Raw genomic sequence first — 57,167 nt, 5'->3', positions numbered from 1 at the left:
TGAAGGCCGGCGCCCCCGCGGTGCCCGGCCTGAACGACATCGGTGACAAGAAGGGCCTGAAGATCACCGAGGCCAAGGCCGAGACGCTGGCGCCGACGCTGCCCGACTACGACGCCGCAGTGATCAACGGCAACTACGCCATCGCCGGCAAGCTGAGCCCGAAGAAAGACTCCCTTGCGCTGGAGTCGGCCAAGAACAGCCCCTACGCCAACTTCCTCGCCGTCGACAAGAGCAAGAAGAACGACGAGCGCGTGCAGAAGCTCGCGAAGCTGCTCAACTCCGACCAGGTCAAGAAGTTCATCGAGACGCACTACAAGGACGGCTCCGTGCTGCCCTCCTTCGGCAGGACGAGCTGACCCCGCCACGGCTCACGACGGCCCGTACCTGCCTTATCAGCGCAGATACGGGCCGTCATACTTGGCACATTCGCAGGCAGATGCTGCATGCTTGTGCACTCAAAGACGGGCAGGACAGCCCGAACGTATTCACGGAGCTGCACGAAGCCGTACGGCGCTTCGCGGAGCTCTACGTCCACGGCGTGGGAGCAGGCTGCATGACATCCACCTTTCCGGACATCTCCATCAGCACGGAGCGTCTGGTGCTGCGGCCCTTCGAGGACACGGACGTCCCCGCCCTCGGCGACATGATGAACGACGAAGCCGTCGTCGCCTGGACCGCGCAGCCCTTCCCGTACACCACGGCACACGCCGAGGAGTGGGTGACCGAAGGCGCCCCCGCCGTCCGCACCTCCGGCCGCGGCCTCGTCCTCGCCGTCACCGAATTCCTCACCCAGCGCCTGGTCGGCACCGTCCGGATCGACCGCCCCGACTGGCGGATACGCGGCGCCGAACTCTCCTACATCACCGCGCCCTGGGCCCGCGGCGAGGGTTACGCCTGCGAATCCGCGCTGGCCGTCGCCCAGTGGCTCTTCCGCGACCAGAAGTTCGAGCGGCTGGAGCTCCGCACCGCCGCCGGCAACACCGCGGCCCAACAGGTCGCCCAGAAGCTCGGCTGCATCAGCGAAGGCGTCCTCCGCAACGCCTGGATAGCCCGCTCCCGCACCGAGGACGGCGGCTGGACCGACATCCGCACCGACCTCATCGTCTGGAGCCTGCTGCCCGAGGACTTCGACGGTCTCCCCGAGCAGACCGCCGACGCCGGCGGCTTCGCCTACCCGGAGTGGAACTGAGGAACCGGCCACCGAGCCGGGCCCGCGCCCCCGGCGCCCACGCCCGGCGGCACCGCCCGACGCTCGGGGTACGCTCACCTGATCCACCCCCGCACCGCCGGGCCGACCGCACGGACGGCTGCACGATCAGCCGTACGGACAACCGCACGACGAGACCAGGGAGACAGCTGCAGATGGCCGACCGCGTCACCGTGATCGGGTGGGACGGCTCGCCTCTGACCGCCGCCGCACGCTCCGCACTGAGCGCGGCGACCCTGGTGGCCGGCGCCGCCCACCACCTGGCGCTCAAAGAAGTGCCGCCCGCCGCCGAACGCATCAGACTCGGCAGTGTCGAACTGGCGGCCCGCCGGATCGCCCAGCACCGCGGCACCGCCGTCGTCCTCGCCGACGGCGACCCCGGCTTCTTCGGCGTCGTCCGCACCCTGCGCGCCCCCGAACACGGCCTCGAAGTCGAGGTCGTCCCGGCCGTCTCCTCCGTCGCCGCCGCCTTCGCCCGCGCCGGCATGCCCTGGGACGACGCCCAGATCGTCGTCGCCCACAGCCGCGACCTGCGGCGCGCCGTCAACGTCTGCCGCGCCCACACCAAGGTCGCCGTCCTCACCTCGCCCGGCGCGGGCCCCGCCGAACTGGCCCTCCTGCTGCGCGACGTGCACCGCACCTTCGTCATCTGCGAGGCACTGGGCACCACCCAGGAGCAGGTGACCGTCCTCACGTCCGACAAGGCCGCCGACCACGTATGGCGCGACCCCAACGTCGTCATCGTGGTGGGCGGGCCGGCCGGCAGCGCCGCCACCCAGGGCACGGGCTGGCTCGCCGGCCACGAGGTCGGCTACCCCACCGGCCCCCGCGGCTGGGGCCTCTCCGACAGCGCGTACGGTGGCGGCCTCTCCGAAGGCGAGTCCGGCCAGCTACGCACCGCCCAGCTCGCCCGCCTCGGACCCGCCGTCGGCGACCTGGTCTGGGACATCGGCTCCGGTTCCGGCGCCGCCGCCGTGGAGGCCGCCCGCTTCGGCGCGGCCGTCATCGCCGTCGACGCCGACGAGGACGCCTGCGCCCGTACGACGGCCGTGGCCCGCAGGTACGGCGTACAGCTCCAGGTCGTGCACGGCCGGGCGCCCCAGGTGCTCGAAGACCTGCCCGAGCCGGACGTCGTCCGCATCGGAGGCGGCGGCACGGCCGTCGTCACCGCCTGCGCGGCGCGCCGCCCCGAACGCATCGTCACCCACGCCGCCACCCGCGACGAGGCCGAGGCGCTCGGCCGCGCACTGGCCGACGGGGGCTACGAAGTGGAGTGCGCGCTGCTGCAGTCCGTCGAGCTGGACACCTCCGTATGGGTGGAGCGGGAGCGGGCCGTCGTCTTCCTCGTGTGCGGTTACCGCGTGCATCACCCCTGACCCGAACGGTCACCCGTGGGAGGTAGGCTGGCGGATCGTTGCGCCGCCGTTCCGCGATCGGAGCCCTAGGTCAAAAACCGGAAAAATCCGAGGTTTTGGCCGCACAAGATGCTCTTGAGGGCGGACGTGCCGCGAGGCGCGCTCGCTCGTTCTAGCTATGGGGGCGGTCGGCGCGTGCCGCGGTCGAGCGCGTCGGACGAGCGGTTGGAAGGAGCACTACCGATGGGCGAGGGGTACGCATGACCGACACCGGCCAGGTCCCGGGCGAGGGACTGCCGGAGAACGCAGGCGGACATCCCGGAGGGCCGTTGCCTGCGGCCGCTCCCGCCCCTGCCGACGCCGGCCAGCAGCCGCACGACGCGTACGCCTACCTCGACACCGCCGAGCAGGCCGAGGACGACGACCTGCTGATGCCGGGCGCCCAGGGCGCCTGGGGCAGCGAGCAGCAGGCGCACGCCGAGCAGCAGACCCCGTACGTCGACTACACCCCCGGGCGCGGCGCGGTGTACGACCCGGTGGCGGCGTACGACCCGACCCCGTACGAGCCGATGGCGTACGCCGAGGAACAGCCGGCGGCCCGGCCCTCGGCTCCTGACCCCGGCGCCGATGTGCCATCGGCCGAGGTCCACCCGCCCGCCGGTGCGCACGAGCACGGCGGCCGGGACACCGGCTCCGTCGACGTCAGCGGCGTACGGGAGCCCGAGGCCGCGCAGCCGCAGCCGGACGCGCCCCACGCGGGCGCCCCGCAGCCGGGCGCCATGCCGGGCCAGGCCGCGCTGCCGAAGCAGAGCACGCCGGCCCGCCGGCCGCTGCACATGGGCCCGCCCGTCCCCGAGGCGCACACCGGCGGCGTGGTGCGTTCGCTCGCCGACCGCGGCCCCGCCGGCACCCCGCAGCCGCCTCAGCGGCACGCGGGCCCGCCGACCGTCGGCCCCGAGTACCTCGACATCCCGCGCGACGAGCCGGGCCCGCTGCCGGCGGCGACCCCCGGGCCGCTGCCGGAGCCGACCCCGGGCGCGCTGCCGGCGGAGGACGCCCAGCAGGGCACCGACCAGCAGGCGGCGGGCTCGCAGGCGGCTCCGGCCGCTCCGCAGCCGATGCCGGAGGCCGAGTCGGTCACGCCGGCCGAACAGGGCGAGCAGACCGTCCAGCCGGCGGCGGCCGAGCAGCCCGCGCCGATCGAGCAGCCGGCGCCGGTCGAGCAGCCCGGACAGGCTGCCGCACCCGGTGGCGTGACCATTCCGGCGCAGCTGCCGGCGTGGGGCGCGGAGCCGGTCGGGGCGGAGCCGGCGGGCGCGGGAAGCGACCCGGCGGCGGGCACCGTCGCGGAGACGGCTGCCGAGACTGCTGAGGTGGCTGCCGAGGCGGCCGAGACTGCTGAGGCGACTGAGGTGGCTGCCGAGGTGGCTGAGGTCGCCGACGAGCAGTCGCAGCAGGCCGCGGTCGCCGCGGCGGCCGCGGTGGACGCTCCGGACGCGGGCCAGGAGGGCCCGGGGGAGACCCAGGACATTTCGGGGGCGCCCCAGGGCGTTTCGGAGACACGCCAGGACGCCGCAGTCGGTCCTGTCGCGGCCGGGGCGCCCGCGGAGACCCAGGCCCAGGACCAGGCTCAGACCCCGGTCGAGCAGCCCCAGGCGGACGTGCAGCACGCGGTCGCGGCGCCGCTCCCCGAGGCCGAGGCGGCCGAGCACGCCGCCTCCGACCGGCCCGAGGCCGAGACGGCCGCGCCGCAGAACGACACCGAGGGCGAGCAGGGCCCCGCGGACGGTACGGCCGAAGCCGCACCGGCAGCCGCGGAGCAGCCCGACGCCGAGCCCGCAGCAGAGGAACACGTGCACGACGAAGAACAGGCCGTGGCCGAGCCGGCCCCGGTCACCGCGCCCGCCGAGGCGCAGCCCGCAGCGGACGCCCAGGCCGCCGAGCCCGCCCCGCAGGACGCCGCCGAGCTGGTCCAGCTCGGCGAGGACGGCGCGGAGGACACGGCCGGCGCGAAGGTGCCCCGGGCCCGTTCGGCACGCTCGGCCAAGGCGAAGGCCACCCAGGCAGCGATCGACGCCGCCTTCGCGGCGGATCCGGTGGAGCCGGTGGTACCGGTCGACGCCGCTGCCCCGGCTGAGCCCGCCGCGCCTGCTGAGCCCGCCGCGCCGGTCGAGGCCGCCGCACCGACCGAGACCGTTGCTGAGGAGGGCGTGGCCGAGGCGGCTCCGGTCGCCGAGCCTGAGGCCGAGGCCGGGCCCGAGGTCGCCCCGGTCGCCGAGTCCGATGCCGTTCCGGAGGTCGCTCCTGAGGCGGACCCGGCGGCAGCGGTGGAGACGCCTGCGGTGGCTGAGGCTCCCGAGGTCACCGAGACTGCTGATTCTCCTGAGACCGCCGAGACTCCTGAGGCTGCTGAGTCTTCTGAGGCGGCGCAGGCCGAGACAGTTGCGCAGCCCGAGGCGCCGGCCTCGCCGGATGCGGCAGCAGCCGCGAACGAGGCCGTCGAGGAGCCGGCAGCCGGGGAGCAGGCAGCCGAGGAGACGCCCGCTGCGGACACGACGACTGCGGATGCGGAGCCTGCGGACACGACCTCTGTGGACGCCGAGCCTGCGCAGGCCGAGGCCGCCGAGGCCACCGAACCCGCCGGGCCTGTCGAGACCGCCGCGGCCACGGATGCGGCCGACGGCACCGCCGAGGCGGAGCCGTCCACGGCACCGGGACCGGCACCTGAGACTGGTTCCGACGACGCTCCCGAGGCCGAGGCCGAGGCCGAAGCCGCACCGGCGGCCGACGCGGAGGCTCCGGAAGGCGAGCCCGAGCTCGCCCCGGCTGCGGCGCCCGACGCGGAAACCGCCACCGAGGCCGGTGTCGAGGAGCCCACGGCCGAGGCCGAAGCACCCGACGCAGTCGCAGCCGCAGCCGCAGCCGCAGCCGCAGCCGCAGCCGCAGCCGAAGGCGCGGAGGCGCCCCGGCCCGTCGACCCCGCCGCCGGTTACGGCGACGAGGAGCGTGCGGCCGTACACCGCGTCATGCGGGAGCGCCGGGACATCCGCAACGGCTTCCGCAGCGACCCGATCCCCAACGACGTACTGCTGCGCGTCCTGGAGGCGGCGCACACCGCACCCAGCGTCGGCCACTCCCAGCCCTGGGACTTCGTCGTCATCCGGTCCGCCGAGACGCGCGAGCGGATGCACGAGCTGGCGATGCAGCAGCGCGAGGCGTACGCCAAGTCGCTGCCCAAGGCGCGCGCGAAGCAGTTCCGCGAGCTGAAGATCGAGGCGATCCTCGACACCCCGATCAACATCGTCGTCACCGCCGACCCCACCCGCGGCGGCCGCCACACGCTCGGCCGGTACACCCAGCCGCAGATGGCCCCGTACAGCTCCGCGCTCGCCGTGGAGAACCTCTGGCTCGCGGCGCGCGCCGAGGGCCTCGGCGTCGGCTGGGTCAGCTTCTTCGACGAGCGCGAGATGGTCCGCGAGCTGGGCCTGCCCGACCACCTGGAGATCGTCGCGTACCTGTGCGTCGGGTACGTCGACGAGTTCCCGGAGGAGCCCGAGCTGATGCAGGCCGGGTGGTCCAAGCGCCGCCCGCTGTCCTGGGTCGTGCACGAGGAGACGTACGGGCGCCGTGCGCTGCCCGGGGCCGAGCCGCACGACCTGCTCCAGGAGACCCTGCAGGGCATCCGCCCGCTGGACGCCAAGGCGCTCGGCGAGGCCTGGGAGCGGCAGAAGCGGATGACCAAGCCGGCCGGCGCGCTCGGCATGCTGGAGATCATCTCGGCGCAGCTGTGCGGCCTGTCGCGAAAGTGCCCGCCGCCCATCCCGGAGCCCGCCGCCGTGGCGATCTTCGCGGGTGACCACGGCGTGCACGCCCAGGGCGTCACCCCGTGGCCCCAGGAGGTCACCGGCCAGATGGTCGCCAACTTCCTCGGCGGCGGCGCGGTCTGCAACGCCTTCGCCAACCAGGTCGGCGCCGAGGTCTGCGTCGTGGACGTCGGCGTGAAGTCGGAGCTGCCGGCCACCCCCGGCCTGCTGCCCCGCAACGTACGCCCCGGTACGGACGACATGACCGCCGGGCCGGCCATGTCCCGCGAGGACGTGCTCAAGGCCATCGAGGTGGGCATCGAGACCGCCCGCGACCTGGTCTCGGCCGGGAACAAGGCGCTGCTCACGGGCGAGATGGGGATCGCGAACACCACCGCGTCCGCGGCGCTGATCTCCGTCTACACCGGCACCGACCCCGCCGAGGTCACCGGGCGTGGCACGGGCATCAACGACGAGACGCACGCCCGCAAGGTCGACGTCGTCCGCCGCGCGCTCGAACTGCATCAGCCGGACCCGGGCGACCCGATCGGCGTCCTCGCGGCCATCGGCGGCCTGGAGCACGCCGCGCTGGTCGGCCTGATCCTCGGCGGCGCGTCGCTGCGTACGCCGGTGATCCTGGACGGCGTGAGCGCCGGCGCGGCTGCGCTGGTGGCGCGGGCCGTGGCCCCCGAGGCGCTGGCCGCCTGCATCGCGGGCCACCGCAGCGCCGAGCCCGGCCATGTCGCGGCCCTGACCAAGCTGGGCCTGCGCCCGCTGGTCGACCTCGACCTGCGCCTCGGCGAGGGCACCGGCGCGCTGCTCGCCCTGCCGATCGTGCAGAGCGCGGCGCGTGCGATGCACGAGGTCGCCACGTTCGACTCCGCCGGAGTCACCGAAAAGGGCTGAGCGGGGCTGAGCCGGTGGGGGAGCGGCCGCCCGGAGGTGGCCGCTCCCCCACGCACGCGGACCGCATCGCTCCGGCGTACGTGAGCCCGCCCTGCGTACGCGGGTACGTGAGCCCGCCCTGCGTACGCGGGTACGCGGGTCCGTCCTGCGTACGCGGGCCGTGCCCCCACGCACATGGGCCGGGTCTCGCGCACGCGGGCCGTCCCGACGCACGCGGATCGCGTGGAGCGGGAGGCGCCGCGTCGGCCGTTGCGGCCGTGCCCTGGTCCGGCCGGCCCGAACCCCGTCGTCCCATGCCCGCGCATGACCACCGGCCCGCGGCCAAATAGGCTGTGGGCCGGAACGCGTGGCCGCCCGTACCGGCCGCACCACCACCCTCACGCCGCTCCAGCGCCGAAGCGGCCCCGCATCACCCGCACAAGGAGCCGTACCGCCATGGCCGTTCCCTCCGAGCACGCCGCCTATCCCGTCGGCCTGCGCCTGACCGGCCGCCGGGTCGTGGTGCTGGGCGGCGGGCAGGTCGCCCAGCGCCGGCTGCCCGCGCTGATCGCCGCCGGCGCCGACATCCTGCTGATCTCGCCGTCCGCCACGCCCTCCGTCGAGGCCATGGCCGACGCCGGCGAGCTGGCCTGGGAGCGGCGTACGTACCAGCCGGGCGACCTCGCGGACGCCTGGTACGCGCTGATCTCCACCGACGACGACGCGGCCAACGCCGCCGCCTCCCAGGAGGCCGAGGAGCACCGCGTCTGGGCCGTACGCTCCGACGATGCCGAGGCGGCCACCGCCTGGACGCCGGCCACCGGCCGCAGCGAAGGCGTCACCGTCGCCGTCCTCAACACCGCCTCCGCCGGTCGCGACCCGCGCCGCGCCGCCGCCGTGCGGGACGCCATCGTCGAGGGCCTGCGGGACGGCACGATCGCCGCGCCGCACCACCGGCGGCGTACCGCGGGCGTCGCCCTGGTCGGCGGCGGCCCCGGCGACCCCGACCTGATCACCGTGCGCGGCCGCCGGCTGCTCGCCGAGGCGGACGTGGTGATCGCCGACCGGCTCGGCCCCCGCGACCTGCTGGACGAGCTGCCGCCGCACGTCGAGGTGATCGACGCGGCGAAGATCCCGTACGGCCGGTTCATGGCGCAGGAGGCCATCAACAACGCGCTCATCGAGCACGCCAAGGCCGGCAAGGCCGTGGTGCGCCTCAAGGGCGGCGACCCGTTCGTCTTCGGACGGGGGATGGAGGAGGCCGAGGCGCTGGCCGCCGAGGGCATCACCTGCACGGTCGTGCCGGGCATCTCCAGCTCCATCAGCGTGCCGGGCGCGGTCGGCGTGCCCGTCACGCACCGCGGCGTGGCCCACGAGTTCACGGTCGTGTCCGGCCATGTCGCGCCCGACGACCCGCGCTCGCTGGTCGACTGGTCGTCGCTGGCCAAGCTGCGCGGCACGCTCGTGATCCTCATGGGCGTGGACAAGATCGGCGCCATCGCCGCGGCGCTGGTGCGGCACGGGCGGGGCGCCGACACTCCGGTCGCCGTGGTCCAGGAGGGCACGATGGCGACCCAGCGCCGCGTCGACGCCACGCTGGAGACGGTCGGGGCGCGGGTCAAGGAAGAGGACGTCCGCCCGCCCGCCGTCATCGTCATCGGCGACGTGGTGAACGCGGCGCAGACCTTCAGGCCGTGAGCGTCGCGGCGTGAAGTGACGCTTCGCCACCTGGTCCCCCTTTGCTGGGGTTATACAGGGGGTACGCGCGCGAGCCGCAGTTGTCCACAGGGCGCAGCCGGCCGTAACCGTAGGTAACAAATCCGGCTCCCGGCATGGGAACCACAACGACGACAAGGCACCATCGACCCGTGGCAGACATCATCACCGTCGACGACCCCGACGACCCCCGGCTGCGCGACTACATCGGCCTCACCGACGTGGAGCTGCGCCGCAGGCGCGAACCGGCCGAGGGGCTGTTCATCGCCGAGGGCGAGAAGGTGATCCGGCGCGCCAAGCAGGCCGGATACGAGATGCGGTCCATGCTGCTCTCCGCCAAATGGGTCGATGTCATGCGCGACGTCATCGACGAGGTGCCGGCCCCGGTGTACGCCGTCGATCCCGAGCTCGCCGAGCAGGTGACGGGCTACCACGTGCACCGTGGCGCGCTCGCCTCCATGCAGCGCAAGCCGCTCCCGGAGGCGAGCGAGCTGCTCGCCTCCGCGCGCCGTGTCGTCGTCATGGAAGCGGTCAACGACCACACCAACATCGGCGCGATCTTCCGCAGCGCCGCGGCGCTCGGCATGGACGCCGTACTGCTCTCGCCGGACTGCGCCGATCCGCTCTACCGGCGGTCGGTGAAGGTGTCGATGGGCGCGGTGTTCTCCGTGCCGTACGCGCGGCTGGAGCAGTGGCCGCGGAGCCTGGAGACCGTACGGGAAGCGGGCTTCAAGCTACTCGCGCTCACGCCCGACGAGAAGGCCACCGCCATCGACGAGGCGGCCCCGCACCGTCTGGAGCGGGCCGCGCTCATGCTCGGGGCCGAGGGCGACGGGCTGTCCCGCCAGGCCCTGGTCGCGGCCGACGAATGGGTCCGCATCCCGATGGCCCACGGTGTCGACTCGCTGAACGTCGGCGCGGCCGCGGCGGTCGCCTTCTACGCGGTGGCCACGGGACGCCCGGACACGGCCTGAAAGCACGGCGTGGGCCCGACCCACGGGAGCGTGCGGTTCACGGGAGCGTGCGTTCCACGGGCCCGCCGCCCGCCGCACGAGGAGGGCTGAGGGTGCCCGCACCATGAGCGCTTAGGGTGCCCGCACGTGGAGCGTTGAGGGGCCCATACGAGGAGCGCTGAGGGTGTGCCCGTACGAGGAGCGTTGAGCGGCGTCGTACGAGGAGCGTTTCAGCGTGTTTCAGCGTTCCGAAGCGTTCCTCCACGGACGGCCCCCTCAGCCCCTCAGCCCCCGCTGACGCCCGATGTTCCCGGCGTCCCCGCCGCGTCGTCCGCGCCCGTTCCCCGCGCCTGAGGCGCATGCGTCGCCGGGGTATCCGCCACCCGCGCACCCACCGAGTGCGTCCCGTGCGTCCCCCGGTCGTGGGCCGAGCCGAGTACGCCCAGGCCGCGGGTGGGGCCCTGGCAGCCTTGGGCAGCTGCGATGCCGAGGGCCACGAGCAGGGTCACCGTCACGAACACGATGAGCCGCTGGCGGAGCAGCCGGCGGTCCGGGCCCGCCGGACGGCGGCCGCCCGACGTGGAGCGCGCGGCCGGGCGTGAACCGTTTCGCCCCGTCGAACGCGCGCCCGGCACCCGTCCCGCAGCGCGGCCGCCCGAGCGCCCTTCGGAGTGCGGCGCCGCGGACCTGCCGTTGGAGCCGGGGCCGGAGCGGCCGGGGGCGTTGGAGGCCGACCGGCCGTTCGAGTTCGCCGCTGCGGAGCGGCCGTTCGAGCCGGTGGCCGAGCGGCCGTTGCTGCTCGCAGGCGCCGACCTGCCGTTCGACCCGGCGGGCGCCGAACCGGAGGAACGCCCGTTGGAGGAGGGGGCGGGAGACGGGGAAGCGGGACGCGCACCGCTGCTCCCCGTCGCGGGCCGGCCGCCGCTCTGGCCCGGGGCCGGCGGCCAGCTGCCGTTCGTGCCTGCCGAGCGGGAACCGGACGGGCGGGACACGGAAGGCCGCGAGGAGGACTGCGGACGCGGCGTACTGGGCCCCTGCCCCGGCACACCCCGCTCGTCCCCGCGCTGGCGTACGAACTCCTCCGCCCGGCGCCCCGAGGCACGGTCCGGCGCGGCCCGGTCCGTCCGTACCAGCGCCTCGCCGGGCAGCCCGTCCACCGGCCCGTCGGACAGCCCGTGCGCCTCGCGCGCGGCGATCTCCTTCAGCCGCAGCGACAGCGACAGGGTGCTGGGGCGCTCGGCGGGGTCCTTGGCCAGACAGGACTCGATCAGCGGCACCAGCGCGTCGGGCACCCCGGCCAGCTGCGCCTCCTCGTGCACCACCCGGTAGAGCATGACCTCGGAACTGCCATGGCCGAAAGGAGAGTCCGCGGTACAGGCGTACGCCAGCGTCGCCCCGAGCGCGAAGATGTCCGTGGCGGGCGTGACGGCCGCGCCGCGCACCTGCTCGGGCGCCAGGAAGCCGGGCGAACCGACGGCCGTGCCGACGTGCGTCAGCGTGCTCGCGCCGGTCGCCCAGGCGATGCCGAAGTCGATGATCCGCGGGCCCTTCGGGGACAGCAGGATGTTCGACGGCTTCAGGTCACGGTGGACCACGCCCGCGTCGTGGACGGCGAGCAGCCCCTCGGAGAGCGCCGCACCGATCGTCGCGACCTGCGTCGGCGGCAGCGGACCCTCGTCGTTGACCTTGTCGTGGAGGGAGGGCCCGGGAACGTACTGCGTGGCGAACCACGGCCGGTCCGCGTCCAGGTCGGCCGCCACCAGCCGCGCCGTGCAGCCGCCCCGGATCCGCCGCGCGGCCTGCACCTCGCGCGCGAAGCGGGAGCGGAATTCGTGGTCCTCGGCCAGGTCGGGGCGGATCACCTTCAGGGCCACCCGCTGGCCGCGCTTGTCGGACCCGAGGTAGACCACGCCCATGCCGCCGGCGCCCAGCCGCCGGTGCAGCCGGAACGAGCCGACGACCCGCGGATCCTCGCGCCGGAGCCGCATCATCGCCATGTCCGTCCCCTACCTGCGGTGGGGAGGCCCCACTCCGCTGCATCCGTCTGACGTGCCACAGCTTACGGATTGACGGCGCGCTGCGCTGTCAGGCCGCGCATGCGTCGGCCATGGATTGTCGGCGGCGCGCGTACGGTGAGCGCCGCGCAGCCGGAATGTGCCTGTGTGCGTGCGGAGTTCCGCGGCACGGGCCCAAGGGTCGGCCCCGGCACGGGGATTGGCGGCCCGGCGGGGGCGGCGCCCGAACGGTGGACGTCGCAGCGGAACCGGGACGGGGCGCGACGGGGTCCCGGGGCGGCCCACCGGCCGGCCCCGGGAGGCGGCGGGCGGGGGAGTGGCGGAAGTGACCGAAGTCACGCGAAGCGGCGGACCTGGGACACACCCGGGCATCGGGGCGGGCATCCGGGCATCTCGGCGGCCGGGCATCGGACGGGCCTACCGGCACCCGACGGGGACCCGGCCGACCGCCCCGTCCGGGATCTCCCTGAATGCCGAGGCCGGGTCTCCACCCAGGGGAGTAGATGCCGGCGGCTGCCGTCATCCTCCTGGAGGCCTGTGGATCGGTACGTCGGACTGACGCGGCACAGCCGCGCGCTGCCTAGTGTGGAGGTCAAGCGGTGGGCGCGGTACTCGTCCCCCGAGGTCGGACGCCCGCCGCTGTGAACGAGGGGAGCGGGGCGATGGCGGACACGGCGGGACGGACGGACCTCCGTGAGCAGGGGCGCAGGGTGGCCGCCGTGCTCGGCGTGCACGAGCCCTCGGGCACCCGCCACCCGCTGGTGGCGGTGGCCATGGCGCTCCCCCTGGCGGTGCTGCTGGCCGTCGTTTTCGGCGGCTGGGACGCCGTCATGACACAGGCGTCGTCCGTGGCCGGAATGCTGGGGCGCTGAGGGCTCCGGTCCCGGAAGAGCGGTCCGGGAGCGGAGCGCGTACAGCGCCCCGGGGACAAGCCTCCGGCCGATTGACCCCGTGGGGACGGGGGTGCGGCGGACGGCACGAACGGCCGGGCATCTGGGGAGATGCCCGGCCTTCGCGCGTCCGGGGCGGCTCGGGCCGCCCCACCGGCGGTGCGTACGATCCGAGCGGCGGAGCCGGCCGGTGCGCTCTGCGCGAGCCGGGTCCGTACGAACCGAGGGGGAATGATGTCCCGCGCCCTGATACGCCGCCTGACGGCACTCTCCGAGGCCCACGAGGCAGCCGCGCCGCCGGGCGTCCCCGGCCCGCGCGAGCCCTCGTCCCTCGTGGTCGAGGGCTCGCTCCCCGCCCCCGTGGTCCTCGCCGACCGTCCCGACGGGACCGTGGTCCGCGCCGGGCGTACCGTCGCCAAGGCGCACGCGCCCGATTGCGACGCCGCCGCGCTCGCCGTCCGGCTGCGCATCGCCGCCCACCCGCGGCTGCACGGGACGCTGCTGCCCCCGCTGCCGGTCACGGGGCCGGACGGCCATCTCGCCCGGTACGACGACGGCCGCCCGCTCACCCGCTGGCCGTACGGCCTCCCGGTCGCGCCGGACGATCCGGACGGCGCGCCCTGGGAGGACGCGGCCCGGCTCCTCGCACGGCTGCACGCCGTGGACCCGGAGACGCTGCCGGGCCCGGTGCCGCCGATGCGCGGCCCGGCCAAGGCCGCCCGCGCGCTGGCCCGGATGCGGGCCGCGTCCATCGAGGCCGTGCCGTCGCTCGCCGCCGCGGCCCGCACGGTGGCGGCCGGCTGGGCCGCGCTGCCGGCCTGGGCGCGCGACGAGGCGCCCGCGCCGGGGCCCGGCCTGCTCTGCCACGGCGATCTGCACCTGGGCCAGCTCGTGCGGTACCCCGTGCCCGACGGGCGCTGGCTGCTCATCGACGTGGACGATCTCGGGGTGGGGGAGCCGGGCTGGGACCTCGCGCGACCGGCCGCCTGGTTCGCGAGCGGGCTGCTCGCCCCGGAGGTCTGGGCGCGCTTCCTCGGCGCGTACCGGGCGGCCGGCGGCCGTGCCGTACGGGCCGAGGGCGATCCGTGGCCGGAACTGGACGTGCCGGCGCGTGCCCTGACGATTCAGACCGCCGCCCTCGCCGTCGCCAAGGCCGCTCCCGAAGGCCGCCCGCTGGACGAGGTGGAGAGCGCGCTCGTCGACTCCTGTGCCCGGATGGTCCGCTGACGGACCGGCTGCTCTGGTGACAAGCTGTTACGTACCGGGGCAGTTGAGGTGCGGTTTTGCGTCGTAGGGTGAACACACCAACGGTGGACGGAGGTTCGTTGCCGCCGCCGTGCGATCACAGGAGTTGAAACCGACATGCAGTGTCCCAAGTGCCATGCGCCGATGCATACGTACAACCGGAACGGGGTCCAGATCGAGCAGTGCTCCGGCTGCCGCGGGATCTTCCTGGACTACGGCGAGCTGGAGTCGCTGACCCGGCTGGAGTCCCAGTGGTCGCAGCAGGCCCCGCCGCCCCCGCCGGCGCCCGCGCCGCAGGCCTACCCGGCGGCCCCGGCCTGGGGAGCCCCGCACCACGGGCACCACGGCCACCATGGACACCACGGCCACCGCAGCTTCGGCCGGATGCTCTTCTCCTCCTGATCGCCGGTGCCCGCCCGGCCCCCGGCGGGCCGGGCGCCCGGCGAGGCTGCCCACGGCAACGACGAAGGGCCGGAGCTTCCGCTCCGGCCCTTCGCCTGTCGTGTGGACGATACTGGGATTGAACCAGTGACCTCTTCCGTGTCAGGGAAGCGCTCTCCCGCTGAGCTAATCGTCCTCGGGACCATGGTCACTCCGCGAAGTGAGTCATGGGGGTACTGCGTGCGCGATACTGGGATTGAACCAGTGACCTCTTCCGTGTCAGGGAAGCGCTCTCCCGCTGAGCTAATCGCGCGGGGGTCCGAATCGATCCGATCCTAGCAGATCAAGATCATTTTCGTACCGGGTCGTTCAGGCGCTGAGCCTTGCGGACCAGTGGACGATACTGGGATTGAACCAGTGACCTCTTCCGTGTCAGGGAAGCGCTCTCCCGCTGAGCTAATCGTCCTTGGAGGTGGAGACGGGATTTGAACCCGTGTAGACGGCTTTGCAGGCCGTTGCCTCGCCTCTCGGCCACTCCACCTGGAGCGCAGGGGTTCGGGAAGATCCCCCACTCAGAGCGGACAACGAGGCTCGAACTCGCGACCTCAACCTTGGCAAGGTTGCGCTCTACCAACTGAGCTATGTCCGCAGGTGCCTCCCCCAGACTAACGTCTGAGAGCTGCTGTCTTCGATCGGCTTCCGCTTTTCGCTTCCGCGTCCCGGCGACGTGTTGAACTCTAGCGGATTCCTGGGCCAGTACAAAAACGCGTTTGTGCAGCGTGCTGCGGTGGTCGCTCGACCGGCCCGGCGCCGGGGCCGCCGTCCTAGACTCGACGGCGTGCACGACCTGCCTCCATTGGCCCGCTTCGGCGGCCGCATCGCCTCTGACCTGCGCGACGTCACGAGTGACCCCGCGGCCCTGGACTCCGCGGGCTGGTGGGCCGTCGTCGCCGACTTCGAGGGCCGCCTCGTGTGCGCGCGCTTCGGCGACGTACGGGAGGACCCCGGCCACCGCCCCCGCGGCGCCTGGCGCGGACCCGCGCGCGAGGCCTGGACCTCCTCCCTGGACCGCGCCGCCTACACCGCGGGCGTCCGCCGCATACGCGAGCACATCGCGGCGGGCGAGGTCTACCAGGCGAACCTCTGCCGCATCCTCTCCGCGCCGCTGCCCGATCCCGGCCGCGCCGACGTCGACGCGCTGACCGCGCTGCTGGCCCGGGGCAACCCGGCGCCGTACGCCGGCACGGTCCGCCTGCCCGCGCACGGGGTGGAGGTGGCCACCGCCTCGCCCGAGCTGTACCTGCGCCGGACCGGCCGTACGGTCGAGTCCGGCCCGATCAAGGGCACCGGGCGCACGGCGGCGGATCTGCTGGAGAAGGACCACGCCGAGAACGTGATGATCGTGGACCTGGTCCGCAACGACATGGGGCGGGTGTGCGCCACCGGCTCCGTGACCGTCCCCGCGCTGTGCGCGATCGAGGCCCACCCGGGGCTGGTGCACCTCGTGTCCACCGTGCGCGGCGAGCTGGCCGAAGGGGCGGGCTGGCCCGAGCTGCTCATCGGCACCTTCCCGCCCGGCTCCGTCACCGGCGCGCCCAAGCGCAGCGCCCTGGACATCATCGAAGCCCTGGAGACCGCGCCCCGCGGCCCGTACTGCGGCGGCGTCGGCTGGGTGGACGCCGACCGGGGCACCGGCGAGCTGGCGGTGGGCATCCGCACCTTCTGGGTGGACCGGCAGGCCGCCGCGGGCCCCGTCCTGCGCTTCGGCACCGGCGCCGGCATCACCTGGGGCTCCGACCCCGACCGCGAGTGGGACGAGACCGAGCTCAAAGCGGCCCGGCTGCTGGCGGTAGCGTCGGATACGTACGAAACGACTGGAGGAACGACGCGATGAAGATCTGGCTCGACGGGGAACTGCGGGACGCGGACAGTGCCCGGGTCTCCGTCTTCGACCACGGACTGACGGTCGGGGACGGCGTCTTCGAGACCCTCAAGGCCGAGGACGGCCGCGCCTTCGCGCTCACCCGACACCTCCACCGACTGACCGCCTCGGCCCGCGGTCTCGGGCTGCCCGACCCGGACGAGGACGAGGTACGCCGCGCCTGCGACGCCGTCCTGGCCGCCAACCCCGTGCCGCTCGGCCGGCTGCGCATCACCTACACCGGTGGCCACTCCCCGCTCGGCTCCGACCGCGGCGAGGCCGGCCCCACCCTCGTCGTCGCGCTGGGCGAGACCACCCGCCGGCCCGACACCACGGCGACGATCACCGTCCCCTGGACCCGCAACGAGCGTGGCGCGCTCACCGGCCTGAAGACCACCTCGTACGCCGAGAACGTCGTCGCGCTGGCCCGCGCCCGCCAGCAGGGCGCCAGCGAGGCGCTGTTCGCCAACACGGTGGGGCAGCTGTGCGAGGGCACCGGCTCCAACGTCTTCGTCGTCCTCGACGGCGAACTGCACACCCCGCCCGTGGAGTCCGGCTGCCTGGCCGGCATCACCCGCGCGCTGACCGTCGAATGGACCGGCGCCAAGGAGACCGACCTGCCGCTGGACGTCCTGGAGCGGGCCGAGGAGATCTTCCTGACCTCCACCCTGCGCGACGTCCAGGCCGTCACCCGCAACGACGGCCGGCAGCTCGGGGACGGCCCGGGGCCGGTGACCGCCAAGGCCATGCGGATCTTCGCCGAGCGCGCCGCGGCCGACTTCGACCCCCGCTGAGGCCCGCCTGACCAGGCGGATGTCTGAGGGGGCGCGCGCGGGGACAGAACAACAGCGTGACCACAACGCTGCGCCCCACCGGCCCGGAGGAGCACCTGGAGGGTGGCGCCCGGGCCCGTTCTTACGACGTCTGCGTCAACAGCCGTCCCGTGGGCCGGCTCCGGCTCGCCACCGACCCGCGGTCGGCGCTGCCCACGGGCCGCCTCGCCGACCTCTGGATCGACGAGCCCGACCGGCGACGGGGCCGCGCCACCGTCGCCGCCCTGGCCGCCGAGGAAGTGCTCCGCGGCTGGGGCTGCCGGCGCATCGAGTTCTTCGTGCCCGCCGACGCCACGCCCGCGCTGCGGCTCAGCGCCGCGCTCGGCTACACCGAGCGTGCCCACCGGATGCGCAAGGACCTCACCACGCCGCCCGCGCTGCCGCCCGGCAGCACCGACCGGCCGCTGGACGAGGCGGAGTACCCCGGCTGGCAGGCGTCGGCGCAGGCCGAGTTCGTACGCGTCATGACCGCGCAGGGCGAACCGGCCGACCGGGTCGCGGAGCTGGTGGCCGACAACCACCGCCGCCTGCTGCCCGACGGGGTCCACACGCCGGGCCAGAGCCTGCGCGTCCTGAGTCACCACGGCACGGACGTGGGGACGGTGTGGACCGCGCTCGACGTACCGGGGGAGGACGGCGGCTACGTGTACGACGTCCAGGTCGCTCCCGAGCACCGCGGTCGGGGCCACGGCCGCACCCTCATGGGCATCGCCGAGCGGGAGTGCCTGGCCGCCGGGCACCGCGTACTCGGACTCAACGTGTACGCCGACAACCCGGTGGCGCGCCGGCTGTACGCGTCGCTGGGCTACCGGGACACGGCCCACTGGCTGTGGAAGCCCCTGCTGTGAGGGACGGCCCGGCCGCGCCCGGCACCGGGGCGCCGGGCCTCCCGGCCGGGACGGCCGCTCCGCTGCGTGCCGCGACCGTCGCTACTGTCGCTGGTCGGCCTCGGCCAGCAGCCGGTCCGCGATCTCCTCGATACGGGCGCGCAGCCCCTCCTGGCTCTTGCTGCCGTCCAGCCGCTCGCCGCCGATGACGTAGGTGGGCGTGCCGGTCACGCCGATCGCCTTGCCCTCGGCCTGGTCCGCGTCGACGATCAGCAGGTGCCGTCCGTCGATCAGCGCGGTGTCCAGCTCCTCGGCGTCCAGGCCCAGCTCCCCGGCCACCTTCACCAGCAGCTTCTCGCCCTGCTTCGCCAGCTCGTCCGTCCGCCCGAGCACGGCCTCCACGTACGGCCAGCCCTGGCCCTGCTCGATGGCCTCCTCCGCGGCCTGGGCGGCAGCGTAGGCGTGCTTGTGCTTCTCCAGCGGGAAGTGGCGCAGCCGGATGTCCAGCCGGTCGCCGTAGCGCGCACGGAGCGCGTGCAGGTCGGCGAGGGCGACGTGGCAGTCCGGGCACTGCAGCTCGCACCAGACGTCCAGGACGAGGGGGGCCTGGGGGAGGGCGGCGGGGGAGGAAGCATCGTTCATGGGGACCAGTCTTCCAGCCTCCGCGGCCCCGGCCGCACAACCCCCGAGCCCTCGGCCGGACGATCCCACGGCCGCTCCCCACCGGCACCTGCGGAGGATCCGGACCCCGAGAAGACCCCGAGGCCGCCCCGGACCGTGGCCGGTACGGCGGGCGAGGGGGCACGATGGAGGGGAGACCGCTCACCGCAGGAGGAACCGATGCTGACCTCGACCGTCTGTGCCGCGCTGTCGGTGGCCGGCCTGGGCATCGCCGCGCTGGCCGCCTTCCGCCGGCGCTTCCTGGCCGCGACGCGCATCGCCGCCTTCGCGCTGATCCCCGCCGGGCTGGTCATGACCGGCATCATCGACTGGATCACGGGGCTGGTCCTCAAGCCGACCGTGTGGGCGGGGTTCGGCCTGCTGGCCCTCTCGGTCCTGCTGTTCCTGGTGAGCCGCTTCGCCGAGCGCCGCTCCGGGCGGCGCACGGAGCGTCGGGCGGCGGCCGCCGCACAGCCCGGCAGCGCGGTCGCCCCGGCCGCTTCCGCGCCGTCCCTGGGCGCGGGCCGCGAGCCCGGCCGCCGGCCAGCGGCGGAGCCGGCCCGGCAGGGCGGCGCCGATGACTTCTCCGATATCGAAGCCATCCTCAAAAAGCACGGGATCTGAGGAAGTCCCCCTCCTCCGGGGGACTTTCCCGCCACTCGTGGAGATCGACTGCGTCATGATCTCCGCGAGATGAACGACGAGTGCGCCCTGCCCCGGGAGAACACTCCCCGGGCCTCCGACCCAGCTTCTCCGTCCCGCGGCTGCCTGTTCGCGCTGTCCCAGCCGCCCCTGATGCTCTTCCTCACCGTGATCGGCGTCCTGCTCCTGATCGGCGCCGTGCACGACCTCTTCCTGCTGTGAGCGGGCCGTCCGTGCGCGGGCCGTCGTGAGCGGGCGGCCGCCCCCGCGGCCGAGCCCCCGCTCCCTCAGCCGGCCGCCTCCCGGCGGCGGGCCCGGTACGCGGCGACGTGCAGCCGGTTCCCGCAGGTCCGGCTGTCGCAGTAGCGGCGCGAGCGGTTGCGCGAGAGGTCGACGAAGGCGTGCCGGCAGTCCGGCGCCTCACAGCGCCGCAGCCGCTCCCGCTCGCCGGCGACGACCAGGAACGCCAGCGCCATCCCGCCGTCCGCCGCGAGATGGTCGGCCACCGAGGCGCCCGGCGCGAAGTAGTGCACGTGCCAGTCGTAACTGTCGTGGTCGGTCAGGCGCGGGGTGGTCCCGGCCGCCGCGACCAGGGCGTTCAGCAGTTCCGCCGCCGTCCGGTCGTCCTCCGCCGCGAAGACCTCCGCGAAGCGCGCCCGTACGGACCGTACGGAAGCGACGTCCCGTTCGCCGAGGGAGCCCACGTCGCTGATGCTGTTGCGGGCGACGAAATCCTGCAGGTCCGCCAGGTCGCTGAGGCTGTCGGGGGCCGCCGGGGCCCCGTCCTCGGGTGCGGTGTTCAGGAGGTCGACGACCGCCTCCAGCGCGCACCGGCTGTCGTGGGTGATCATCACGGTTGCTCCCAGGCCGGGAGGGGCGGGCCCTGCCGCCCCCGGGATCAATGGGCGGTGGCCGGCGGATCGACAGCGATCGGCCGGCCACCCCCTTGTGCCGAATGGTCGCCGACTCTAGCGCTTCCAACAAGGCCGGGCGGACAGCCTGCCGGAGGTCCGTCCGGCTTCCGGCGCCCGGCGTCCGGGCCGGTCAGCACGGACGGCGCCGCCGCCACGGTGGATTCCGCGGCGGCGGCGCCGGTGCTTGCCGTATGAACTTGTCCGTCCTGCGCCGTCTCCCCGAGTCGGACGGCGCGAGTGGTGAGCGGGTTGACGCGGTTTGCGGCCGCGGGTCTCCTCAGCTCTCCGCGAGGATGTGGGAGAGCTCCGTGTCGAGATCGAAGTGCCGGTGCTCGGTGCCCGGCGGAACCGCGGCATCCGTGCGCTTCAGGAAGGATTCCAGGGCCCGCGCCGGGGCCTCGAGCAGTGCCTCGCCCTCCGGCGAGCTCAGGGCGATGCAGACAACGCCCTGACCGTGGCTCCGGGACGGCCAGACGCGGACGTCTCCGGTGCCGGTGGGCCGGTGCAGGCCCTCGGCGAGGAGATCACGGGCGAATACCCACTCGACCGTCTCCTCGGCTCCGGTGTGGAAGGTGGCGTGCACGGCATAAGGATCGGCCGTGTCATACCGCAGGCCCGCAGGTACAGGCAGTGAGGACTCGCTCGACACAACGAGGCGCAGGTGCAGCTCGCAGCTGACCGTGGTGTTCATACGCCAGGGCCTTTCGCTCAGTGTGCGCTCGGGGGTTCGCACGTCGGCGAAATCGACATGCCACCTACGGTGGTGTTGTAAACCCCTCTGACTGTTTTGGGTGGCTTCGAGTACCTCTTACGGCGGAGTCCTGGATCCTCCCGCGCGTTCATGCGAGGGAGTGGGGCGTCGGGTAGGTTTGCGAGTATGAATGCGGAGAGTGACGGGGGTCGTGGCGCGAGCACCGGAGGCGCGACGGCGGTCCCGCAGAAGCTCGGGTCCAAGGCGCCGCATTTCGTGAAGCGCTCCCGGACCCTCCACATGAGCTGGCAGGTCGGGATCTTCATCGTCGGGCTCGCGGTGGTCGTCGGCGGCATCATCATGCTGCCGCTGCCGGGCCCCGGCTGGCTGGTGATCTTCGCCGGCATGGCGATCTGGGCGACCGAGTTCGTCTGGGCGCAGCTCGTCCTGCGCTGGACCAAGCGCAAGGTCACCGAGGCCGCGCACAAGGCCCTCGACCCCAAGGTGCGCCGCCGCAACATCATCCTCACCACGATCGGCGCCGTGATCATCGTCGCGGGCCTCGCGGTCTACGTGTGGCAGTTCGGTTTCGCCATGCCCTGGAACATCGGCCGGTGACCGTGGTCATGAGCCCCGCTGACATGCGGTAATGTTGGCGGTGCGCCAGGCCGCGAGGCACCGGCGCCCCGGGCGATTAGCTCAGTGGGAGAGCGCTTCGTTCACACCGAAGAGGTCACTGGTTCGAACCCAGTATCGCCCACCCGGACCAGGTCCCGGAGACTCCACGTCTCCGGGACCTTCGGCGTTCCGGACCGGCACACTGGCCCCCATGCCCGACTGGCCGCTCCGCGCCCACCACTACCGGTTCCGCAGCCGCTGGCTCCTCGATGCGCCGCCCGGGGTCGTGTACGCCGCCCTGGAGCACGCCGAGGCCTACCCGCGGTGGTGGCCGCAGATCGCCGAAGCGCACCGGATCGACGCGCGCTCCGGCACCGCACGCATCCGCTCCGTCCTGCCGTTCAGCCTGCGCATCACCGTCAGCGAGACCCGCCGCGACCCGGTTGCCGGCATTCTGCAGACGGCGCTGCGCGGCGACGTCGACGGCTGGGCCCGCTGGACGATCACCCCGCACGGCTCCGGCACCCGTGCGCTCTACGAACAGGAGGTGGAGGTGCGCAGGCCCTTCATGCGGTGGCTGGCCTACCCGGGACGCCCGTTCTTCCGCCTCAACCACGCCCTGATGATGCGGGCCGGCCGGCGCGGGCTGGCTGCCCGGCTGGACGGCCGGCAAGGGATTTGAACGGAAGGCCCCGCGACCTGTATTGTTCAGGTCGTTCGCGGGGGACACCCCAAGAACCCCGGGCGATTAGCTCAGTGGGAGAGCGCTTCGTTCACACCGAAGAGGTCACTGGTTCGAACCCAGTATCGCCCACCCGGACAGAAGGCCGGACCGTCACAACGGTCCGGCCTTCTGCATGTGTTCGCACGAGAGCGGAGGTCTCCGCACGCTCAGGCAGCCGCCGGCAGGTCCGGGCGGAGCGGCCAGTGCGGGTCGACCGCCTCTTCGGTGCCGTTGCGCGCGAACCACGCCTGCAGGCCCCGCGCCTGCGCCGCATGCCACACCGCCTGCAGCGCGTGCAGCTCCGCCACGCTCAGCCCTTCGAGGCGCGCCGCGAACGTCTGCCCCAGGGCCCGTACGACCTGCAGCGCCGCCGACGCGTCCGCCGCCGCCTCGTGCGCGCCCGACAGCTCGACGCCGTACTGCCCGCACAGATCCGCCAGCGTCCGGCGGCCCTTGCGGTACCGGTCCAGATGCTTGTCCAGCACCCGCGGATCCAGCACGCACAACGACTGCGTACCGAGATACGCCGCCAGCGACGACGCGCGGTGCCGCCGCAACTCGCGGTCCAGCAGCGTCAGATCGAACGGCGCGTTCATCACGACCAGCGGCCGCCCCGCCATCGCCTGCTCCGCCAGGGCCCGCGCTATCTCCTCCATCACCGGCGCCGGCCAGCGCCCGTTCATCGCCAGGTGCCCGGCCGTCAGGCCGTGCACCGCCGTCGCCGCCTCCGGGATGTCCACCCCGGGGTTGACCAGCCAGCGCGTGACCCGAGGGGTCGAGCGGGGCGTCTCCTGGACGACCAGGGCGGCGGAGACGATGCGGTCCTGCTCCACATCGATCCCCGTGGTCTCCGTGTCGAAGGCGGCAAGTGGCCCGTCGAACCAGCTCGGCATTGTCCCAACTCCTCGCGCTCCTGCGGCGGGTGGCCTGCCCCGGGCCGCCCGAGCTGGTGATACCCGGCCCTCCCGGTTGTCGAACCGTCCTTGTTTGCGGACCACTTGACACGGAGACAACACAGAGGGGACCGCCGCCACAGCCGCGGTCCGCCGGACCGCCACGCGGCCCGGACACCCCCCTTCCCCACCCGACCCGCACCACCGCAACGCCCGGAAGGCACAGGAGCGATGACGCTCGCGCAGCCCGAACCGGGTGGGCTGTCAGCCGCAGGCGGGCGGTACCCCCAGCCCGAAGGGGGACCGGTACCGCTGCGCGGCCAGCTCGCCATCACCGCCTCCATGGAGACCCTCCAGGTGGGCTACCTCCACGCCGTGGCCGCTGCCGCCGGCTGTTCGCTCGCCCAGCCGTTCCCGGACAACGGCATCGACTGGCACGTCAGCCACAGCGCGCCCGGCCACGCCATCGACGACGAAGTGACCATCAAGGTGCAGCTCAAATGCACCTACCAGGTACGGCCCCGCCCCCCGGGGGCCAGCTTCGGCTTCACGCTGGACAACGAGCACCTCGTGAAGCTCGCCAGAACCCCCGTCGCGGTGCACAAGATCCTCGTCGTGATGCTCGTACCGCGCGACCCCGAGGACTGGCTGCGCGCGAGCCACGACCGGCTCGAACTGCGGCACTGCTGCTACTGGATCAACCTGGCGGGCCGGCAGGCCACCGGCAGGCGCAAGACCACAGTGCGGATCCCGACCACGCGGGTCTTCGACGACCGCGCGCTCAGCGAGATCATGACGCGGGTCGGGGCGGGAGGGAGACCCTGATGTACCGGCCGACCGAAGATCACCCCTTCCCCGACCCCGCCCGGGTCGACCCGGGCGTCCTCACCGCCCTCCTCGCACGGCACGGCTGGCGCCGCCGGGGCGGCCCCCAGGGGCGGTACGCACGCTGGACACCGCCCGGCGGCACCGGCTCCACCAGCCTCCTCGTGCCCGCCGCCACCGACTACCCCGACAGCGTCGACCTCCTCACCGAGGCGCTGGCGGCGCTCTCCCGCAGCGCCGCGCCCTCCGCCCGCGAGGTCCTGGTCGGTCTCGCGCTGCCCAGCGACGAGGTGCGCTGGGAACGCGACACCCCCGACGAGGGCTCCGGCGCCACCCTGTGGACCGCACAGGAACGGCTGCGCGCCGCCGCCCGCGCCCTGCTGGTCGCCGGGGCGCTCGGCACGTACGGCCGGGCCGGGTACTACGGCGCCCGGCACAAGCGGCAGGCCGAGGCGCTCCTCGACCAGGTGCTGGTCGGCCCGGCCCCCGCCGGGCGCCGCCTCACCGCGTACGTACCGGTCCGTGCGGGCCGCGGCACGGTCGCCGGGCTCCAGCGGGCGCTGCACGCGGCGCGTGACGCCACCGACTACCAACGCGCCACCGGTGGCATGGAGGCCTACGAGGCAGCCGTCGAGCTGGGCGTCTGCCACGAGCTGACCGAGGCGCTGATCTCCCTGGTGCGCGGCGCCGAAGGGGTCCGGATCTCGCTCGCCTGGTCACCGGCCGAGGGGCCGCCCCCGGGCTGCCCGGCCCGGCCCGAACCGGTCGAGTTCACCCCCGGCGACCTGCCCGCACTGCAGCAGGCCGCCCAGCGGTACGTCCGGGACGAGCCCTCGCTGGCCGTACGGGTCACCGGCACGGTCGTCCGGATGCGCCGCGACCGCCCCGACGGCCCGGGCGCCGTACGGCTGCGGGTGCTGGCCGGGGCCGACGTGGCACAGGTCAGGGTCGCGCTCGGCGAGGAGGACTACCGGATCGCGGGCCACGCGCACCTGCTCGGGCTGCCGGTGCGGGTGACCGGCCGGCTGGAGAGCCGCGGCGGCTTCCGCCGGATCACGGGCGCCCGGGACGTCACCCCCGTACAGGTCGACGAGGCCGAGCGGGACCGGTTGCTGAAGTCGCTCCAGGAGAACCTGGACCACTTCGAGGAGGCGTGCGGGGGCGAGTGAGCCGGCGGGGCGCGCCGCTCTCGGCCGCGGCGCGCCCCGCTTCCGCACGCCGGGCTCCGTCACCGGGACCCGTCAACGCCGGACACTCCAGGCGTCCGGCACCGGCTCGCAGAAGTACTCCTCGTCGCTCAGCCCTTCCAGGCGCTCGCGCAGCTGGTGCCGCCAGTGCCGGTCGAGCCGCTCCGTCAACCTGTCGTTCCAGTGGGTGGTCACGGCCCGACGGTAGCGGCGCCCCTGCCCCGCGCACGCCGGACGGGGAGCACCGCCGGAATACCGTTTCGCGAGGCGGGCCGGTGGCTCGGTACGATTCGGTGAGCGCAGCGATCGCTGCCGTCCAGCAGACATACGTCAGGAGAGACCGGTGTCAGACGTCCGTGTGACCATCCAACGCGATTCCGAGCGGGAAGAACGCGTGGTGACCACGGGCACTACGGCCGCCGACCTCTTCCAGGGCGAGCGCAGCATCGTCGCGGCGCGGGTGGCCGGAGAGCTCAAGGACCTCGCGTACGAGGTCGCCGACGGCGAGACCGTCGAGCCCGTGGAGATCACCTCCGAGGACGGCCTGAACATCCTGCGGCACTCCACCGCGCACGTGATGGCCCAGGCCGTGCAGGAGCTGTTCCCCGAGGCCAAGCTCGGCATCGGCCCGCCCATCAAGGACGGCTTCTACTACGACTTCGACGTCGAGACCCCGTTCACCCCCGAGGACCTCAAGCGCATCGAGAAGAAGATGCAGGAGATCCAGAAGCGGGGCCAGCGCTTCGCGCGCCGGGTCACCACCGACGAGGACGCCCGCGAGGAGCTGGCGGCCGAGCCGTACAAGCTGGAGCTGATCGGCCTCAAGGGCAAGGCCGGCGAGGCCGCCGAGGGCGCGGACGCGGAGGTCGGCGCGGGCGAGCTGACCATCTACGACAACCTCGACGCCAAGACCGGCGACCTGTGCTGGAAGGACCTCTGCCGAGGCCCGCACCTGCCCACCACCCGGAACATCCCGGCGTTCAAGCTGATGCGCTCCGCCGCGGCGTACTGGCGCGGCAGCGAGAAGAACAAGCAGCTCCAGCGCATCTACGGCACCGCCTGGCCGACCAAGGACGAGCTCAAGGCGTACCTGGAGTTCCTCGCCGAGGCCGAGAAGCGCGACCATCGCAAGCTGGGCGCCGAGCTGGACCTGTTCTCCTTCCCGGACGAGCTGGGCCCCGGCCTCGCGGTCTTCCACCCCAAGGGCGGCGTGATCCGCAAGGTGATGGAGGACTACTCCCGCAAGCGGCACGAGGACGCGGGCTACGAGTTCGTGAACACCCCGCACATCTCGAAGGAGCACCTCTTCGAGACCTCGGGGCACCTCCCGCACTACGCGGAGGGCATGTTCCCGCCCATCGAGTTCGACGGGCAGAACTACCGCCTCAAGGCCATGAACTGCCCGATGCACAACCTGATCTTCAAGTCGCGCGGCCGTTCCTACCGTGAGCTGCCCCTGCGCGCCTTCGAGTTCGGCACGGTGTACCGGTACGAGAAGTCCGGCGTGGTGCACGGCCTGACCCGCTCCCGCGGCTTCACCCAGGACGACGCGCACATCTACTGCACCAAGGAGCAGATGCCGGAGGAGCTGGACACGCTCCTGACCTTCGTGCTCGACCTGCTGCGCGACTACGGCCTGAACGACTTCGAGCTGGAGCTGTCCACCCGCGACCCCGAGTCGGACAAGTTCATCGGCTCGGACGAGGACTGGGAGGAGGCCACCGAGGCGCTCCGCCAGGCGGCCGAGAAGCAGGGACTCCCGCTGGTCCCGGACCCGGGCGGCGCCGCGTACTACGGCCCGAAGATCTCCGTGCAGGCGCGCGACGCGATCGGCCGGTCCTGGCAGATGTCGACCCTGCAGGTGGACTTCAACCAGCCCAAGCGGTTCGGCCTGGAGTACACCGCGGCGGACGGCTCCAAGCAGCAGCCCGTCATGCTGCACCGCGCCCTGTTCGGCTCGATCGAGCGGTTCTTCGGCGTGCTGCTGGAGCACTACGCGGGTGCGTTCCCGGTCTGGCTGGCGCCCGTCCAGGCCACCGGCATCCCGATCGGCGACACCCACGTCCCGTACCTGGAGGAGTTCGCCGCGGAGGCCCGCAAGCAGGGCCTGCGCGTCGAGGTCGACTCGTCCTCGGACCGGATGCAGAAGAAGATCCGCAACGCGCAGCGCAGCAAGGTCCCGTACATGATCATCGCGGGTGACGAGGACATGGAGAACGGCGCGGTCTCCTTCCGCTACCGCGACGGTTCGCAGGAGAACGGCATCCCGAAGGACGAGGCCATCGCCAAGATCCTCAAGGCGGTCGAGGACCGGGCCCAGGTCTGATCCGTACCGCCGTGGGCGGCCCCCGGAGCGCGTCTCACGCGCCCTCCGGGGGCCGTTTCTCGTCCTCCGTGCGGAAGCTCCTGATCAGCCAGGAGGAGAAGGCGCCGGTCACCGGCGGAGAGCAGCCCGACCCCGCAGGCCTCAGCGCCACGGCGGCCACCCGGCCCGCGGGCGTCACCGGAACGACACCGCCGTACCCGGTGACGCCGCGAAGCCGAGCAGCAGCGCGCTCAGGCCGCGGTGGTCGTCGGCCGTGCGTCCGGCGTCACCGGGCGGTGCGGTCAGGGCGCCCCGGCAGCGTGTCCTCCGGGGGCGAAGTCATATGCTGCTCATCATGACGACTGAGCCGGAGCAGCAGATCGGAGTCGGGACCCAGGACGCCTTCCAGCGCCTGTGGACGCCGCACCGGATGGCCTACATCCAGGGTGAGAACAAGCCGACCGGGCCGGGGTCCGACGACGGCTGTCCGTTCTGCACGATCCCGTCGAAGTCCGATGAGGACGGGCTGGTCGTCGCCCGCGGCGAGCACGTCTACGCGGTGCTCAACCTCTACCCGTACAACGGCGGCCACCTCATGGTCGTGCCCTACCGCCACGTCGCCGACTACACGGAGCTGGACGACGCCGAGACGGTGGAGCTGGCGAAGCTCACGAAGCAGGCGATGGCGGCGCTGCGCGCGGCGTCCGGCGCGCACGGTTTCAACATCGGCATGAACCAGGGCGGCGTCGCCGGCGCCGGCATCGCAGCCCACCTGCACCAGCATGTCGTCCCGCGCTGGGGCGGCGACACCAACTTCATGCCGGTCGTGGGGCACACCAAGGTGCTGCCGCAGCTGCTGGCGGACACCCGCGCGATGCTGGCGGACGCCTGGCCGACGGCCTGACGCGACGCAGCTGATCATGCGGGTGGCCGGTACGGGGATCCGTACCGGCCACCCGCATGCCGTGTGTGCCGCCGCCGTCACGCGTCGTAGGAGTCCGCCTTCCGCGGCGTCGGGTCCTGCACCGCCCCGCTGAGGACCAGGGAGCGGTTGTCGAAACGGGTGATGTCCACGCCGTTCTCCTGCAGCACGCTCATCGCCGCGGAGTGCACCACGCGCAGGACGGGGGTGGCGGCGCGCAGCGCGTCGTCCGCCATGAAGCGGTGCCGCCAGGGCTTGTCGGCCCAGACGTGGCGCAGTCCGAAGGGCTCGGGGAGGGCGAGCTTGCCGCCGAGGAAGTCCAGGACCGGGGGGAACCAGGTCAGCGGGGCGCGGGCGGCGAGGCGGACCACCTCGGTCGTGTCGATGAGCGGCAAGGTGGAGGTCTTGGTCTCCCAGAACTTCACCGTCTTGTTGACCGTGACGGTCTTGGGGCTGGGCTTGCCGAGGAACAGGCCGTTGACCGGGCCGAGGGCGTGGCCGGTGACCTCGATGCGCAGCGTCTCGTGCAGCACGGTGACGGTGATCAGCAGGGTCAGTACGAGCTGGCCGTCCCAGAGGACGAACTGCACGCCCAGGTAGTGGCGGTTGCCGGCGCCGAACTGCTGCTCGTTGCAGATCCGCTCTATCTCGTGCGGGCGGATCTGGTACGCGTCGGTGTCGGTGCCCTCGGGGCGGGCGACCGCGTCGGCGCCCTCGGCGACGGGGACGACGATCCAGTGGCGTACGGAGGGGGGCTGGCCGAAGCCTCCGGTGTGCAGCGGGCTGCGTTCCAGGAGCTTGAGCCGGTCGTGGATGACGCGGATGACGTCCCAGCTGCGGAAGGGGTGGATCTCGGCGCCTTCGTCGGCGGGGCGGAGCTCTTCGGCGAGTTGCCAGCTGCCCCAGCGGGTGCCCATGCCGAGTATGCCCTTGGGGCCGGCGTAGAAGACGACGTTGCTGTTCTGTTCGGCGCTGAGCTTGGCGAGGTTCTGGCGGAGCTGTTCGGCGGCGGTCTGGGTGGGGTCCTGGGGGACCGCCTCGGGGATCTTCGCGCCGATGCCGCCGCCGCCCAGGATGCCGCTCCAGGATTCGCGCAGGTCGACCGCGGTGCGTTCGCAGATCCGCTTGGCCCACCACCAGCCTATGACGGGGGCGATGAGCATCAGCCGGACGTAGATCATCCAGAAGCTGTCGAGGGGCAGCTTGATCAGGAAGATCAGGATGACGCCGGCGAGCGCGACGAGCAGCACCGTGCCCAGTGCGCTCCTGCCCTTGGTGGTGGCCTTGTCCAGCATCCGCTTGAGCTGGAAGAGGCCGAGCCAGAGGAGGACGCCGGGCAGGAAGAGCAGCCCGAAGACGACCATCAGGATCGTCAGCTTGGTGTCCCGTTCCTTGCGGATGCGGCTGGCGGCGAGGCAGTGCTCGACGACGGTCTGCGGCTCGATGCCGAAGGACTGGATCAGCGCCTTGCGGCCGCCGCCGAGCATGCGGACCTGGACGGCGCGCGAGAACGCCTCGCCGAGGTTCGGCTCGAAGAGCGAGAGCTTGGGCTTCTTGATGTCGGACTTGGCGGTGTCGGAGTCGGCCTTGGAGATGTCCGAGAGCGGACTGTCCCGGTAGGCGGCCGAGGCCAGCGCCTGGGTCGCCGCGGTCTGGCCTGCGCCGCCGGCTATCGGGACCTGTGCCCCCGGACTGAAATCGAAGCCGTCCATCGTCGTCACCAAGGCCCCCTCGCCGCCGTCTGCCCCTGCCGTGGGCGTGCTCCCGGTGGACGCCCTTAGGCGCCCTTCCCGCCGGCCGCCTCCGGCACACCTGCTGAGCTGGACCTCAGCGTACAGCCGGCGTGCTGCCCAAGGGAGTTGAGCGTACGTCCCCGGGCAGGACGCCGGCTGTGCCACCGGCCCGCGGTCTGCGAACTAACCGCCGTTCTCCTGCTTTTCGCGATCCTCCCGGATCTTGGTCGCGAGCTGCGGCGGCATGGGTTCGTGCCGGGCGTAGCGGCGCTGGAAACGGCCGGTACCGTGCGACAGTGACCGAAGATCGACGGCGTAGCGGCCGATTTCGATCTCCGGTACCTCGGCGCGCACGAGGGTGCGGCCCGCACCGGACTGTTCGGTGCCCACGACGCGGCCGCGCCGCCCGGACAGGTCGCTCATGACCGGGCCCACGTAGTCGTCGGCGACCAGGACGGTGATCTCGGCGACCGGCTCCAGCAGATCGATGCGGGCGTCGGCGGCGGCCTCCCGCAGCGCGAGGGAGCCCGCGGTCTGGAACGCGGCGTCGGAGGAGTCGACGGAGTGCGCCTTGCCGTCCAGGAGCGTCACCCGGACGTCGACGAGCGGATACCCGGCCGCGACGCCGCGCGCCGCCTGGGCCCGTACGCCCTTCTCCACGGACGGGATGAACTGGCGGGGTACCGCGCCGCCCACGACCTTGTCCACGAACTCGATGCCGCTGCCGCCGGGCAGTGGCTCGACCTCGATCTCGCAGATCGCGTACTGGCCGTGGCCGCCGGACTGCTTGACGTGCCGGCCGCGCCCGGCGGCCTTCGCGCCGAACGTCTCCCGGAGCGAGACCTTGTACGGCACGGCGTCGACCTGCACCCCGTACCGGGAGCGCAGCCGTTCCAGGGCCACGTCCACGTGGGCCTCGCCGAGGCACCACAGGACGACCTGGTGGGTGTCCTGGTTCTGCTCCAGGCGCATCGTGGGGTCCTCGGCGACGAGTCGCGCGAGGCCCTGGGAGAGCTTGTCCTCGTCGGCCTTGCTGTGCGCCTGGATGGCGACCGGCAGCAGCGGGTCGGGCATGTCCCAGGGCGCCATCAGCAGCGGCGCTTCTTTGGCGGAGAGGGTGTCGCCGGTCTCGGCGCGGGACAGCTTGGCCACGCACGCCAGGTCGCCGGCGACGGCATGGGTGACCGGCCGCTGCTGCTTGCCGAAGGGCGCCGAGAGGGCGCCGATGCGCTCGTCGACGTCGTGGTCCTCGTGGCCGCGGTCGGCCAGTCCGTGGCCGGAGACGTGCACGGTCCGGTCGGGGTACAGGGTGCCGGAGAAGACCCGTACGAGCGACAGCCGGCCGACGTAGGGGTCGGACGAGGTCTTGACCACCTCGGCGACCAGCGGCCCTTCGGGGTCGCAGGTGAGGGCCGGCCGGGGCTTGCCCTCGGGGGTGGTGACGGCGGGCGCCTCCCGCTCGGCCGGGGTGGGGAACCCCCTGGTGATCAGCTCCAGCAGTTCGACGGTGCCCAGCCCCTCCTTGCTGCCCTCGGCGGCGGGTGCGGCGGCGAGTACGGGGTGGAAGGTGCCGCGTGCCACGGCGGTCTCCAGGTCGCCGATGAGCGTCTTGATGTCGATGTCCTCGCCGCCGAGGTAGCGGTCCATCAGGGACTCGTCCTCGCTCTCGGCGATGATCCCCTCGATCAGGCGGTTCCTGGCCTCCTCGATGAGGGGCAGCTCGCCGGGCTCGGGATCACGCTCCTTCCGGGTGCCGGCGGAGTAGTCGTACACCCGCTGGGAGAGCAGCCCGATCAGGCCGTGCACGGGGGCGTGGCCGTCGGCGCCGGCCTCGCCGTACAGCGGGAGGTACAGCGGCAGTACGGCGTCGGGGTCGTCACCGCCGAAGGTCGTGCCGCAGGTACCGGTCATCGAGTCGAAGTCGGCGCGGGCCGCTTCGAGGTGGGTGATCACTATGGCGCGGGGCATGCCGACCGCCGCGCACTCGTCCCAGACCATGCGGGTCGCGCCGTCCACGCCGTCCGCGGCCGAGACGACGAAGAGGGCCGCGTCCGCTGCTCGCAGACCGGCCCTCAGCTCCCCGACGAAGTCGGCGTATCCGGGAGTGTCCAAGAGATTGATTTTGATGCCGTCCCATTCGACAGGGACCAGGGAGAGCTGTACCGAGCGTTGCTGGCGGTGCTCGATCTCGTCGTAGTCGGAGAGGCAGCCGCCGTCCTCCACCCGGCCCGCCCTGTTGACCGCGCCCGACGCCAGCGCGAGGGCTTCGACCAGGGTCGTCTTCCCCGATCCGCTGTGGCCGACCAGCACCACGTTCCGTACGGAGGAGGGGTGGTCGACCGCCGCTGCCCTGCCGGCGGCTCCTGGATGTGTGCTCGTCTTGTCGCCCATGTGTCTCGCCTCCAGGTCGACACTCTGCGGTGCTCCGAGCTTTCCACCGAGGTACTGGTGCGTCCATACATCGCACAAGGGACGATAAGGGATCTTGAGGATGTCCGGGGAGCACCCCGTACAAGCCCGAACGGGTGGTACGGACATGTCTGCGCGGCCGCCAACTGCGGTCGTCCGCCGTGCTCATGGCCTTCCGCGCGCTCGCCGGGGAGTGCGCCGGGCGGGTGGCGGGGGAGGCGCCGGCGGGTGGGCGGGTCGTCCGCGAGCCGTGGTGCGTTCGCAAAGCGCCGAGGGTGCCTGGCTACGATGGGCCAGCCGGTGGCCCCATTGACCGCGCGGCCCGCACACAACCTCCGGGAAGGCCATGCTGAACAAGTACGCGCGTGCGTTCTTCACGCGTGTTCTCACGCCGTTCGCCGCCCTGCTCATCCGTCTCGGCATCAGCCCCGACGTGGTCACCGTCCTCGGCACCGCCGGGGTGGTCGCCGGAGCCCTGGTCTTCTACCCGCTCGGCGAGTTCTTCTGGGGCACCGTCGTCATCACCCTGTTCGTCTTCTCGGACCTGGTCGACGGCAACATGGCACGGCAGCTGGGCCGCTCCAGCCGCTGGGGCGCCTTCCTGGACTCCACCCTGGACCGGGTCGCCGACGCCGCCATCTTCGGCGGCCTCGCCCTCTGGTACGCGGGCCGCGGCGACGACCTGCTGCTCACCGCCGTGACGATCTTCTGCCTCGCCTCCGGCCAGGTCGTCTCGTACACCAAGGCGCGCGGCGAGAGCATCGGCCTCCCGGTCAACGTCAACGGCCTCGTCGAACGCGCCGAACGCCTGGTCATCTCCCTCGTCGCCTGCGGCTTCTCCGGCCTGCACAAGTTCGGCGTCCCCTGGATCCAGCACCTCCTGCCGATCGCCCTGTGGATCGTCGCCGTCGGCAGCGCGGTCACCCTCGGCCAGCGGGTGGTCACCGTACGACGCGAGTCCGACGAGGCGGACGCCGCAGGGGGAGAGCACGCATGAAGCCAAACATCGGCAGGCTGACCGGTCTGGACAGGGAGAAGCTCACCGACGCCCTGTACGGACTGGGCTGGGCCGCGGTCAAGAAGCTCCCCGAACCCGTCGCCGCACGCCTCGGCGACCGCATCGCCGACACCGTCTGGAAGAAGCGCGGCAAGGGCGTGCAGCGCCTTGAGGCCAACCTCGCGCGGGTCGTCCCCGACGCCACCCCTCACGCCCTCTCCCGGCTCTCCCGGACCGGCATGCGCTCCTACATGCGCTACTGGATGGAGTCCTTCCGCCTCCCGACCTGGAGCCGGGACAAGGTCCGCGACAGCGTGGACGTCCAGCAGGCCCACCTCCTCACCGAGGCCCTGGAAAGCGGCCGCGGCGTCATCCTCGCCCTGCCCCACATGGGCAACTACGACCTCGCCGGCGTCTGGGTCACCCGCGCCCTCGGCGTGCCCTTCACCACCGTCGCCGAGCGCCTGAAGCCCGAATCCCTCTACGACCGGTTCGTCGCCTACCGCGAGAGCCTGGGCATGGAGGTGCTCCCGCACACCGGCGGCGCGGCCTTCGGCATACTCGCCCGGCGGCTCCGCGCCGGCGGCCTCATCTGCCTGGTCGCCGACCGCGACCTGTCCGCCTCCGGCATCGAGGTGAAGTTCTTCGGCGAGCCCGCCAAGATGCCCGCAGGACCCGCCATGCTCGCCCTGCAGACCAACGCGGTGCTCCTGCCCGTCACCCTGTGGTACGACGGTACGCCCGTCATGCGGGCCCGTGTGCACCCCGGGATCGAGGTACCCGAGACCGGTACGCGCCCCGAAAAGGCCGCCGCGATGACCCAGGCACTGGCCGACGCCTTCGCCTCGGGCATCGCCGAGCACCCGGAGGACTGGCACATGCTGCAGCGCCTGTGGCTCACCGACCTGGAGCCGCGCGATGCCGGCGACCGAGGGACGGAGGCGGCGTGAGGATCGGCATCGTCTGCCCCTACTCGTGGGACGTCCCCGGCGGCGTCCAGTTCCACATCCGCGACCTCGCCGAGCACCTCATCCGGCTGGGCCACGAGGTCTCCGTACTCGCCCCGGCCGACGACGAGACCCCGCTCCCGCCGTACGTCGTCTCCGCCGGACGTGCCGTCCCCGTCCCGTACAACGGTTCGGTCGCGCGGCTCAACTTCGGCTTCCTCTCCGCAGCCCGCGTACGCCGCTGGTTGCACGACGGCGCCTTCGAGGTCATCCACATCCACGAACCGGCGTCCCCCTCCCTCGGCCTCCTGGCCTGCTGGGCGGCCCAGGGCCCCATCGTGGCCACATTCCACACCTCGAACCCGCGCTCGCGCGCCATGATCGCCGCGTACCCGATCCTCCAGCCGGCCCTGGAGAAGATCAGCGCTCGCATCGCGGTCAGCGAGTACGCCCGCCGCACCCTCGTCGAACACCTCGGCGGCGACGCGGTCGTCATCCCCAACGGCGTCGACGTCGACTTCTTCGCCCGCGCCGAGCCGAAGAAGGAGTGGCAGGGCCGGACCATCGGCTTCATAGGCCGCATCGACGAGCCCCGCAAGGGCCTCCCCGTCCTGATGAAGGCCCTCCCGGAGATCCTCGCGGAGGTCCCCGACGCGCGGTTGCTGGTCGCCGGCCGCGGCGACGAGAAGGAAGCCGTCGCGGACCTCCCCGCCGAACTCCGCTCCCGCGTCGAATTCCTCGGCATGGTCTCCGACGAGGACAAGGCCCGCCTGCTCCGCAGCGTCGACCTCTACGTGGCCCCCAACACCGGCGGCGAGTCCTTCGGCATCATCCTCGTCGAGGCGATGTCAGCGGCGGCCCCCGTCCTCGCCTCCGACCTGGACGCCTTCGCCCAGGTCCTGGACCAGGGCGAAGCAGGCGAACTCTTCACCAACGAGGACGCGGCCGCGCTCGCCGCGTCCGCCGTACGACTCCTCCGCGACCCGGCGCGCCTGGCAGAACTCCGCGACCGAGGAGCCCGCCACGTACGCCGCTTCGACTGGTCGACGGTAGGCGCGGACATCCTCGCGGTGTACGAGACGGTCACGGACGGAGCGGCATCGGTCGACACGGACGAACGAGTAGGCCTCCGAGCCCGCTGGGGTCTGGCCAGGGACTGAAACGGCCCGACACCCCACGCGCCACTCCACCTAAGTGTCATCCCACCCGTCCCCCTCGCCTCCACCCACACCCACGTCCCACCCTCCCGCACCCACGTCCCACCCACCCTCCCTCCCTGCTCCCACCCACCCTCCTCCGCCCCCACCCACCCATCTTTTCCCCACCCACCGGGGGGAGGGGGCGGGCCGCAGCGGTAGGGGGTCCGGACGTAAAGCGAAGCAGTCCGGACCCCCTACCGCGGAGGACCGACCCCGTGACGCCAAGCCCCGCGCAGCGGACCCCGCCCGCCGCAGGCGAAACGGCGCCGCACCCGGCACAGGCGCAACGGCACCGGGGCGCACCCCGGCAACGACCGCACCCGGCAACGACCGCACCCGGCAACGACCGCACCCGCCAAAAAACAGACGCCCCCGGCCCCCGGAACCCGGACCGGTAACGTGACGCCCCGTGACCACTCTCATCTGGATCCTCGCGGCGCTGATCGTCATCGGCGTGTACCTGAGCTGGACGGCCGGCCGTCTGGACCGGCTGCACGCGCGCATCGACGCCGCCCGCGCCGCGCTGGACGCACAGCTGCTCCGGCGTGCCTCCGTCGCGCAGGAGCTCGGGACGTCCGGCATCCTCGACCCCGCCGCCTCGATCGTGCTGTACCAGGCCGCACACGAGGCACGGCAGGCCGAGGAGGACCAGCGGGAGGTCGCCGAGAGCGCGCTCAGCCAGGCGCTGCGCGCGGTCTTCGACGAGGCCGAGCAGGCCGACGCCGTACGCGAGGCGCCCGGCGGCGAGCAGACGCTCGCCGAGCTGACCGCGGCGGTCCGGCGCGTACCGATGGCCCGCCGTTTCCACAACGACGCCGTGCGCGCGGCCCGGGCCGTCCGCCGGCACCGCGTCGTACGCTGGTTCCGGCTCGCGGGCCACGCCCCGTTCCCGCTGGCCTTCGAGATGGACGACGAGGCCCCGGTGGGTCTGACGGAGCGCACGGCGGCCTGAGCCCGGCGGGTCTGACGGAGCGCACGGCGGCCTGAGCCCGGCGGGTCTGACGGAGCGCACAGCGGCCTGAGCCCCGGGGCCGCGGGGGCCGCCCAGGAGCCACCGCCCTGCAATTGGCCCTTTTCACCTCCCGTACACAAACGGTTCTCTAGGTGCAGCAGCACAACCACCCGCACTTAGTGAGGTCAATCGTGTCCACCACGCCCACCACGCCCCAGACCCCGGAGACCGGTACCGCCCGCGTCAAGCGCGGCATGGCCGAGCAGCTCAAGGGCGGCGTGATCATGGACGTCGTCACGCCGGAAGAGGCGAAGATCGCCGAGGACGCCGGCGCCGTCGCGGTCATGGCCCTGGAGCGCGTCCCCGCGGACATCCGCAAGGACGGCGGCGTGGCGCGGATGTCCGACCCGGACATGATCGACGGCATCATCAACGCCGTTTCCATCCCCGTCATGGCCAAGTCCCGCATCGGCCACTTCGTCGAGGCCCAGGTCCTGCAGTCCCTCGGCGTGGACTACATCGACGAGTCCGAGGTCCTCACCCCGGCCGACGAGGTCAACCACTCCGACAAGTGGGCCTTCACCACCCCCTTCGTGTGCGGCGCCACCAACCTCGGTGAGGCCCTGCGCCGCATCGCCGAGGGCGCGGCCATGATCCGCTCCAAGGGCGAGGCCGGCACCGGCAACGTCGTCGAGGCCGTCCGCCACCTCCGCCAGATCAAGGGCGAGATCGCCAAGCTGCGCGGCTGCGACAACAACGAGCTGTTCGCCGCCGCCAAGGAGCTGCGCGCCCCGTACGAGCTGGTCAAGGAGGTCGCGGAGCTGGGCAAGCTGCCCGTCGTCCTCTTCTCCGCCGGCGGTGTGGCCACCCCCGCCGACGCCGCGCTGATGCGCCAGCTCGGCGCCGAGGGCGTCTTCGTCGGCTCCGGCATCTTCAAGTCCGGCGACCCCGCCAAGCGCGCCGCCGCGATCGTGAAGGCCACCACCTTCTACGACGACCCGAAGGTCATCGCGGACGCCTCCCGCAACCTGGGCGAGGCCATGGTCGGCATCAACTGCGACACCCTCCCCGAGGCGGAGCGGTACGCCAACCGCGGCTGGTGACCACGGAGCAGGTGAGTACGTACACGAGCACGAGTGAGCGAAGCGAGGCCGGTGCATGAGTGACCGCACCCCCACCATCGGCGTGCTGGCGCTCCAGGGCGACGTTCGCGAGCACCTCACGGCGCTCGCGACCGCCGACGCCCTGGCGCGCCCGGTGCGTCGCGCCGAGGAACTGGACGACATCGACGGTCTGGTCATCCCCGGTGGCGAGTCCACGACCATGTCCAAGCTGGCGGGCGTCTTCGGCATGCTGGAGCCGCTGCGTGCGTTCATCCGCGCGGGCAAGCCGGTCTACGGCACCTGCGCGGGCATGATCATGGTCGCGGAGAAGATCCTGGACGGCCGGGAGGACCAGGAGACGTTCGGCGGCGTCGACATGATCGTGCGCCGTAACGCCTTCGGGCGGCAGAACGAGTCCTTCGAGGCGGCCGTCGAGGTCGCCGGGATCGACGGCGGACCGGTCGAGGGCGTCTTCATCCGCGCGCCCTGGGTCGAGTCGGTCGGCGCCGAGGTCGAGGTACTTGCCGAGCACGGCGGCCACACGGTGGCCGTCCGGCAGGGTAACGTCCTTGCCACGTCCTTCCATCCGGAGCTCACCGGCGACCACCGCGTCCACGCGTTCTTCGTGGACATGGTGCGCAACGCCGCGTGCGGCGATCCCGGTAGGATCTAGGGCGTTCGTTTTCAGAAATTGGTTACGCGAAGGAGACAGGCGGATGTCCGGCCACTCTAAATGGGCTACGACGAAGCACAAGAAGGCCGTGATCGATGCCAAGCGCGGCAAGCTCTTCGCGAAGCTGATCAAGAACATCGAGGTCGCGGCCCGCATGGGTGGCGTGGACGTCGAGGGCAACCCGACGCTGTACGACGCCATCCAGAAGGCGAAGAAGCAGTCGGTCCCGAACAAGAACATCGACTCCGCGGTCAAGCGCGGCGGCGGCCTGGAGGCCGGCGGCGCCGACTACGAGACGATCATGTACGAGGGTTACGGCCCGAACGGTGTCGCGGTGCTCATCGAGTGCCTCACCGACAACCGCAACCGTGCCGCCTCGGACGTGCGCGTCGCCATGACCCGTAACGGCGGCTCGATGGCCGACCCGGGCTCGGTGTCTTACCTGTTCAACCGCAAGGGCGTCGTCATCGTCCCCAAGGGCGAGCTCTCCGAGGACGACGTGCTCGCCGCGGTGCTGGACGCCGGTGCCGAGGAGGTCAACGACCTCGGTGAGTCCTTCGAGGTGCTCAGCGAGGCCACCGACGTGGTCGCGGTCCGTACCGCGCTGCAGGAGGCCGGCATCGACTACGACTCGGCCGACACCAACTTCGTCCCGACCATGCAGGTCGAGCTGGACGAGGAAGGCGCCAAGAAGATCTTCAAGCTGATCGACGCGCTGGAGGACAGCGACGACGTGCAGAACGTCTTCGCCAACTTCGACGTCTCGGACGAGGTCATGGCGAAGGTGGACGCGTAAGCGCCCACCTACGGCCACGGCGGCAGCCGACGTGACATGACGGGCCGGCAGGGAACACGCCCTGCCGGCCCGTCATGCGTTGTCAGTGCCACCCGATACTGTGCTGAGCAGGGGATCTCCGCTCCTCCGTGGTGGGGGTGGAGGGCCGAAACGGTACGGCGGCGGTGGTCACAGCGCGCCACGAGGGGAGGGGAACACCCGTGAAGGTACTGGGCGTCGACCCGGGGTTGACGCGGTGCGGTGTCGGGGTGGTCGAGGGCGTCGCCGGGCGGCCGCTGACCATGGCCGGGGTCGGCGTCGTCCGAACCCCCGCCGACGCCGACGTCGCGCACCGCCTCGTCCTCATCGAGCGCGGCATCGACGAGTGGCTCGACGCGCACCGCCCCGAGTACGTCGCCGTGGAGCGCGTCTTCAGCCAGCACAATGTGCGGACGGTGATGGGGACGGCCCAGGCCAGCGCGGTGGCGATGCTGTGCGCGGCCCGGCGCGGACTGCCCGTCGCGCTGCACACCCCCAGCGAGGTCAAGGCCGCCGTCACCGGCTCGGGCCGGGCCGACAAGGCGCAGGTCGGCGCCATGGTGACCCGGCTGCTGCGGCTCTCGGCGCCGCCGAAGCCGGCCGACGCCGCCGACGCGCTGGCGCTGGCCATCTGCCACATCTGGCGCGCCCCCGCGGTCAACCGGCTCCAGCAGGCCCAGGCGCAGGCACGGACCGCGGCGCGCCGCACCCCGGCCGCCGCGCGCCCCGCCGGGGTCTCCCGCACCCCCGCCCCCGTACGCAGCACCACCCGCATCCCGAAGGGCACGTCATGATCGCCTTCGTCTCCGGCCCGGTCGCGGCCCTCGCTCCCGATGCCGCCGTCGTCGAGGTCGGCGGTATCGGCATGGCCGTCCAGTGCACGCCCGGCACCCTGTCGGGGCTGCGCATAGGGGAGCAGACCCGGCTCGCCACCTCCCTCGTCGTACGGGAGGACAGTCTCACGCTGTACGGCTTCGCGGACGACGACGAGCGGCAGACCTTCGAACTGCTCCAGACGGCGAGCGGCGTCGGGCCGCGGCTGGCCCAGGCCATGCTCGCCGTGCACTCCCCGGACGCGCTGCGCCGCGCGGTCTCCACGGGCGACGAGAAGGCGCTCACGGCCGTGCCCGGCATCGGCAAGAAGGGCGCGCAGAAGCTGCTGCTGGAGCTGAAGGACCGCCTCGGCGAGCCGCTCGGCAGCGCCGGGCCCGCGATCGGCAGCCCGGTCACGGCCGGTTGGCGCGATCAGCTGCACGCCGCGCTGATCGGCCTCGGGTACGCCACCCGGGAGGCCGACGAGGCGGTGGGCGCGGTCGCCCCGCAGGCCGAGGCGGCTGTGGCGGAGGGCACGAAGCCGCAGGTCAGCCAGTTGCTCAAGGCAGCCCTGCAGTCCTTGAACCGGACCCGCTGACCGGGCGCCCGAGCGGGTACCCCTACGATCCGGCAGTCCATCCACCGACGACGCGAGGCAGTACGCAAGTGAACTGGGACGACAGCACCGACACCGCGGACGGAGAGGACCCCGGCCTGCCGCCGGGCGGCGCCGACCGGCTGGTGGGCGCGGACGCCGATGGTGAGGACACGGCCGTCGAGGCGGCGCTGCGCCCGAAGGACCTGGCGGAGTTCGTCGGCCAGGAGCGGGTGCGCGAGCAGCTGGACCTGGTGCTGCGGGCGGCTCGGGCGCGCGGCGCCACCGCCGACCACGTACTGCTCTCCGGTGCGCCGGGCCTCGGCAAGACCACCCTGTCGATGATCATTGCGGCGGAGATGGGCGCCCCGATCCGCATCACCTCGGGCCCCGCCATCCAGCACGCCGGCGACCTCGCCGCCATCCTCTCCTCCCTCCAGGAGGGTGAGGTGCTCTTCCTCGACGAGATCCACCGGATGTCGCGGCCCGCCGAGGAGATGCTCTACATGGCGATGGAGGACTTCCGCGTCGACGTGATCGTCGGCAAGGGCCCGGGCGCCACCGCCATCCCGCTGGAGCTGCCGCCGTTCACGCTGGTCGGAGCGACGACGCGGGCCGGCCTGCTGCCGCCGCCGCTGCGCGACCGCTTCGGATTCACCGGGCACATGGAGTTCTACGCGCCGGTCGAGCTGGAGCGGGTCATCCACCGCTCCGCCGGCCTGCTGGATGTCGACATAGAGACCGAGGGCGCCGCCGAGATCGCCGGCCGGTCCCGCGGTACGCCCCGTATCGCCAACCGCCTGCTGCGCCGCGTACGGGACTACGCCCAGGTCAAGGCGGACGGTCTGATCACCCGGGAGATCGCGGCGCAGGCCCTGGACGTGTACGAGGTGGACCAGCGCGGCCTGGATCGGCTGGACCGTGCGGTGCTCACCGCGCTGCTCAAGCTGTTCAGCGGCGGGCCGGTGGGCCTGTCGACCCTGGCGGTGGCCGTGGGGGAGGAGCGTGAGACGGTCGAGGAGGTCGCGGAGCCGTTCCTCGTGCGTGAGGGGCTGCTCGCGCGTACCCCCCGTGGCCGCATCGCCACCCCCGCCGCATGGGCGCACATGGGGCTGGTGCCGCCGCAGCAGATGACGGGCGGAAACGGACAGCAGGGGCTGTTCGGGGCGTGACGGCGCGGGGACTCGCCGGGTCAGGAACTGCGGTGCGATGCTGGGCGTTGTTCCACTGGTGCGGACTCGCTTAGACTCCGCCGATGCCGTCCGTACGGTCCGGCATACCAACCCCCGTATACCAGGCCGCACCTCCGCGGTCGTGCGAAGGAATGTCCGTCCCGTGAATATCATGACTCTCCTCCCGTTCATCGTGCTCATCGGGGCCATGTTCCTGATGACGCGCTCCGCCAAGAAGAAGCAGCAGGCGGCAGTGCAGATGCGGAACGAAATGCAGCCCGGTACGGGCATCCGCACGATCGGAGGCATGTACGCCACCGTCAAGGAGATCCACGAGGACTCCGTCCTCCTTGAGGTCGCGCCCGGCGTGCACGCGCTGTACGCGAAGAACGCCGTGGGCGCCGTGCTGCCCGACGACGAGTACAACCGCATCATCGACGGCGCCGAGAAGGGCACCGTCGTCCCGGACGACGTGTCCTCCCTGACCGGCGCCTCCACCGTCAACGCCGCGGACGACGACGCCACCGATAAGGGTGACGCCGCCGAAAAGATCGACCTGGGCAAGGAAGCTCCCGCGGAGAAGGCCGCCGAGGCCGACGCCGACGAGCCGAAGGCCGACGCGACCCCGGCGGAGGACGCCGACGCCAAGACCGCCGAGGCCAAGGACGCAAAGAAGGACGGCGGCGCCGACGCGAAGTAAGCCCGCCTCTCAGGGAACCGCGGTGTGCATCGAGTGCGGTGCACCGCGGTTCCTGGACCGTTTAGGCTCCGGCGGGGGCACGTCCCCACAACACTTCGTGGCCGTCCGGCACTGACCTGACTCGGGCGGTTGGACAGGGAGATACGAGAAGGTGGCAGCACCGAACAAGGGCCGAAGGTCGCCTGCGGCCCAGGGCAGGCCGGGGCGCGCCCTGGCCCTGATCGTGGTCGTCATCGCGGCGTTGGTCGGGGGGATGTTCTACTCCGGCACGATGACGCCGCGACTGGGCATCGACCTCGCGGGCGGTACGAGCTTCACGCTGGAAGCCCAGAACATGCCGGGCAAGCCCAACGCGATCAACGAGACCAACATGAAGACCGCCGCTGACATCATGAATCAGCGGGTCAACGGTCTCGGCGTCTCCGAGGCCGAGGTGCAGACGCAGGGCACCAACCACATCATCGTGAACATCCCCAAGGGGACGGACGCGAAGCAGGCCCGGGAGCAGATCGGTACCACCGCTCAGCTCGGGTTCCGTACGGTGCTGACGGCCGCGGCCGGTGCGAAGACGCCCACGCCGGGCTCCTCCGAGAGCCCCAAGGCGGGCAGTGGCGAGAAGGAGAAGGGCGACAGCTCCGCTTCGGCCACCCCCTCCGGCAAGTCCACCCCCCAGGGCCGGGCCGTCGGCGACGCGCTGAAGAAGGACGACACCCCCACGCCGTCCGCCTCCAAGACGCCCAGCGCTCCTCCGGCCCAGCAGCAGCCCCAGGGTGCCGGCATCCCCGCGGCGCTGCAGAAGAAGCTCGCGGCGCTGGACTGCTCCACCAAGAAGGGCCGCGCGGACGCCGCGGCACAGGCCGCCCGGGCCAAGCCCAGCGACCAGGTCGTCGCCTGCGAGAAGGACGGCTCGCGGAAGTACGCGCTCGGCCCGGTCAAGGTCGAGGGCACCGACGTGGACGACGCGAAGGCCACCTTCGACCAGCAGGGCGGCCAGGGCTGGATCGTCCAGATGAACTTCAACTCCGCGGGCGGCAAGAAGTTCGCGGACGTCACCGGCGACATCGCCACCAAGGCCCCGCCGCAGAACCAGTTCGCCATCACGCTGGACGGTCAGGTCGTCTCGGCGCCGCAGGTGAGCAGCGCCATCGCCGGCGGCAACGCCCAGATCAGCGGTGGCTTCACCCAGCAGTCCGCCGAGGACCTGGGCAACATGCTGTCCTACGGTGCGCTGCCGCTCTCCTTCAAGATCGCGGACGAGACCACCGTCACCGCGGCCCTCGGCGGCGAGCAGCTGAACGCGGGTCTGATCGCGGGCGCCATCGGCCTCGCCCTGGTCGTCATCTACCTCGTGGCCTACTACCGCGGCCTGTCGCTGGTCGCGCTGGCCAGCCTCGTGGTGTCGGCGGCCCTGACGTACACGCTCATGACGCTGCTCGGCCCCGCCATCGGGTTCGCGTTGAACCTCCCGGCCGTCTGCGGTGCGATCGTGGCGATCGGTATCACCGCCGACTCCTTCATCGTGTACTTCGAACGCATCCGGGACGAGATCCGGGAGGGCCGTACGCTGCGGCCGTCCGTCGAGCGGGCCTGGCCGCGTGCCCGGCGCACGATCCTGGTCTCGGACTTCGTGTCGTTCCTGGCCGCCGCGGTGCTGTTCATCGTCACCGTCGGCAAGGTCCAGGGCTTCGCGTTCACGCTCGGCCTGACCACCCTGCTGGACGTCGTGGTGGTGTTCTTCTTTACCAAGCCGCTGATGACGCTGCTGGCCCGGCGGAAGTTCTTCCACTCGGGACACCCCTGGTCGGGTCTGGACCCCACGCGCCTCGGCGCGAAGCCGCCGCTGCGACGCGGCCGGCGCACCTCCGCCCCCATCGAGACGAAGGAGGCGTGAGATGTCCAAGCTCGGCAACATCGGCGCCCGGCTGTACCGAGGTGAGGTCGGCTACGACTTCATCGGCAAGCGCAAGATCTGGTACGGCATCTCGATCCTGATCACCATCACGGCGATCGTGGGCCTCGCGGTGCGCGGCCTGAACATGGGCATCGAGTTCTCCGGCGGCGCGGTCTTCACCACTCCGGAGACCTCCGTCTCGGCGAGCCAGGCCCAGCACCACGCCGAGTCCGCCTCGGGCGGTCACCAGGCCGTGGTCCAGAAGCTCGGCAACGGCACTCTGCGGATCCAGATCAGCGAGCTGGACACCAAGGAGGCCCTGCCGGTCCAGGAGGAGCTGGCCAAGGACCTGAACGTCCCGGTCCAGGACGTCAACACCCAGCTGGTCGGCCCCAGCTGGGGTGAGGAGATCGCGAACAAGGCCTGGCTGGGCCTGGGGATCTTCATGGTCCTCGTGGTCATCTATCTCGCCATCGCCTTCGAGTGGCGCATGGCGCTGGCGGCCCTGATCGCGCTGATCCACGACCTGACGATCACGGTCGGCGTGTACGCGCTGGTCGGCTTCGAGGTCACGCCGGGTACGGTCATCGGTCTGCTGACGATCCTCGGTTACTCGCTGTACGACACGGTCGTGGTGTTCGACAGCCTCAAGGAGGCGTCCCGGGGCGTCACGAAGCAGTCCCGGTACACCTACGGCGAGATCGCCAACCGCTCGATCAACTCCACGCTGGTCCGGTCGATCAACACCACGGTCGTGGCGCTGCTCCCGGTGGCCGGTCTGCTCTTCGTGGGCGGCGGTTTCCTGGGCGCGGGCATGCTGAACGACATCTCGCTGGCCCTGTTCGTGGGTCTCGCGGCCGGTGCGTACAGCTCGATCTTCATCGCCACCCCGCTGGTCGCCGACTTCAAGGAGCGCGAGCCGCAGATGAAGGCGCTGGCCCGGCGGGTCCGCGCCAAGCGCTCCGCGGCCGCCGCCAAGGCCGATCCCGGTGCGGGCGAGGCCGAGGGCGCGGTGCAGGAGGGCGAGGAGCCGCAGGACGGCGCCCCGGCGGCGGCCGGCAGCTCGGCCGCCGGCCCGCGCAGCCGGCCCGCCGACCGCAGCCGCGGCCGCGGCCGTCCGTCGGGCAAGCGCCGATGAGCGCCCCCGCGGACCTGCGCGAGCTGCTGCTGAGCAAGATCGCCGACGTGCCGGACTACCCGCAGGCGGGGGTGGTGTTCAAGGACATCACCCCGCTGCTGGCCGACCCGGACGCCTTCGGGAAGCTGACCGACGCGCTGGCGGGGGTCAGCGCGGAGTTCGGTGCGACGAAGATCGTGGCGCTGGAGGCGCGCGGCTTCATCCTCGCGGCCCCGGTCGCGGTGAAGGCGGGCGTCGGCTTCGTGCCCGTACGCAAGGCCGGCAAGCTCCCCGGGGCGACCCTCGGCCAGAGCTACGCGCTGGAGTACGGGCACGCGACGATCGAGATCCAGGCCGACGCGCTGGGCCCGGGCGACCGGGTGCTGGTGATCGACGACGTCCTGGCCACCGGCGGTACGGCCGATGCCTCGCTGACCCTGATCCGCCGCTCCGGCGCCGAGGTCGCGGGCGTGGCGGTCCTGCTGGAGCTGGGCTTCCTGGACGGCCGCGAGAAGCTGGCGGTCGGGCTGGACGGCGCCCCGCTGGAGGCGCTCATCACGGTCTGAGGCCGGGTCCGTACGGGCCCGGGGAGGCGGTCGCGGGCCGCCTCGGACGCTCGAAATTCGAGCAAAGTGCACGCAAAAGGGCATCCGGCATAAATGCGGATGCCCTTTTGCTGTGTCCACAGGAGCACCGGCCCGCGGAGGAGCCGTGGCTGTAGGCATGGATACCATGGCAGCCCGGCCACTCCGTGGACCGGTGGTCCGGCACCGCTCTTTTCCGCCCGTTCGCCGGCGGGAAAGGTCCCAGCGAGGAGTTGCTCTTGCCAGACGAGGCCCAGCCGCTCTCCCCCCGCACGCCGGGGGGCAGCCCCGCCGCGCATCCGGACGCCCGGCCCGCGGGCGGCACACCGGACGCGTCGAAGAACGGCGGGAAGGCAGCACCGGCAGGGCCCGGCCCGACGGCTGCCCGGCCGGCCGCTCCGGCGGCCAAGCCCGCCGTGCCGCCCTCGGCCCCCAAGCCGCTGCCGCCCGGCCACACCGGCCAGCCCGGCGGCCGCTCCGGTTCGTCCAACCGGGTGAGGGCCCGCCTGGCCCGGCTCGGCGTGCAGCGCCAGAGCCCGTACAACCCGGTGCTGGAGCCGCTGCTGCGGATCGTGCGCAGCAACGACCCCAAGATCGAGACGGCCACGCTGCGCCAGGTGGAGCGGGCCTACCAGGTCGCCGAGCGCTGGCACCGCGGCCAGAAGCGCAAGAGCGGCGACCCGTACATCACGCATCCGCTCGCGGTCACGACGATCCTCGCCGAGCTGGGCATGGACCCGGCGACGCTGATGGCCGGGCTGCTGCACGACACCGTCGAGGACACCGAGTACGGCCTGGACACGCTCCGCCGGGACTTCGGCGACCAGGTCGCGCTGCTGGTGGACGGCGTCACCAAGCTGGACAAGGTCAAGTTCGGCGAGGCCGCGCAGGCCGAGACGGTGCGCAAGATGGTCGTGGCGATGGCCAAGGACCCCCGGGTCCTGGTGATCAAGCTCGCCGACCGGCTGCACAACATGCGCACGATGCGCTACCTCAAGCGGGAGAAGCAGGAGAAGAAGGCCCGCGAGACGCTGGAGATCTACGCCCCGCTGGCGCACCGGCTGGGCATGAACACCATCAAGTGGGAGCTGGAGGACCTCGCCTTCGCGATCCTCTACCCCAAGATGTACGACGAGATCGTGCGGCTGGTCGCCGAGCGGGCGCCCAAACGTGACGAGTACTTGGCCATAGTGACCGACGAGGTCCAGGCGGATCTGCGCTCGGCCCGGATCAAGGCCACCGTCACGGGGCGCCCGAAGCACTACTACAGCGTCTACCAGAAGATGATCGTGCGGGGGCGGGACTTCGCGGAGATCTACGACCTGGTGGGCATCCGCGTCCTCGTCGACACGGTCCGTGACTGTTACGCGGCGCTCGGCACGGTGCACGCGCGGTGGAATCCGGTCCCCGGCCGGTTCAAGGACTACATCGCGATGCCCAAGTTCAACATGTACCAGTCGCTGCACACGACGGTCATCGGGCCCAACGGCAAGCCGGTCGAGCTGCAGATCCGCACCTTCGACATGCACCGCCGCGCCGAGTACGGCATCGCCGCGCACTGGAAGTACAAGCAGGAGGCCGTGGCCGGCGCCTCCAAGGTCCGCACCGACGTGCCCAAGGGCAAGGCCGGCAAGGACGACGCGGTCAACGACATGGCGTGGCTGCGGCAGCTGCTGGACTGGCAGAAGGAGACCGAGGACCCGGGCGAGTTCCTGGAGTCGCTGCGCTTCGACCTCTCCCGCAACGAGGTCTTCGTCTTCACGCCCAAGGGCGACGTCATAGCGCTGCCGGCCGGTGCCACGCCCGTGGACTTCGCGTACGCCGTGCACACCGAGGTCGGCCACCGCACGATAGGCGCGCGCGTCAACGGCCGCCTCGTACCGCTGGAATCGACCCTCGACAACGGCGACCTGGTCGAGGTCTTCACCTCCAAGGCGCCGGGCGCCGGGCCGTCCCGCGACTGGCTGGGCTTCGTCAAGTCCCCGCGGGCCCGCAACAAGATCCGCGCGTGGTTCTCCAAGGAGCGCCGCGACGAGGCGATCGAGCAGGGCAAGGACGCCATCGCGCGGGCCATGCGCAAGCAGAACTTGCCGATCCAGCGCATCCTGACCGGCGACTCGCTCGTCACGCTCGCGCACGAGATGCGGTACCCCGACATCTCCTCGCTGTACGCGGCGATCGGCGAGGGCCACGTCACCGCGCAGTCCGTCGTGCAGAAGCTGGTGCAGGCGCTCGGCGGCCAGGACGAGGCCACCGAGGACATCGCCGAGTCCACGCCGATCCGCCGCTCCAAGCGGCGCTCCAGCGCGGACCCGGGCGTGGTCGTCAAGGGCGTCGAGGACGTCTGGGTCAAGCTCGCGCGCTGCTGCACACCGGTGCCGGGCGACCCGATCATCGGCTTCGTGACCCGCGGTTCGGGCGTCTCGGTGCACCGCGCCGACTGCGTCAACGTCGACTCGCTGTCCAAGCAGCCGGAGCGGATTCTCGACGTCGAGTGGGCGCCGACCCAGTCCTCGGTCTTCCTGGTCGCCATCCAGGTCGAGGCGCTGGACCGCTCCCGGCTCCTCTCCGACGTCACGCGGGTCCTGTCCGACCAGCATGTCAACATCCTGTCCGCGGCCGTGCAGACGTCCCGCGACCGGGTGGCCACCTCCCGCTTCACCTTCGAGATGGGCGACCCCAAGCACCTCGGGCACGTCCTGAAGGCGGTACGGGGCGTGGAGGGCGTCTACGACGTCTACCGAGTGACGTCGGCCCGGCGGCCCAACTAGCGGCCCAACTGGCCGCCGTACGCGACGAGGAGGGCCCCGGTACGGTCTCGTACCGGGGCCCTCCTCGTGCGCTCTGGGGCTCGCGCTCAGCCGCCGAACTCCTGCAGGCCCTTCTGGGCCTGGTCCAGCAGGGCCTGGCGGCCCTCCAGCTCACGGGCGAGCTTGTCGGCCTTGGCGTCGTTGCCGGCGGCCCGGGCCGTGTCGATCTGCTTCTGGAGCTTGTCGACGGCGTCCTGGAGCTGGCCGGTCAGCCCCGCGGCACGCGCCCGCGCCTCGGGGTTGGTCCGCCGCCACTCGGCCTCCTCGGCCTCCTGGATGGCGCGCTCGACCGCGTGCATCCGGCCCTCGATCTTCGGGCGGGCGTCCCGCGGCACGTGGCCGATGGCCTCCCACCGCTCGTTGATCGAACGGAACGCGGCCCGCGCGGCCTTGAGGTCCGAGACCGGGAGCAGCTTCTCGGCCTCGACGGCCAGCTCCTCCTTCTTGGTGAGGTTCTCCCGCTGCTCGGCGTCCCGCTCCGCGAAGACCTCGCTGCGGGCCTGGAAGAACACGTCCTGGGCGCCGCGGAAGCGGTTCCACAGGTCGTCCTCGTGCTCGCGCTGGGCGCGGCCCGCGGCCTTCCACTCCTGCATCAGCTCGCGGTACCGGGCGGCCGTCGGGCCCCAGTCCGTGGAGTTCGACAGCGCCTCGGCGTCCGCGACCAGCTTCTCCTTGGTCTGCCTGGCCTGTTCGCGCTGCGCGTCCAGCGACGCGAAGTGCGCCTTGCGCCGCTTGGAGAACGCCGACCGGGCGTGCGAGAAGCGGTGCCACAGCTCGTCGTCGGACTTGCGGTCCAGGCGCGGCAGCCCCTTCCAGGTGTCGACCAGCGCCCGCAGCCGCTCGCCGGCCGCCCGCCACTGCTCGCTCGCGGCCAGCTCCTCGGCCTCGGCGACCAGCTTCTCCTTGGCGTCCCTGGCCTCGTCCGCCTGCCGGGCCTTGACCGCCTTGCGCTCCTCGCGGCGGGCCTCGACCGTCTGCACGAGCCCGTCCAGGCGCTTGCGCAGGGCGTCCAGGTCACCCACCGCGTGGTGCTCGTCCACCTGCTGACGCAGGTGGTCGATGGCGGTCATGGCGTCCTTGGCCGACAGGTCGGTGGTCTTGACCCGCCGCTCGAGGAGGCCGATCTCGACGACCAGGCCCTCATACTTGCGCTCGAAGTAGGCGAGGGCCTCCTCGGGAGATCCCGCCTGCCACGATCCGACGACCTGCTCGCCGTCGGCGGTACGCACGTAAACGGTCCCCGTCTCATCGACGCGGCCCCATGGGTCGCTGCTCACAGCGCCTCCTCCACATGATGCCGGCGGGGCCACGAGGCCCCGGGCATCGTCCACAGTTTCTGTCCGGCGGGACTGCGCCCCGGCCGGTCCGACGGACTGTTCTTGCGGGTGAGGGTGGCAGCCGTCGGAGCAGGCACCCTACCCAACGCCAATCTAGGCGACCGGCGGCCCGGCTGTCCGCATCCCGTACGACCGAAATTCCGTGGTCCGGGCAAGGAAGGCCGGCGTACGTCAGGACTTCGTGATGCGGGCGCGGTCGATGACGACGGTGGCGTTCGGCGCGGTGTTCTGCGTCTGCGGATCGGTGGTGTAGCCGGCCTTGGCGATCTTCTTCAGGACGTCCATGCCCTGCGTGATCGTCCCGAACGGGGTGTAGTTCGCCGGCAGCTTGCTGTCCTGGAAGACCAGGAAGAACTGGCTGCCGCCGGTGTTCCGGGTCTTCTCGCTCCGGCCGTCGTACCGGTTGGCCATCGCGACCGTGCCGGCCGGGTAGACGCCGCCCTTGAGCCGCGGGTCCTTGAGGTTCTCGTCCGGGATGGTGTAGCCGGGGGTGCCCTGGCCGGTGCCGGTGGGGTCGCCGCACTGCAGGACGTGCAGGTCGCTGTCGACCAGGCGGTGGCACGGGCTGTGGTCGAAGTAGCCCTGCCGGGTCAGGAAGTCGAAGGAGTTGACCGTGTGCGGGGCCTTCTCCGCGTCCAGCTTCAGGGAGATGTCGCCGCAGGTGGTGGCGAGCTTCGCGGTGTACGACGCGGAGCCGTCCACCGTCAGCTTCGGCTCCTTCTTCCACTGCTTCTTCGACGGCTCGCCCTTGGCGGGCGCGGCGCACGGGTCCTTCGGCCGGTCGGCGGCCGACGCCTTCGCGTCATTCTTGTTGTCCGCGCCGACCAGTCCCGCCGTCGCGTACGCCGTCGCGCCCGCGGCCACCACCACCGCGAGCACCGACGCGATGATCACGTTGCGCCGCTTGGTCTTCTGCCGGGTCTCGGCCCGGCGCCGGGCCTGACGCTCGTACTTCTGGCGCGCGAGCTGCTTGCGCCGCTGCTCCCCCTTGACCACCGGGCCGTCTCCTTGGTCTGTGTGCTCTGCCGTGGCCGTACCGTATACGGGTTCGCACCTGCGGGAGTCCCGCCGGTAGGCTCTGAACAGCAGAGATCTTGCAGCATGTTTCTGTGAGATCCGCCAGGGCCGCCTGCCGGGGCCCGCCAGGATCATCCGTCGCCGGACGATAGAAGGACGAACGTGCTGATTGCCGGGTTCCCCGCCGGGGCCTGGGGCACCAATTGCTACTTGGTCGCCCCCGCCGCGGGTGAGGAGTGCGTGATCATCGATCCGGGCCACCAGGCCACCCAAGGGGTCGAGGAAGCGGTGAGGAAGCATCGCCTCAAGCCCGTCGCCGTCGTCCTCACCCACGGCCACATCGACCACGTCGCCTCGGTCGTCCCCGTCTGCGGCGCGCACGACGTCCCCGCCTGGATCCACCCCGAGGACCGCTACATGATGAGCGATCCGGAGAAGGCGCTGGGCCGCTCCATCGGACAGCAGCTGATGGGCGAGCTGACCGTGGGCGAGCCGGACGACGTCAAGGAGCTGGCGGACGGCGGCACGCTGTCGCTCGCCGGGATGGAGTTCTCCGTCGCGCACGCGCCGGGCCATACCAAGGGGTCGGTGACGTTCGGGATGCCGGAGCAGGCGGACATCCCGCCGGTCTTCTTCTCGGGCGACCTGCTCTTCGCCGGCTCCATCGGACGCACCGACCTGCCCGGCGGCGACCACGCCGAGATCCTCCGGTCGCTGGAGCGCGTATGCCTCCCGCTGGACGACTCGACCGTGGTGCTGTCAGGACACGGCCCCCAGACCACCATCGGCCAGGAGCGCGCCACCAACCCCTTCCTGCGGGCTGTGTCTTCTGGGGGACACCCCCAGACCCCCGAGGCCGCCGGCCGACTTGGAGACGGGACCCAGAGCCCGGCTCCGCGACGAGGAATGTGACGAAAGCTTCCGTGAGCACCTTCAAGGCCCCCAAGGGCACCTACGACCTGATCCCGCCGCAGTCCGCGACCTACCTGGCGGTCCGCGACGCGATCTCCGGACCCCTCAAGCGCTCCGGCTACGGCTACATCGAGACCCCCGGCTTCGAGAACGTCGAGCTGTTCGCGCGGGGCGTCGGCGAGTCCACCGACATCGTCACCAAGGAGATGTACGCCTTCGAGACCAAGGGCGGCGACAAGCTCGCGCTGCGCCCCGAGGGCACCGCATCCGTGCTGCGCGCCGCGCTGGAGGCCAACCTCCACAAGGCCGGCAACCTCCCGGTCAAGCTCTGGTACTCCGGCTCGTACTACCGCTACGAGCGCCCGCAGAAGGGCCGCTACCGGCACTTCTCGCAGGTCGGCGCCGAGGCCATCGGGGCCGAGGACCCGGCGCTGGACGCCGAGCTGATCATTCTGGCGAACGACGCGTACCGCTCGCTGGGCCTGCGCAACTTCCGCATCCTGCTGAACAGCCTCGGCGACAAGGAGTGCCGCCCCGCCTACCGGGCCGCGCTGCAGGACTTCCTGCGCGCCCTGGACCTGGACGAGGACACCCGCCGCCGGATCGAGATCAACCCGCTGCGGGTGCTCGACGACAAGCGCGCGGACGTACAGAAGCAGCTGGTCGGCGCCCCGCTGCTGCGCGACCACCTCTGCGAGAACTGCAAGGCGTACCACGAGCAGGTGCGCGAGCTGCTGACCGCGGCGGGCGTGGCCTACGAGGACGACCCCAAGCTGGTGCGAGGGCTGGACTACTACACCCGCACCACCTTCGAGTTCGTCCACGACGGGCTCGGCTCGCAGTCCGCGGTGGGCGGCGGCGGCCGGTACGACGGCCTGTCCGAGATGATCGGCGGCCCCGCGCTGCCGTCCGTCGGCTGGGCGCTGGGCGTGGACCGCACGGTCCTGGCGCTGGAGGCCGAGGGCGTGGAGCTGGAGATCCCGGCCAGCACCGCCGTCTTCGCGGTGCCGCTGGGCGAGGAGGCCCGCCGGGTGCTCTTCGGCACGGTCACCGAGCTGCGCAGGGCCGGTCTCGCGACCGACTTCGCGTACGGCGGCAAGGGCCTGAAGAACGCGATGAAGTCCGCGAACCGCTCGGGCGCGCGCCTCGCGATCGTCGCGGGCGAGCGGGACCTCGCCGAGGGCGTCGTCCAGCTCAAGGACCTGGAGAGCGGCGAGCAGTCGCCGATCGCGCTGGACAAGGTCGTCGAGGAGGTCCGGCGCAAGCTGGCCCCTCTTTGCGGCTAAGCCGCCGCCGCTCTCGCGGACCTGGTTGCTCGCCGTGGGGGTGCGCCAATTGATGGTTGATGCAGCGTGACAATGAAGGGCCCGGGAGGGAAACCGGGCCCTTCGTCGTACGAGAACACTTGTCGGGTGCGGGTGGCTTTATCTCGGCTCAACGCCCCTCGGTGGGACCCTTGCGGCACAATGTGAGGCCCACCGGGCCGACTGGCCATCCTGATCGACGGAACGGCGATATGACGACGACTACGCTTGATGACGTGTCCACCGACCACGCCTCCGACGGCGCCGGCGACCGCACCATCGGCGCGGGCCGTCCGTTCGCCCTCCTGCTCGTGATCACCGGCGCGCTCGGCCTCCTCGCGTCCTGGATCATCACGCTCGACGAGCACGAGCTGCTGAAGGACCCGAACTTCAAGCCGGCCTGCAGCATCAACCCGATCATCTCCTGCGGCAGCGTCATGAAGAGCGCCCAGGCCACCGTCTTCGGCTTCCCGAACCCGATGGCCGGGCTGGTCTGCTTCGGCGTGGTGGTCGCCATCGGCATGGCGGTGCTCGCCCGGGCCCGCTTCCGCGCCTGGTACTGGATCGGCCTGAACATCGGCACGCTGCTCGGCACGGTCTTCTGCATGTGGCTGATGTCCCAGACCCTGTACGTCATCAACGCGCTGTGCCTGTGGTGCACGCTGACGTGGATCATCACGATCCTGATGTTCTGGTACACCACCGTGCACAACATCAAGCACGGCATCATCAAGGTGCCCGCGGGCCTGCGGAACGCGGTCCTGGAGTTCCACTGGGTCGTCCCGGTGCTCTGGTACGGCGTGATCGCGGTGCTCATCCTGACCAAGTGGTGGACGCAGTACTGGAGCACGCTGCTCTGAGGCGCCTTCCGATCGGGCGCCCGGACGCGTTGTCAGTGCTGTGAATTAAGGTCGAAGCGTGGAGCCCGACCTGTTCACCGCCGCCGCCGAAGACCGCCAGGAGAAGGACCCCGCGGGGTCCCCGCTCGCCGTACGGATGCGCCCGCGCACCCTGGACGAGGTGGTCGGCCAGCAGCATCTGCTCAAGCCCGGATCGCCGCTGCGGCGGCTGGTCGGCGAGGGGGAGAGCGGCCCGGCCGGGCCGTCCTCGGTGTTCCTGTGGGGCCCGCCCGGCATCGGCAAGACCACCCTCGCGTACGTCGTCAGCCAGGCGACCAACAAGCGCTTCGTGGAGCTCTCCGCCATCACCGCGGGGGTGAAGGAGGTGCGGTCCGTCATCGACGGCGCCCGCCGCGCCTCCGGGGGATACGGGAAAGAGACCGTCCTCTTCCTGGACGAGATCCACCGCTTCAGCAAGGCCCAGCAGGACTCCCTGCTCCCGGCGGTGGAGAACCGCTGGGTGACCCTGATCGCGGCGACCACGGAGAACCCGTACTTCTCGGTGATCTCCCCGCTGCTCTCCCGCTCGCTGCTGCTGACGCTGGAGCCGCTCACCGACGACGACCTGCGCGGCCTGCTGCGGCGCGCGCTGACCGACGCGCGGGGGCTGGCGGGCGCGGTGACGCTGCCCGAGGACACCGAGAAGCACCTGCTGCGGATCGCGGGCGGCGACGCGCGCCGGGCGCTGACGGCCCTGGAGGCCGGCGCCGGGTCCGCGATCTCCAAGGGCGAGAAGGAGATCTCCCTCCAGACGCTGGAGGAGTCCGTGGACCGGGCCGCGGTGAAGTACGACCGGGCCGGTGACCAGCACTACGACGTGGCCAGCGCGCTGATCAAGTCCATCCGCGGCTCGGACGTGGACGCGGCGCTGCACTATCTGGCGCGCATGATCGAGGCGGGCGAGGACCCGCGGTTCATCGCCCGGCGGCTGATGATCTCCGCGAGCGAGGACATCGGGCTGGCCGACCCCTCCGCGCTGCAGACGGCGGTGGCCGCCGCGCAGGCCGTCGCGATGATCGGCTTTCCCGAGGCCCGGATCACGCTCAGCCAGGCGACGATCGCGCTGGCCCTCGCGCCCAAGTCCAATGCCGCGTACCTGGCCATCGACGCGGCGCTCGCGGACGTCCGCGCGGGCCTGGCAGGCCCGGTACCGACGCATCTGCGCGACTCGCACTACAAGGGCGCGGAGAAGCTCGGCCACGGCAAGGGCTACCAGTACCCGCACGACCTGCCCGGCGGCATCGCGGCCCAGCAGTACGCGCCGGACGAGGTGCACGGCAAGCGGTACTACGCCCCCACGCGCTACGGCTCCGAGGCGCGGTACTACGACGTGGTGGAGCGGGTGCGCGGCCGGCTGGCGGGGGAGGCGGGCACGTCGGGGGAGTGAGCGGTGTACGGAAGGCGGCGTTCCGTCGCCGCGCGGCAGGGCCCTGTCGAACGGGGGCCCGCCACGAGATATCTTGATGTCGAGCAATGTTGCAGACGTGGAGCGGAGCACCGGTGACTGACTCGACCATCATCTATACGCACACCGACGAGGCCCCGGCCCTGGCGACGTATTCCTTCATGCCGGTGATCGAGGCCTACGCCTCGACGGCCGGTGTCGCCGTGGAGAGCCGTGACATCTCGCTGGCGGGCCGGATCATCGCCAGCTTCCCCGAGCGTCTTCGGGAGGACCAGCGCATCGACGACGCGCTGGCCGAGCTCGGCGAGCTGGCGAAGACGCCCGAGGCGAACATCATCAAGCTGCCGAACATCTCGGCCTCGATCCCGCAGCTCAAGGCCGCGATCGCCGAGCTGCAGGAGCAGGGCTACGCACTCCCGGACTACCCGGACGACCCGAAGACCGACGAGGAGCGCGACATCCGCGCCCGCTACGACAAGGTCAAGGGCTCGGCCGTCAACCCGGTCCTGCGCGAGGGCAACTCCGACCGCCGCGCCCCCGCGTCGGTCAAGAACTACGCCAAGGCCAACCCGCACCGCATGGGTGCCTGGAGCGCCGACTCCAAGACGAATGTCGCGCACATGACCGGCGACGACTTCCGCTCCACCGAGAAGTCGGTCGTCATCGCCGAGGACGGCGCGCTGAAGATCGAGCTGGTCGGTGACGACGGCTCCACCACCGTGCTGCGCGAGTCGGTACCGGTCCTGGCCGGCGAGGTCGTGGACGCCTCCGTCATGCGCGTCGGCGCGCTGCGCGAGTTCCTCAAGGAGCAGGTCGCCCACGCCAAGGCTGAGGGCGTGCTGTTCTCGGTGCACCTCAAGGCCACGATGATGAAGGTCTCCGACCCGATCATCTTCGGTCACGTGGTGCGCGCCTTCTTCCCGAAGACCTTCGCGAAGTACGCCGACGTGCTCGCCGGCGCGGGCCTGACCCCGAACGACGGTCTCGGCGGCATCTGGAAGGGCCTGGAGGCCCTGCCCCAGGGCGAGGAGATCAAGGCCTCCTTCGACGCCGAGCTCGCCGAGGGCCCGGACCTGGCGATGGTCGACTCGCACCGCGGCATCACCAACCTGCACGTCCCCAGCGACGTCATCGTCGACGCCTCCATGCCGGCGATGATCCGCACCTCGGGCCACATGTGGAACAAGGACGACCAGGAGCAGGACGCCCTGGCCGTCATCCCGGACAGCAGCTACGCCGGCATCTACCAGGCCGTCATCGACGACTGCAAGGCCAACGGCGCGTACGACCCGTCCACCATGGGCTCGGTGCCCAACGTCGGCCTGATGGCGCAGAAGGCCGAGGAGTACGGCAGCCACGACAAGACCTTCGA

The 57,167-nt window shown here is 72.1% G+C and carries 50 protein-coding genes and 7 tRNA genes (2 of these 57 cut by a window edge); 42 read left to right on the top strand and 15 right to left on the bottom strand.

Annotated features, from left to right (window positions below; all coding sequences use genetic code 11):
* From IF20_RS28235 to IF20_RS28210, 6 genes are all read left to right on the top strand, one after another.
* On the top strand, positions 1–356 hold the 3' portion of the coding sequence (locus tag IF20_RS28235) for a MetQ/NlpA family ABC transporter substrate-binding protein (RefSeq protein WP_052868175.1). It extends 496 nt beyond the left edge of the window; 356 of the gene's 852 nt are visible here — the last part of the coding sequence; its start codon lies off the left edge, out of view; it ends in the stop codon at positions 354–356.
* Between the two features lie 197 nt (positions 357–553).
* A complete protein-coding gene (locus tag IF20_RS28230) occupies positions 554–1,189 on the top strand; it encodes a GNAT family N-acetyltransferase (RefSeq protein WP_052868238.1) in 636 nt (211 codons plus the stop codon).
* A 173-nt stretch (positions 1,190–1,362) separates the two neighbouring features.
* Complete coding sequence (gene cbiE / locus IF20_RS28225) at positions 1,363–2,583, top strand: precorrin-6y C5,15-methyltransferase (decarboxylating) subunit CbiE (RefSeq protein WP_052868174.1); 1,221 nt, start codon at positions 1,363–1,365, stop codon at positions 2,581–2,583.
* A 239-nt stretch (positions 2,584–2,822) separates the two neighbouring features.
* Complete coding sequence (gene cobT, locus IF20_RS28220; RefSeq protein ID WP_052868173.1) at positions 2,823–7,271, top strand: nicotinate-nucleotide--dimethylbenzimidazole phosphoribosyltransferase; 4,449 nt, start codon at positions 2,823–2,825, stop codon at positions 7,269–7,271.
* Between the two features lie 435 nt (positions 7,272–7,706).
* Complete coding sequence (gene cobA / locus IF20_RS28215) at positions 7,707–8,948, top strand: uroporphyrinogen-III C-methyltransferase (RefSeq protein ID WP_052868172.1); 1,242 nt, start codon at positions 7,707–7,709, stop codon at positions 8,946–8,948.
* A 170-nt stretch (positions 8,949–9,118) separates the two neighbouring features.
* Positions 9,119–9,940, top strand: coding sequence for a TrmH family RNA methyltransferase (locus tag IF20_RS28210; RefSeq protein WP_052868171.1), 822 nt, complete (start codon positions 9,119–9,121; stop codon positions 9,938–9,940).
* A gap of 263 nt (positions 9,941–10,203) precedes the next feature.
* Here IF20_RS28210 and IF20_RS28205 read toward each other — a convergent pair whose 3' ends face one another.
* A complete protein-coding gene (locus IF20_RS28205) occupies positions 10,204–11,916 on the bottom strand; it encodes a serine/threonine-protein kinase (RefSeq protein ID WP_234426849.1) in 1,713 nt (570 codons plus the stop codon).
* Between the two features lie 680 nt (positions 11,917–12,596).
* Between IF20_RS28205 and IF20_RS28200 the strand changes: the two genes are divergently transcribed.
* From IF20_RS28200 to IF20_RS28190, 3 genes are all read left to right on the top strand, one after another.
* Entirely contained in the window at positions 12,597–12,806 is a 210-nt protein-coding gene (locus IF20_RS28200) for a hypothetical protein (protein WP_052868170.1), read from the top strand.
* A gap of 252 nt (positions 12,807–13,058) precedes the next feature.
* Positions 13,059–14,051, top strand: a complete 993-nt coding sequence (locus IF20_RS28195; protein ID WP_052868237.1) for a phosphotransferase family protein — start codon at positions 13,059–13,061, stop codon at positions 14,049–14,051.
* 135 nt (positions 14,052–14,186) lie between these two features.
* The gene (locus tag IF20_RS28190) at positions 14,187–14,471 is read left to right on the top strand and encodes a TFIIB-type zinc ribbon-containing protein (protein ID WP_110944612.1); all 285 of its coding nucleotides are present in this window, start codon (positions 14,187–14,189) and stop codon (positions 14,469–14,471) included.
* Positions 14,472–14,574: 103 nt separating this feature from the next.
* Here IF20_RS28190 and IF20_RS28185 read toward each other — a convergent pair.
* From IF20_RS28185 to IF20_RS28165, 5 genes are all read right to left on the bottom strand, one after another.
* Positions 14,575–14,646: transfer RNA gene (locus IF20_RS28185), tRNA-Val, on the bottom strand.
* 45 nt (positions 14,647–14,691) lie between these two features.
* Positions 14,692–14,763, bottom strand: a tRNA-Val gene (locus tag IF20_RS28180).
* An 81-nt stretch (positions 14,764–14,844) separates the two neighbouring features.
* Positions 14,845–14,916: transfer RNA gene (locus tag IF20_RS28175), tRNA-Val, on the bottom strand.
* 1 nt (position 14,917) lies between these two features.
* Positions 14,918–14,991 (bottom strand) — tRNA-Cys (locus IF20_RS28170).
* A gap of 35 nt (positions 14,992–15,026) precedes the next feature.
* Positions 15,027–15,099: transfer RNA gene (locus IF20_RS28165), tRNA-Gly, on the bottom strand.
* Positions 15,100–15,288: 189 nt separating this feature from the next.
* Between IF20_RS28165 and IF20_RS28160 the strand changes: the two genes are divergently transcribed.
* The 3 genes from IF20_RS28160 to IF20_RS28150 are packed head-to-tail and all read left to right on the top strand — an operon-like array spanning position 15,289 to position 18,052.
* The gene (locus tag IF20_RS28160; RefSeq protein WP_052868168.1) at positions 15,289–16,344 is read left to right on the top strand and encodes a chorismate-binding protein; all 1,056 of its coding nucleotides are present in this window, start codon (positions 15,289–15,291) and stop codon (positions 16,342–16,344) included.
* A complete protein-coding gene (locus tag IF20_RS28155) occupies positions 16,341–17,165 on the top strand; it encodes an aminotransferase class IV (RefSeq protein WP_052868167.1) in 825 nt (274 codons plus the stop codon). The genes IF20_RS28160 and IF20_RS28155 overlap by 4 nt, the downstream gene beginning before the upstream one ends.
* Positions 17,166–17,221: 56 nt before the next feature.
* Positions 17,222–18,052, top strand: coding sequence for a GNAT family N-acetyltransferase (locus IF20_RS28150; RefSeq protein WP_052868166.1), 831 nt, complete (start codon positions 17,222–17,224; stop codon positions 18,050–18,052).
* An 81-nt stretch (positions 18,053–18,133) separates the two neighbouring features.
* On the opposite strand, the gene IF20_RS28145 is transcribed toward IF20_RS28150, so the two are convergent.
* A complete protein-coding gene (locus tag IF20_RS28145; RefSeq protein ID WP_052868165.1) occupies positions 18,134–18,673 on the bottom strand; it encodes a DsbA family protein in 540 nt (179 codons plus the stop codon).
* 198 nt (positions 18,674–18,871) lie between these two features.
* Here IF20_RS28145 and IF20_RS28140 point away from each other — a divergent pair, with 198 nt between their 5' ends.
* Complete coding sequence (locus IF20_RS28140; RefSeq protein ID WP_052868164.1) at positions 18,872–19,315, top strand: hypothetical protein; 444 nt, start codon at positions 18,872–18,874, stop codon at positions 19,313–19,315.
* A gap of 69 nt (positions 19,316–19,384) precedes the next feature.
* Positions 19,385–19,555 carry a hypothetical protein gene (locus tag IF20_RS39350; protein ID WP_199896773.1) on the top strand — a complete coding sequence of 57 codons (171 nt, stop codon included), beginning with the start codon at positions 19,385–19,387 and terminating at the stop codon, positions 19,553–19,555.
* Between the two features lie 65 nt (positions 19,556–19,620).
* On the opposite strand, the gene IF20_RS28135 is transcribed toward IF20_RS39350, so the two are convergent.
* Both IF20_RS28135 and IF20_RS28130 read right to left on the bottom strand, forming a co-directional pair.
* Positions 19,621–20,187: a CGNR zinc finger domain-containing protein gene (locus IF20_RS28135; RefSeq protein ID WP_052868163.1), complete on the bottom strand. Its 567-nt coding sequence runs from the start codon at positions 20,185–20,187 to the stop codon at positions 19,621–19,623.
* A gap of 337 nt (positions 20,188–20,524) precedes the next feature.
* Positions 20,525–20,938 (bottom strand): SsgA family sporulation/cell division regulator, encoded by a 414-nt coding sequence (locus IF20_RS28130; protein ID WP_003959770.1) that lies wholly within the window; start codon positions 20,936–20,938, stop codon positions 20,525–20,527.
* A 186-nt stretch (positions 20,939–21,124) separates the two neighbouring features.
* Between IF20_RS28130 and IF20_RS28125 the strand changes: the two genes are divergently transcribed.
* The 4 genes from IF20_RS28125 (at position 21,125) to IF20_RS28110 (ending at position 22,370) form a co-directional block, all read left to right on the top strand.
* Positions 21,125–21,556, top strand: coding sequence for a TIGR02611 family protein (locus IF20_RS28125; RefSeq protein ID WP_052868162.1), 432 nt, complete (start codon positions 21,125–21,127; stop codon positions 21,554–21,556).
* Between the two features lie 70 nt (positions 21,557–21,626).
* A tRNA-Val gene (locus IF20_RS28120) sits at positions 21,627–21,698 on the top strand.
* A gap of 69 nt (positions 21,699–21,767) precedes the next feature.
* Positions 21,768–22,238: an SRPBCC family protein gene (locus IF20_RS28115; protein WP_052868161.1), complete on the top strand. Its 471-nt coding sequence runs from the start codon at positions 21,768–21,770 to the stop codon at positions 22,236–22,238.
* Positions 22,239–22,298: 60 nt separating this feature from the next.
* Positions 22,299–22,370, top strand: a tRNA-Val gene (locus IF20_RS28110).
* 77 nt (positions 22,371–22,447) lie between these two features.
* Here the strand turns inward: IF20_RS28110 and IF20_RS28105 are convergent.
* Positions 22,448–23,173 (bottom strand): exonuclease domain-containing protein, encoded by a 726-nt coding sequence (locus IF20_RS28105; protein ID WP_052868160.1) that lies wholly within the window; start codon positions 23,171–23,173, stop codon positions 22,448–22,450.
* 231 nt (positions 23,174–23,404) lie between these two features.
* Here IF20_RS28105 and IF20_RS28100 point away from each other — a divergent pair, with 231 nt between their 5' ends.
* Together IF20_RS28100 and IF20_RS28095 are read left to right on the top strand one after the other, a co-directional pair.
* Positions 23,405–23,998, top strand: a complete 594-nt coding sequence (locus IF20_RS28100) for a DUF4365 domain-containing protein (RefSeq protein ID WP_052868159.1) — start codon at positions 23,405–23,407, stop codon at positions 23,996–23,998.
* Positions 23,998–25,167 (top strand): hypothetical protein, encoded by a 1,170-nt coding sequence (locus IF20_RS28095; protein ID WP_052868158.1) that lies wholly within the window; start codon positions 23,998–24,000, stop codon positions 25,165–25,167. The genes IF20_RS28100 and IF20_RS28095 overlap by 1 nt, the downstream gene beginning before the upstream one ends.
* A gap of 72 nt (positions 25,168–25,239) precedes the next feature.
* Here IF20_RS28095 and IF20_RS38230 read toward each other — a convergent pair whose 3' ends face one another.
* Positions 25,240–25,380 carry a DinB family protein gene (locus IF20_RS38230; RefSeq protein ID WP_199896772.1) on the bottom strand — a complete coding sequence of 47 codons (141 nt, stop codon included), beginning with the start codon at positions 25,378–25,380 and terminating at the stop codon, positions 25,240–25,242.
* Positions 25,381–25,528: 148 nt separating this feature from the next.
* On the opposite strand from IF20_RS38230, the gene thrS reads away from it, so the two are divergent.
* Both thrS and IF20_RS28085 read left to right on the top strand, forming a co-directional pair.
* Positions 25,529–27,511, top strand: a complete 1,983-nt coding sequence (thrS, locus tag IF20_RS28090; RefSeq protein WP_052868157.1) for a threonine--tRNA ligase — start codon at positions 25,529–25,531, stop codon at positions 27,509–27,511.
* Positions 27,512–27,833: 322 nt separating this feature from the next.
* Entirely contained in the window at positions 27,834–28,394 is a 561-nt protein-coding gene (locus IF20_RS28085; protein WP_052868156.1) for an HIT family protein, read from the top strand.
* A gap of 77 nt (positions 28,395–28,471) precedes the next feature.
* On the opposite strand, the gene IF20_RS28080 is transcribed toward IF20_RS28085, so the two are convergent.
* Complete coding sequence (locus tag IF20_RS28080; RefSeq protein ID WP_052868155.1) at positions 28,472–30,124, bottom strand: hypothetical protein; 1,653 nt, start codon at positions 30,122–30,124, stop codon at positions 28,472–28,474.
* 204 nt (positions 30,125–30,328) lie between these two features.
* Positions 30,329–32,536, bottom strand: a complete 2,208-nt coding sequence (locus IF20_RS28075; RefSeq protein ID WP_052868154.1) for an elongation factor G-like protein EF-G2 — start codon at positions 32,534–32,536, stop codon at positions 30,329–30,331.
* A gap of 364 nt (positions 32,537–32,900) precedes the next feature.
* Between IF20_RS28075 and pgsA the strand changes: the two genes are divergently transcribed.
* The 15 genes from pgsA (at position 32,901) to IF20_RS28000 (ending at position 48,882) form a co-directional block, all read left to right on the top strand.
* On the top strand, positions 32,901–33,551 hold the full coding sequence (gene pgsA, locus IF20_RS28070; RefSeq protein WP_052868153.1) for a phosphatidylinositol phosphate synthase: 651 nt from the start codon (positions 32,901–32,903) through the stop codon (positions 33,549–33,551).
* A complete protein-coding gene (locus IF20_RS28065) occupies positions 33,548–34,501 on the top strand; it encodes a phosphatidylinositol mannoside acyltransferase (RefSeq protein ID WP_052868152.1) in 954 nt (317 codons plus the stop codon). Before pgsA ends, IF20_RS28065 begins: the two co-directional genes overlap by 4 nt.
* On the top strand, positions 34,498–35,658 hold the full coding sequence (locus IF20_RS28060; RefSeq protein ID WP_052868151.1) for a glycosyltransferase family 4 protein: 1,161 nt from the start codon (positions 34,498–34,500) through the stop codon (positions 35,656–35,658). Before IF20_RS28065 ends, IF20_RS28060 begins: the two co-directional genes overlap by 4 nt.
* Positions 35,659–36,106: 448 nt before the next feature.
* The gene (locus IF20_RS28055) at positions 36,107–36,649 is read left to right on the top strand and encodes a LemA family protein (RefSeq protein WP_052868150.1); all 543 of its coding nucleotides are present in this window, start codon (positions 36,107–36,109) and stop codon (positions 36,647–36,649) included.
* 191 nt (positions 36,650–36,840) lie between these two features.
* Complete coding sequence (gene pdxS, locus IF20_RS28050; protein WP_052868149.1) at positions 36,841–37,752, top strand: pyridoxal 5'-phosphate synthase lyase subunit PdxS; 912 nt, start codon at positions 36,841–36,843, stop codon at positions 37,750–37,752.
* Between the two features lie 55 nt (positions 37,753–37,807).
* Positions 37,808–38,425, top strand: coding sequence for a pyridoxal 5'-phosphate synthase glutaminase subunit PdxT (pdxT, locus tag IF20_RS28045; protein WP_052868148.1), 618 nt, complete (start codon positions 37,808–37,810; stop codon positions 38,423–38,425).
* Positions 38,426–38,468: 43 nt separating this feature from the next.
* Positions 38,469–39,221 (top strand): YebC/PmpR family DNA-binding transcriptional regulator, encoded by a 753-nt coding sequence (locus IF20_RS28040; RefSeq protein ID WP_052868147.1) that lies wholly within the window; start codon positions 38,469–38,471, stop codon positions 39,219–39,221.
* Between the two features lie 200 nt (positions 39,222–39,421).
* Positions 39,422–40,033, top strand: a complete 612-nt coding sequence (gene ruvC / locus IF20_RS28035; protein WP_052868146.1) for a crossover junction endodeoxyribonuclease RuvC — start codon at positions 39,422–39,424, stop codon at positions 40,031–40,033.
* Complete coding sequence (gene ruvA / locus IF20_RS28030; RefSeq protein WP_052868145.1) at positions 40,030–40,650, top strand: Holliday junction branch migration protein RuvA; 621 nt, start codon at positions 40,030–40,032, stop codon at positions 40,648–40,650. Before ruvC ends, ruvA begins: the two co-directional genes overlap by 4 nt.
* Before the next feature lie 68 nt (positions 40,651–40,718).
* Complete coding sequence (ruvB, locus tag IF20_RS28025; protein WP_052868144.1) at positions 40,719–41,819, top strand: Holliday junction branch migration DNA helicase RuvB; 1,101 nt, start codon at positions 40,719–40,721, stop codon at positions 41,817–41,819.
* A 163-nt stretch (positions 41,820–41,982) separates the two neighbouring features.
* Positions 41,983–42,519 (top strand): preprotein translocase subunit YajC, encoded by a 537-nt coding sequence (gene yajC, locus IF20_RS28020; RefSeq protein ID WP_052868143.1) that lies wholly within the window; start codon positions 41,983–41,985, stop codon positions 42,517–42,519.
* A 151-nt stretch (positions 42,520–42,670) separates the two neighbouring features.
* Positions 42,671–44,410: a protein translocase subunit SecD gene (gene secD / locus IF20_RS28015; RefSeq protein ID WP_052868142.1), complete on the top strand. Its 1,740-nt coding sequence runs from the start codon at positions 42,671–42,673 to the stop codon at positions 44,408–44,410.
* Between the two features lies 1 nt (position 44,411).
* Positions 44,412–45,548: a protein translocase subunit SecF gene (secF, locus tag IF20_RS28010; protein WP_052868141.1), complete on the top strand. Its 1,137-nt coding sequence runs from the start codon at positions 44,412–44,414 to the stop codon at positions 45,546–45,548.
* Complete coding sequence (locus IF20_RS28005) at positions 45,545–46,093, top strand: adenine phosphoribosyltransferase (protein WP_052868140.1); 549 nt, start codon at positions 45,545–45,547, stop codon at positions 46,091–46,093. Before secF ends, IF20_RS28005 begins: the two co-directional genes overlap by 4 nt.
* A 257-nt stretch (positions 46,094–46,350) precedes the next feature.
* Positions 46,351–48,882: a RelA/SpoT family protein gene (locus IF20_RS28000; protein WP_052868139.1), complete on the top strand. Its 2,532-nt coding sequence runs from the start codon at positions 46,351–46,353 to the stop codon at positions 48,880–48,882.
* An 86-nt stretch (positions 48,883–48,968) separates the two neighbouring features.
* On the opposite strand, the gene IF20_RS27995 is transcribed toward IF20_RS28000, so the two are convergent.
* Together IF20_RS27995 and IF20_RS27990 are read right to left on the bottom strand one after the other, a co-directional pair.
* Positions 48,969–50,198, bottom strand: coding sequence for a DUF349 domain-containing protein (locus tag IF20_RS27995; RefSeq protein ID WP_052868138.1), 1,230 nt, complete (start codon positions 50,196–50,198; stop codon positions 48,969–48,971).
* A gap of 231 nt (positions 50,199–50,429) precedes the next feature.
* Positions 50,430–51,254, bottom strand: coding sequence for a peptidylprolyl isomerase (locus tag IF20_RS27990; RefSeq protein WP_052868137.1), 825 nt, complete (start codon positions 51,252–51,254; stop codon positions 50,430–50,432).
* A gap of 183 nt (positions 51,255–51,437) precedes the next feature.
* Here IF20_RS27990 and IF20_RS27985 point away from each other — a divergent pair, with 183 nt between their 5' ends.
* The 5 genes from IF20_RS27985 to IF20_RS27965 all read left to right on the top strand — a co-directional run.
* Positions 51,438–52,187 (top strand): MBL fold metallo-hydrolase, encoded by a 750-nt coding sequence (locus IF20_RS27985; RefSeq protein ID WP_052868136.1) that lies wholly within the window; start codon positions 51,438–51,440, stop codon positions 52,185–52,187.
* An 11-nt stretch (positions 52,188–52,198) separates the two neighbouring features.
* Entirely contained in the window at positions 52,199–53,473 is a 1,275-nt protein-coding gene (hisS, locus tag IF20_RS27980; RefSeq protein WP_052868135.1) for a histidine--tRNA ligase, read from the top strand.
* 230 nt (positions 53,474–53,703) lie between these two features.
* Positions 53,704–54,351 (top strand): vitamin K epoxide reductase family protein, encoded by a 648-nt coding sequence (locus tag IF20_RS27975; RefSeq protein ID WP_052868134.1) that lies wholly within the window; start codon positions 53,704–53,706, stop codon positions 54,349–54,351.
* A gap of 58 nt (positions 54,352–54,409) precedes the next feature.
* The gene (locus IF20_RS27970; protein ID WP_052868133.1) at positions 54,410–55,777 is read left to right on the top strand and encodes a replication-associated recombination protein A; all 1,368 of its coding nucleotides are present in this window, start codon (positions 54,410–54,412) and stop codon (positions 55,775–55,777) included.
* Between the two features lie 113 nt (positions 55,778–55,890).
* A protein-coding gene (locus IF20_RS27965) for an NADP-dependent isocitrate dehydrogenase (protein WP_052868132.1) crosses the window boundary here: on the top strand, positions 55,891–57,167 show its 5' portion. Its footprint extends 946 nt past the window's final position; 1,277 of the gene's 2,223 nt are visible here — the first part of the coding sequence; it begins with the start codon at positions 55,891–55,893; the stop codon falls past the right edge of the window.

Source organism: Streptomyces niger (assembly GCF_000718305.1).
Taxonomy (GTDB): Bacteria; Actinomycetota; Actinomycetes; order Streptomycetales; family Streptomycetaceae; genus Streptomyces; species Streptomyces niger.
The sequence above is the reverse complement of the archived record's forward strand: the minus strand, read 5'-3'. Positions and strand labels throughout refer to the sequence as shown.

Coding starts and splice junctions, on each gene's coding strand:
- IF20_RS28105 (WP_052868160.1), bottom strand. CDS start 23,173: ATGCCGAGCTGGTTCGACGGGCCACTTGCCGCCTTCGACACGGAGACC.
- IF20_RS28200 (WP_052868170.1), top strand. CDS start 12,597: ATGGCGGACACGGCGGGACGGACGGACCTCCGTGAGCAGGGGCGCAGG.
- IF20_RS28140 (WP_052868164.1), top strand. CDS start 18,872: ATGCTGACCTCGACCGTCTGTGCCGCGCTGTCGGTGGCCGGCCTGGGC.
- cbiE (WP_052868174.1), top strand. CDS start 1,363: ATGGCCGACCGCGTCACCGTGATCGGGTGGGACGGCTCGCCTCTGACC.
- IF20_RS28195 (WP_052868237.1), top strand. CDS start 13,059: ATGTCCCGCGCCCTGATACGCCGCCTGACGGCACTCTCCGAGGCCCAC.
- IF20_RS28145 (WP_052868165.1), bottom strand. CDS start 18,673: ATGAACGATGCTTCCTCCCCCGCCGCCCTCCCCCAGGCCCCCCTCGTC.
- IF20_RS27975 (WP_052868134.1), top strand. CDS start 53,704: ATGACGACGACTACGCTTGATGACGTGTCCACCGACCACGCCTCCGAC.
- IF20_RS28005 (WP_052868140.1), top strand. CDS start 45,545: ATGAGCGCCCCCGCGGACCTGCGCGAGCTGCTGCTGAGCAAGATCGCC.
- cobT (WP_052868173.1), top strand. CDS start 2,823: ATGACCGACACCGGCCAGGTCCCGGGCGAGGGACTGCCGGAGAACGCA.
- IF20_RS28115 (WP_052868161.1), top strand. CDS start 21,768: ATGCCCGACTGGCCGCTCCGCGCCCACCACTACCGGTTCCGCAGCCGC.
- ruvA (WP_052868145.1), top strand. CDS start 40,030: ATGATCGCCTTCGTCTCCGGCCCGGTCGCGGCCCTCGCTCCCGATGCC.
- IF20_RS28190 (WP_110944612.1), top strand. CDS start 14,187: ATGCAGTGTCCCAAGTGCCATGCGCCGATGCATACGTACAACCGGAAC.
- IF20_RS28130 (WP_003959770.1), bottom strand. CDS start 20,938: ATGAACACCACGGTCAGCTGCGAGCTGCACCTGCGCCTCGTTGTGTCG.
- secF (WP_052868141.1), top strand. CDS start 44,412: ATGTCCAAGCTCGGCAACATCGGCGCCCGGCTGTACCGAGGTGAGGTC.
- IF20_RS28040 (WP_052868147.1), top strand. CDS start 38,469: ATGTCCGGCCACTCTAAATGGGCTACGACGAAGCACAAGAAGGCCGTG.
- IF20_RS28075 (WP_052868154.1), bottom strand. CDS start 32,536: ATGGGCGACAAGACGAGCACACATCCAGGAGCCGCCGGCAGGGCAGCG.
- IF20_RS39350 (WP_199896773.1), top strand. CDS start 19,385: ATGAACGACGAGTGCGCCCTGCCCCGGGAGAACACTCCCCGGGCCTCC.
- IF20_RS28155 (WP_052868167.1), top strand. CDS start 16,341: ATGAAGATCTGGCTCGACGGGGAACTGCGGGACGCGGACAGTGCCCGG.
- IF20_RS28125 (WP_052868162.1), top strand. CDS start 21,125: ATGAATGCGGAGAGTGACGGGGGTCGTGGCGCGAGCACCGGAGGCGCG.
- IF20_RS28100 (WP_052868159.1), top strand. CDS start 23,405: ATGACGCTCGCGCAGCCCGAACCGGGTGGGCTGTCAGCCGCAGGCGGG.
- IF20_RS28065 (WP_052868152.1), top strand. CDS start 33,548: ATGAAGCCAAACATCGGCAGGCTGACCGGTCTGGACAGGGAGAAGCTC.
- IF20_RS28080 (WP_052868155.1), bottom strand. CDS start 30,124: ATGGACGGCTTCGATTTCAGTCCGGGGGCACAGGTCCCGATAGCCGGC.
- pgsA (WP_052868153.1), top strand. CDS start 32,901: ATGCTGAACAAGTACGCGCGTGCGTTCTTCACGCGTGTTCTCACGCCG.
- IF20_RS28230 (WP_052868238.1), top strand. CDS start 554: ATGACATCCACCTTTCCGGACATCTCCATCAGCACGGAGCGTCTGGTG.
- IF20_RS28205 (WP_234426849.1), bottom strand. CDS start 11,916: ATGGCGATGATGCGGCTCCGGCGCGAGGATCCGCGGGTCGTCGGCTCG.
- pdxT (WP_052868148.1), top strand. CDS start 37,808: ATGAGTGACCGCACCCCCACCATCGGCGTGCTGGCGCTCCAGGGCGAC.
- IF20_RS28095 (WP_052868158.1), top strand. CDS start 23,998: ATGTACCGGCCGACCGAAGATCACCCCTTCCCCGACCCCGCCCGGGTC.
- cobA (WP_052868172.1), top strand. CDS start 7,707: ATGGCCGTTCCCTCCGAGCACGCCGCCTATCCCGTCGGCCTGCGCCTG.
- IF20_RS28085 (WP_052868156.1), top strand. CDS start 27,834: ATGCTGCTCATCATGACGACTGAGCCGGAGCAGCAGATCGGAGTCGGG.